Below are 57671 nucleotides of genomic sequence, written 5' to 3'. Positions count from 1 at the left end.
TTACCAAGAGCAAACTCGCTTCCGGTAGTAATAAATACAAGAACGCCAATGACGAAAATGAATGTTCCTTCCCTAATACCCTGAAAAAAGTGGGCGTTTGTAATCATTCTCCAATTGACATTCCGTTTTCTTTCCTTCAATACATCAAGCAGCAAATACCTGCCGTGTGCATGTCTTCTCTTTAAAAAAAGGCTTAATATAACGGCACAAAAAAATAATCCGAGTGAAATAGAAAAGATTGACTTATACCCAATATCACCTGCTAATCTTGAGATCACAAAACCTGCGACAATAGGACCGATCATGCCAGCAGAGGATGACATAATTCCTAAAAACCCGTTAAAAAAATCTCTTGTCTCAGGTTCTGTAATTTCAAATGTAAGCACATTAAAAGACAGCCAGTAAAATCCCGATCCAATCCCCAGCAGCCCTCCAAGCAAGATGATATTATTCGCTGCATCATTTCCTATTAAAAGCACCGATAAATAAAATACAGCTAAAAAAGCAACACCAAGCCTAAAAACTATTACACGATCAATTTTTTTTGCCCATCTTCCCGCAATAACAAACGTGACTGGCTGCATGATCGCAATCGACAAATTATAAATACCCAAATCCAGAAAACTGCCTGACTGTTTCCAAAGATATACATTGACAAAAGCGTTAGAAAGGGCGATTCCCAAAGAATATAATCCTCCAATAATCAGCAAAAGGATTAGTTCCTTATTGACTTCTACATCTCCAAATAATTTTTGCAACTTTGACATACTTTAAAACTCCCCTTTATTAGCTAACCATTAGTCTGTCTTTATGAGGTGGAGTTATGTATCCTAAATTTAACAGAAAAAAGCAGGAGATCTTAAAAGATCCCCTGCCTTTAATTTGCGAAAAAAATTACTTCGCTTCTTCGTAGCGTCTTGTAACTTCTTCCCAATTGACTACATTCCAGAATGAAGAAATGTAATCCGGGCGGCGGTTTTGGTAATTCAGGTAGTATGCATGCTCCCAAACGTCAAGTCCAAGAATAGGCGTTTTGCCTTCCATTAAAGGAGAATCCTGATTAGGAGTGCTTGTTACTTCTAATTCGCCGTTACTGACAACCAGCCAAGCCCAGCCAGATCCAAAGCGAGTTGCTCCAGCTTTTGCAAATTCTTCTTTGAATGTTTCAAAGCTTCCAAATTTGCTGTTGATTTTATCAGCAAGCTCACCAGATGGAGCTCCTCCGCCATTTGGGGAAAGAATTGTCCAGAAAAGGCTGTGGTTTGCATGTCCGCCGCCATTATTGCGGACTGCCGTACGTGCTGCTTCAGGAACTGCATCCAAGTTGGATACTAGTTCTTGAACGCTTTTGCTGAGAAGATCATCGTGACCCTCTAATGCTGCGTTTACGTTTGTGATATACGTGTTATGATGTTTCGTGTGATGAATGTTCATTGTTTCCTTATCAATATGCGGTTCTAATGCATCATAAGCATAAGGCAATTGCGGTAGTTCGTAAGCCATTTAAATCTCCTCCTTAAATTGTATGTAAATAGGAAGCTTATTCTTTCATAAGCTTGTCACTTTAAGATTACCAAAATTGTCCGATTGTTTCAATTTAAAAGCATTAAATATGTTTTGTTTGCATCATATATAACTTCTTTATAGAACCACGAATAAAAAATAACCGATCATAATCAGCTGAATGATTGTTTTTGCAAACACACCGGATATAAATCCGATCAGTGATCCAAGACCTATTTTAACTGATTCTTTCATATCCTTTTTATGAACAAGAAGCTCTGCAATGACTGCACCAAGGAATGGCCCAATAATAATTCCTGCAACCGGAATAAGAAACGGTCCTATCAATAAGCCTATTGTACTTCCCCATATAGCAGCTTTGCTTCCCCCGACTCGTTTGATCCCCATTAAGTTTGACACATAGTCCGCCGCAAATAAAACTGCAACAAATACACCTTCAATCAGCCAGAATTGATATCCGTATTCCTGAAAGCCAAAAAATGCTCCATAGAGAAGAAATCCTCCAACTATAAAAATGACGCTGGGTATAATTGGATAGATCAATCCGGCAAACGCAATGATAAACATTAAAATAATCAGTGCCCAGTAAATAATCTCCACTGCCATCCACCACCATTCCATGATCTCTTATAAAACTGATGTAAAAAAAGCAAGAGCATAAGCCCTTGCTTTCATTATAACTGAATCATTCTTTTTTAAACATTATTTACGGTAGCCTAAAACTGCCTCTGCAATGTTTACAGAATGATCACCGATTCTTTCAAGATTGCTGATAATATCTACAAACACAATGCCTGCTTGACCAGTACAGCTTCCTTCATTAATGCGAAGGATGTGTTTTTTGCGGAGCATGCGCTCCATTTTATCAATTTGTTCTTCAGACTTCATAACCCTTGCTGCTAAAGATGTGTCTTTGTCATCTAATGCCGATATGGCATCTTTGATTGTTTGAATGGTTAATGCAAACATTTCCTCCAGATCTGCATATGCAGAATCTGTCAGTTTCACTTTATTTGTTAATTGATAATCAACAAGCTCAACGATATTTTCGAAATGATCACCTACGCGCTCAATATCTCTTACAGCATCCATTAGTGCAGTGTGTTCTTCAGATTCATATGCAGACATTTCTGCTCTTGAAATGAGTACAAGATAATCTGTAATTTTGCGGTCAAGATTATTGATTGCATCCTCGATTTGATAAGCAGTATCTGAATGTTTTTGCTGATGGGTTTTTAGATATTGATTTGCTTCCTCAAGTCCTAAAGCGGCAAACTGGCCCATTCGCAGAATTTCCTCTTTAGCCTGGCCTAGTGCTATTGATGAAGATTGTTCAATGAAAAGAGGATCCAGATGCTTTGCTTTGTATTCCATCATTGCATCTTCTCCGGGAATTAGCTTTGTAACTATGTATGCAAGACCCCCGATAAACGGCAGATGGATTATTGTATTTGTCATATTAAAGGTTCCATGGGCAAATGCAATCGTCATTTCTGGATTCAATCCTAAATTCATCTTCAGCATTCCTATAAAAGTTGTAAATATAGGCAAGATCACTAAAAAGATTGCCGTACCTATTAAGTTGAAAAGAACATGTGTTAACGCAGCGCGTCTTGCAGCTACTGAAGCACCAATTGAAGCAAGGACTGCAGTTATAGTTGTTCCGATATTATCTCCAAACAGGACAGGCAGTGCAGCGTTAATATCAATTAGCCCCAAGCCATGCAATTCCTGCAGAATACCAATGGTCGCACTGGAACTTTGGACGATTACTGTAAATACAGTTCCAATTACTACGCCAAGAAGCGGATTATCGCTCATGCTGACTGTTAATTCCTGAAATGCTTCTATAAAACGCAAAGGCATCATGCCTTCTCCCATAAGTTCCAATCCGAAGAAAAGAGCTCCAAAACCAAATATAATTTGACCGATGTTGTGTATTTTTTTATTTTTAAAAAAGAAAAGTAATACAGCCCCCGCAAATAGGACAGGAAGTGCGTACTCAGAAATTTTAATACCGATAATAAATGCCGTGACAGTGGTTCCAATGTTTGCTCCCATTATCACCCCAATTGCCTGTCTTAAACTCATAAAGCCTGCACTGACGAGACCTATTGTAATAACTGTCGTTCCGCTGCTTGACTGAATGAGGATGGCAACAAATATACCTGCTAGAACACCCATAATTGGATTTGTTGTAAATTTATCCAGAACATCCCGAAGTCGATCCCCTGCTGATTTTTGCAGGCCGTCTCCCATGAATTTTATACCAAATAAGAAAATTCCCAGGCCGCCAACAAATTCAAATATCATTTTCTGTATATCTAAATCCAACCTATTTCAACCCCCAGCATCTTTAATCGACAACTTTCTACAACCTCCCCAATTATTATCGAATTGTGGATTATATGTAAAGGTTTTTAGCCTTATTTTCTTAAAAATTTACAATTTCTTAATATTAATTTAGGCACTGTACCTTTAGCCTTGTTTCTTTCTGCTGGGATGTATAAAATGAAAGCTGGATTATAATGAAGGAAGTGTACATAAATGAACATTTTTAAACAGTTTGCTAAAAGTTTATACTCTCCAAAGTCAATTTCCATGTTTAGATTTCAAGGAATAGGCAAAACCATTCTTTATGTGTTTTTACTAACCCTTCTTGCGACTCTCCCCATGGCAATCTACATGTCTACCGGCATTTCTGGGCTGTTGAAAGGATTAGATTCTACCCTGCAGGAAGACCTTCCTGACTTTAAAATAGAGGAAGGCACCCTAATTTCAGATACAGCTGAACCGCTTGAATTTAAAAAAGATGATTTATTTATTGTTTTCGATCCAACTGGGGCCTTTACAGCAGATCAGATTGAAAATAAGCAAAACGGAATTGGCCTTCTAAAAAATGAATTTGTTTATGCAGTTGCGGGCCAAGCTCAAAGCTATGATTATTCCATGCTGAATACAATGACTTTAACAAAAGATGACTTATCCCAATACTCCTCTCAATTTGAAAATGTACTTCCCATTGTTTTGAGTGTTGTCATTGTCATGCTGTTCCTATTTACAGCAGCTTCTAAATTCATTGAAATTACCTTTTTAGCTTTAGTCAGCATTCTTTTTAAAAATAGTTTGAAGCGAAACGTTAATTTTAAACAACTTTGGGTCATGTCGGCATATGCTGTTACTCTTGCCACTGTTTTCTTTCTCATCATGGAGTTTCTTCAAGTTTCCGTACCGAGCGGAATTTTCGTTAACTGGTTTGTTAACCTGATCATGTTGTATCTTGCTTTAAAAGAAATTCCTGCAGCCGGAAAAAAATGAAACACTTAAAAAGCGAACCCCTTCATCCAAGGGGTTCGCTTTTTAACTCACTTTGTATTCTTTTGTGGTACTTGAAAGATTTCTGGATAAATCCGTTAATTTTTGCCCTATTTGATGAGTTCTGTTCATCTGAGCAATTTGTTCTTCTGAAGCTGCGAGCATCTCTTCAGCACTAGCAAGGGTTTCCTGAGAAACAGAAGCAAAACTTTCTGCCGATTTTTCCATTAAAGGAAGAGAACCGTTGAGATGCTGAATATGCTTTTTCATTCCGGACAGCCTGCTGCTTACGATATCAATCTCCCTCATTAATTCATCAAATGATATTCTGGATTTGGCGGCCACTTCAAGATGGGAATGAATGTTAGAGAGCATATGTTCAAATTCCTTTGATGCTTTAGAAGATATATTCTCCATAGATAAGATGGATTTAGTAATGTCTTCCGTCGCCTTTGTTGACTGTTCAGCAAGTTTTTTAACTTCATTCGCAACCACGGCGAATCCATTTCCCGCTTTGCCAGCCCGAGCTGCTTCAATTGTTGCATTTAAAGCAAGAAGTTTAGTCTGTTCAGCAATGGTTTGAATAATCATTACTACATTTGCAATAGATAAAGAGTGCTCCTTTACCCCCCTGATCGTATTTGTCATCTTTTCAAATTCCTGTTCGAATGAATTCATTGTCTGAATCATTTGAGATATATTTTTTTCACCGCGATAAGCTGACTGATTCATGTCAGCCGCGCTGCTGAATAAAAATTCCATATCCTGAAAAACAACTTTTAGCTCGTCTCTCATTTGATCAAAAGCATGAATGCTGTCATCTGAGCTTGACGCTGTCTGCACAGCTCCAGCTCTTACTATCTTTATTGCCTCAACAAGCTGGCTATTATGTACGATCACATCATCAGTGGCTTCCCTGAGCTGCTCTCCCGTTACTGACAAATCCCCTGTAGTCTTATCAATGTTGCCTATCATCTTCTGCATTTGCGTCATCATTTGGTTAAAGCTTTTCATGAGTGAATTTATTTCAGGAATCGATGTTTCGATATGGATATGTTTTGTTAAATCTCCCTCTCTTACTTCCCTTATCGTTTTTCTTAACATTGCTAAGGGTTTAGTCAAACTGCGAATTGCGAAAATAAGCACGACAGTAGTAATAACTCCACTTAAAAGAACTGTCAAAGCAGTAAAAGCGGCAAGTTCTCTTGTTGTTTTCATATATGTTTGTGTAGGAACTGCTATTAAAAACTGTCCTTTTAACTCTTGAACTTGTTTAAATGACAATGTGTAGTCTATTCCGTTTATCTCTTTGTGAAAAATCCCATTATCTTTTTCCGTGATGTCGCTGATCAGGTGATCGGAAAATGCAACCTTTGAATTTTCACTTACTGAAAATGGGGCTGCCTCATTTTCTTTCACTAAGAAAAAGTCAGCACTCAATCCATCCTGAATGAGCTCTGAAGATTGATTCCTCAGCACAACTTTGTTAAATCTCTCTAAAAATTCTTCTTCTTCCCCAAGATAGGCAAACATTAAATTACCTGCAATTTCACCGGTTGTATTTACCTCCCGCTGCAGACGGTCCTCAATAATATTCATAGTCGCAGCTTTTGATTTTACGTAAGATGTGTAGCCCACGGCCGCAATAGAGGCAATCAATAAAGACAGCACAAGAATCAGCAATCTCGTCTGCAGACTGATTTTAGAAAGAAGAGGTTCAGTATCTTTTAATTTTATAAATGATAATAATTTCATTTGATTCATCCTTCCCATAGATCTATGAAAATTATCCCAAATAATTATTAAGCAAATGTAATGCCACCATTAATTTAATAAAAATATGCCTATATTTTAGAAGAAATGAAGGGCTTTTTACCTCTTCTCACTAAAAAAAGGACATATTTGAATGGGACAAGCATAAAAATAACTATCGTGAAATTACTGGGAGATGATTTTGTTGAAGCGTCTTATGATCTTCATTTTATTTATATTTCTGATCTATATCGTCTACTATGATATGAACAGCGGAACGATTGCCATAAATTCTCCTCTTGCGGCAAATGATGACCCTGCTGTAGAAACAACATCCTCAGGTTCTAAGCCTTACACCGAAAAAAAGATCAATCAGGGAGAAACCGTTCTTACAATTGTCGAACAGCTTCATAAGCAATTCCCTGTCCCCATTGATCAAATCAGAAAAGATTTTGAAAAGCTTAATCCAAGTGTAAAAGCTGACACGATACAAGTAGGAAAAACATATAAATTTCCGCTTTATGAAAAAGAAGTTGCTTCATAATTCTTGTCAATATTAAGCACACACTGTTACAATATGTGAGGGAAAGCACAATTTCTCGCATTGATCGATAAAAATGGTTAACATGATAATACAGAACCATGATTATTAATTTAAGGAGCGATTTACACGTGAGTGAAATCATACATCGTACCAAAACCCGTCCTGTTAAAGTTGGTAATTTAACAATTGGCGGAAACAATGAATTAGTCATCCAAAGTATGACAACCACGAAAACACACGATGTGGAAGCTACGGTCGCTGAAATCCTGCGATTAGAAGAAGCAGGCTGTCAAATTGTTCGTGTCGCCTGTCCGGATGAACGAGCAGCTGATGCTATAGCAGAAATAAAGAAACGCATTAATATTCCACTTGTTGTAGATATTCATTTTGATTACAAGCTTGCGCTTAAAGCAATTGAGGGCGGAGCAGATAAAATCAGAATTAACCCAGGCAACATCGGCAGGCGCGAAAAAGTTGAAGCCGTTGTAAAAGCTGCAAAAGAAAAAGGTATCCCAATCCGCATTGGGGTTAATGCCGGTTCATTAGAAAAGCGTATTATTGAGAAATACGGTTATCCAACAGCAGACGGCATGGTTGAAAGTGCCCTTCATCATATAAAAATTCTTGAAGATCTGGATTTTCACGATATTATCGTATCGATGAAAGCATCTGATGTGAACCTTGCGATTGAAGCATATGAAAAAGCTGCAAAAGCTTTCGATTATCCGCTTCACTTAGGCATTACAGAGTCGGGCACCCTTTTTTCAGGCACTGTAAAAAGTGCTGCCGGCCTTGGCGCCATCCTAAGCAAAGGCATCGGAAATACTCTGCGCATCTCGCTTAGCGCTGATCCAGTTGAGGAAGTAAAAGTTGCAAGAGAGTTATTAAAATCTTTTGGACTGTCTTCAAACGCAGCAACCCTTATTTCATGTCCTACCTGCGGCCGGATTGAAATTGATTTAATCAGCATCGCAAATGAAGTTGAAGAGTATATTTCAACTATTAAGGCTCCAATCAAAGTTGCGGTTTTAGGCTGTGCAGTTAATGGACCTGGAGAAGCACGGGAAGCTGACATTGGAATTGCGGGTGCAAGGAAAGAAGGACTTCTTTTCATGAAAGGGCAAATTGTCCGAAAAGTGCCTGAAGAAACAATGGTTGAAGAATTGAAAAAAGAAATTGATAAAATTGCGGCAGAATATTATGCAAAACAGGAAGCTGAAAAAGCAGCTGCGGAAATTCAATAAAACAAGCTTGGCATTTTATGCCAAGCTTGTTTTTTTATTTCCTTAAAAGAAGGGCAAAATGAATATTCCAAGAATTAATGAGACGATACCAATACCGATCGCCCATCCGCCTAACCCTTTTGCTCCTCTGCGGCGTGCAATAAATCCTACAATAATCCCTGCTGCTCCTAAAATAACGGGGAAAATAAATAATGAAATGACTGAGAGGACGATGGCTAAATAGCCCATTCTCCGTCCATCATCAACTGTCTCGTCCTTTTCTTCATGACGATCATAGTCTGCATCTCTTCTCAATGTTGCAGGTGCTGCAATTTCAGCCGCTGTTTCTTCTTTGTAATCATCGCGCATATCTGGTCTGTTGTAGCCAACTTCATCTTCACGGAGATCTTTAATATTTCCGTGATAATCATACTGTTTCTCATCTGCCATGCGTGATCCCTCCATTCATATAGTAAAGGAACATTTATAGTATGAGCCGCACATCCTTTCAGTATAACTGTCAAAGATTACTGTGATTGTAAGCACGGATTATGATACACTAACTAGTATAGTTCAGACAGCAAGGGAGAGAGTACATGATGCTGCAATTAGGGATTGATATCGATGGAACCGTCACTTCGCCTGAAACATTCGTTCCATATTTAAACAAATCATTCGGCATAAACATTACGCTTGATGATATGAAGGAATATGATTTAACTAAATTACTTAACATTTCTGAAGAGGACTTCTGGAAATGGATGGATGAGCAAGAACCGCTGATTTACCAAGAAGCACCTATGGCGCCAGATGCAAAATTAGTGCTGGATGAATGGAAGAAAACCCATAAACTTTTATTTATCAGTGCACGGAGAAGCCATTTGCAGGATGTGACATTTGACTGGTTCAAACGCAATGAATTATTTTATCATCAGATTGAATTGATTGGCACTCATGATAAACTTGGCGCAGTCAGAAAAAACAATATTGATGTTTTTTTTGAGGACAAGCATGATAATGCCTGCATGATCAGCGAGGAATTTAACATACCCGTTATTTTATTTAATACACCATATAATCAGGATCCCACCCCAAACGGAGTTATCCGTGTGAAAAATTGGCTTGAAGCAAGGGATTGGGTCAATGCCTACCAGAAACGTGCAGTACTCCGATAAAACAATAAAAAAAGCTTGCGAAACAACGTTTCGCAAGCTTTTTTTATACAGCTTAAACTGTCAGTACATGGCACTCGGGACAAGTGCCGTAAATCTCAAATTTATGTCCGCTGATTTCATATCCGCTTAAATTTTCTTTTAATTTTTCCATTGGGCACGAGGCAATTTCTTTCGTCTTTCCGCAATTCAGGCAAATAAAGTGATGGTGATGATGATTCGTCGAACATGTAAATCGAAAATGCTTTTCCCCTGACAGCTCTGTTGTTTCAAGAATACCCATTTCAGCAAACAAAGAAAGATTGCGGTAAATGGTATCAAAGCTTAATCCCGGATAGTCAGCCTTCATTTTGTCCAGAACATCTCTTGCTGTTAAATATTTATTTGATTGAGCAAATAATTCGAGCATTTCCTCGCGTTTACTTGTGTACTTATATCCTTTTTCCTTCATAAGAAGTAGAGCTTCTTGAACATTCATCTTACTGACCCCTTTTTATTTTGGTCCATAGTATCGACAGTATCAGGATGACGACTGAAAGCATAACAATCGTGCCTCCTGGAGCTAAATCTAATTGATAAGCCAGCACTAATCCAATAATAACAGAGATTTCTCCAAAGAGTACAGAAAAGAATATTGCCTGCTTAAACCCTTTGGCAATCCGGATACTTGCTGCAACCGGCAGCGTCATCAGAGAAGATACTAATAAAATGCCGACGATTCTCATGGAAGCAGCTATCACAAGTGCAACCGTTAAAATGAAAATAAAGTGAATCCACTTAGAATGAATGCCTGATGCCGCTGCATGTTCTTCATCAAAGGACAGCAAAAAAAGTTCCTTAAATAAGGCAAAAATAACAATCAGGACAAAAACTGAAATGGCAGCAATCACACATAGATCTGTTCTCGTTACCGCACTGACACTTCCGAAAAGATAATTAAATAAATCCGTATTAAATCCATCAGCAAGAGAAATAAAAATAACGCTCAGCCCTACTCCGGCCGAAAGGATTATCGGTATGGCGAGCTCCTGAAAATGCTTATAGACAGCTCTCAATTTTTCTATAAATAACGACCCTGCCACAGAAAATCCCATTCCTAAATAAATCGGATTCAGCCCCGACATGCCAAGTACTTTTTTCTCAAGCAGCAAGCTTGCTGCGATTCCTGCTAAAGTCACATGACTCAGGGCATCAGCTATTAAAGAAAGTCTTCTTACGACTACAAAAACTCCAAGAAGCGGTGCAATCAGGCCGATGAGAATTCCTGCCAGGAATGCATTTTGTAAAAATTCATAATTAAGAATACTATTTATCATTTTACCTTCCCCCATGACCATGGTGATCGTGAGTTAATACATGAACAGAATGACCATAAAAGTCAGACATATCAGAGTTTTGCAGGCTTTCAAATTCCTGTGTATTTCCGTGGAAATGCAAATGTTTATTTAAACAGGCTACATGTGTTACTTTATCTGTAATTGTCCCTACATCATGTGTGACAAGAATTAAAGTAATTCCCATTTCTGTGTTTAAATTTTTCAGCATTTCGTAGAAGCTCTGAACTGTTTGAGCATCAACTCCTACTGTCGGCTCATCAAGTATTAGCAATTTCGGATCACTTACAAGCGCCCTTGCAATAAATGTCCGCTGCTGCTGGCCTCCTGAAAGTTCACCGATATTTCGTTTTGACAGCTGTTCTAAGCCGACAGCCTTAATGGCAGCTTTTACTTTTTGATGATGAGCCGGTTTCAGCATTTTAAATAAACCTAATTTAGATGTAAGGCCGCTTGCAACTACTTCGTACACAGATGCCGGAAAGCCTGTATTAAAGCTATTAGCTTTTTGTGAAACAAAGCCGATTTTATACCACTCTTTAAATTTGCGGATGTCTTTACCGAAAAGCGAAATTTCTCCCTCATCAGGCTTTAATAGACCGAGAAGGCATTTCAGCAGTGTTGTCTTCCCAGATCCGTTTGGTCCCACTAATCCCAGAAAGTCGCCCTCTCTTACTTTAAAATGAACATCTTCAAGCACTTTAGTACGGTCATATGTGAATGATAAATGACGGATATCAATAATAGGCTGATTCATTCGTTTCACCTTCTAGTTTAAGAATCGTTCCGATTTAAATTCGTAAAAAAAGATCAGAAACCAATGTCTGATCTTTAACATAGAGATTATACAAGATTGGATAGAAAAGAGCAAGAAACATGTTTAAAGTCTTTAAAAAGAGTTTAATGAATCGCTGACTTGAAATTTGTCCCTTTTGTTTCTTGTGTATTCATTATTGTAATAAATGCATTTGTATCGATTTCATGAACAATTGATTTTAGCTTTGTCACTTCGAGTCTTGTTACAACTACATAGATGACTTCCTTTTCGTCATCTGTATAGCCGCCTTTGCCTTTTAATTTTGTGGTTCCGCGCCCAAGCCTTTGAAGGATGGCATCAGATACATCTTCATAATAATCAGAAACAATGATCACTGCCTTTGTTTCGTCTAATCCCTGAATGACAGTATCAATCGTTTTAAATGCTATGTAATAAGCCATCACCGAATACATAGCTTGCTCTGCTCCAAATACAAATGCTGCCCAGGCAAAGATGAAAATGTTAATAAACATGACAAATTCCCCTACTGAAAACGGCAGCTTTTTTGTAAGCAATATGCCTAAAATTTCTGTTCCGTCCATTGAACCGCCGTTTCGTATGACTAGCCCTACACCCACACCAAGGATCAGCCCTCCAAAAACAGTTGCTAAAATCGGCTCTGCCGTGAACGGTTCAACATGGTGCAGCATGCTTTCTATGATAGCCAGAGAGACTATACCAAAAATCGACGATATCATAAATGTTTTACCTATTTGTTTATAACCATAATACATAAACGGCAAATTTAAAATGACGACCAGTGTTCCAAAATTGATGAATGACAGACTGTCAGGTGTGATGTGGTCGACAATCAGCGATATGCCGATTATTCCCCCATCAATAATCTGATTGGGAATTAGGAAGAGTTCAATTGAGACAGCTGCAAGCGCTGCACCGATGATAATCAAAATCAGTCTTGTTAATAATCGTCCTGTACTTTCTTTTTTATGCTGTTTTTTTGTCATTTAAATGATTCCCCTCTAAAAGCGCAGGCGCCTTGTTCAGCTCCGAATGGCGGATCCGCTCTGACCGAGGAGTTTACGCGCAGGAGCTGGACATCAATGCGCGAAATTTTATACTTTTTTATATTAAAGAAAAGCGCAGAAAGATTTTATCCTATTCGATTGCTAAAAAAATAGGCACTTTTCCTAAATCTTCACCATACATTGAATGGTGAGGGAGGTATGTACGTGATTTTATTTCAAAAAATCGTTAACCATAAACTCAATTCATTGGATACAGATGGATTGCTTCAGCTTGCTAAACAGAACAGCCTTGCAATCAACAGAGCTCAGGCTCAGGAAATCGTAAAAATCATCCGCGGCAGAAACATTAATATCTTTAATGATGCAGAGCGCATCAGCCTATTAAAGAAGGTGGCTGCGATTACTTCTCCTGCCACTGCACAGCAAGTGAACCAATTGTTTCAGCAGTTTATAGGCTAAAAAGCTGTCGATTTACTCCGACAGCTTTCTTTTTTATGCCTGATTTCGGATTCGTTCCAGCAGATCAGAATTGAATTCTTTCCCCCGCAGCATCTCAATTTCAAAGCGATATGGCGGTTTTTTATCTTTCTTATCTTCACCTACATAAGGAGTTTCAAGAATTTTAGGCACATCTGCAAGCTGCGGATGATGAACGATATCATTCAATGCCTTAAATCCAATATGGCCAAATCCGATATTCTCATGACGGTCTTTCCGGGCTCCAGAAATATTTTTGCTGTCATTAATATGAAGCACCTTCAATCGATCCAGACCGATAATGGAATCAAATTGCTGCAGAACTCCATCAAAATCATTGATGATATCATATCCTGCATCATGTGTATGGCACGTATCAAAGCATACTGAAAGATGCTCATTATGCGTGACACCCTCAATGATCTGTGCGAGTTCTTCAAATGAACGGCCGCACTCAGAGCCTTTTCCGGCCATTGTCTCAAGAGCGATTTGAACATTTTCTTCTCTATCAAGAACTTCATTGAGTCCTTCGATGATTTTTTTAATGCCTGCTTCTGGTCCTGCTCCAACATGAGCCCCTGGATGAAGCACAATTTGTTTTGCTCCAAGAGCGTGCGAACGGTCAATTTCAGATCGCAAAAATTGGACGCCAAGTTCAAAGGTTGCAGGATTTGTTGTATTGCCGATATTGATGATATAAGGTGCATGAACAACTATATCAATCATCCCATTTTCCCTCATATGGGCCTGTCCTGCTTCAATATTCAGCTCTTCAATTTTTTTACGTCTAGTATTCTGAGGTGCTCCTGTATAGATCATGAACGTATTCGCACCATAAGATACTGCTTCCTCACTTGCAGCAAGCAGCATTTTTTTTCCGCTCATTGATACATGTGATCCTATTTTCAGCATCTATTCTCCTCCTACTTGCGCTTTTGATTCAATCTTCTCTGACGTTTTTTAATTTCATCCATTTCTCTCGTCAATTTCTTTTTGTATCCTGGTTTTACACCTTTTGGCTTTCTAACCTTGCTTTTCGCCATTTGGTCAACGCCATCTGAAGGCCTTACGCGTTTTTGTCTGCGTTTGCGGTCCTCAACTTTTTTCCACTCGCCGTCAACGAGATCCTGGTTTTCAAATTCTATCCCTAATTTTTCGAGGGTGATTAACGCATCTTCATTTTCCGGCTCATAGATCGTCGCTGCAATACCTGAGTAGTCTGCACGTCCCGTACGTCCAACACGGTGAATGTAAAAATCGAGATCACTTGGAAGCTCAAAATTGATGACATGGCTTACACCGTCAATATCAATGCCTCTTGAAGCCAAATCTGTCGCTACGACATACTGATAATCAAGATCATTAATTTGCTTCATCATTTTTTTACGGTCTCTTGGTGATAAATCGCCGTGAATGCGTCCAACTTTGAGGCCTTTTGCAATCAGTCCGTCGGCTACCTCATCCGCTTTTTTCTTTGTGTTTGTAAACACAATAGCTAAATAAGGATTGTAGTTTTTCAGCATTTCAAATAAAAGATTTGTTTTATTACGGTGGCGCAGCGGCACCAGCACGTGCTTAATTTTCTTGGCAGTTGCCTGCTTTGGTGCAACGTGAGTAAATTTAGGGTTTTCCATATATTTTTTCAGGAAAGGTTTTAATTTCTCGGGAATGGTTGCAGAAAAAACAAGGATTTGCAGTTTTTCAGGCATATTGGCGCCAATTTTATCAACATCTTCAATGAATCCCATATCAAGCATGAGATCTGCTTCATCAACAACTAATGCTTTTGCCTGATGAACGAAAAGAGCTTTTTCGGCAATTAAATCCTTAATTCTGCCCGGCGTGCCGATGACAAGCTGAGGCTGGCTTTTCAGTTTATCAATTGTACGCTGCTTGTCTGTTCCGCCAATAAAACATTTAGCAGAAATCGTTTCATTTTCCGGTGCAAATTTAAGAACATGCAGAGCATCCTGGTAGATTTGATTGGCTAGTTCTCTGGTAGGGGCAGTAATAACAACTTGTACGTTTTCATTTGAGGGATCAATCCTTTGAATAAGAGGCAATAAATAAGCATGCGTTTTTCCTGTGCCTGTCTGTGATTGTCCTATAGCTGTTTCCCCTTTTAATAGTGAAGGGAATAAGCGTGCTTGTATTTCAGTCGGTTCATAAAAACCCAGCGCTTTGACAGCATCTATAATAAAAGGCTTAAATGGAAACTGATTGAACTTTGTTTGTTCCATGTTCATCATCTCCTTGATGAGTAAATTTATAAAAGGCTCCATTTTAAGTTGTTGCTGTTTTCATTTATACATCTTATTAGAAAAGAGCACGGTTTCCTAATAAAGGATGCGCGAATTCATCTTTTTATGAAGAGCAGCAATTCTTGCGATAACAGCCAAAAAATAAGACACGGTTGTCCATCAAAACATTATATACGATTTGAGAGAAAAACTCCAATCGATTCCGCCTATTCTTAAAACCATGCAAACCTTTAAGACGATTCTGCATATTGTGTAGGTAGTATACACGTTAGTTTAAAAGGAGGATCATCATGTTTCAGCAAAGACCTATGCCTCCAATGCCTTCTAGAGGATTCCAGCCTCAAAGAATGCAAATGGGCGGTCAGCCGTTTTCAAACCAGCCTTTTGGAAATCAGCAAGCAAGGGGATTTGGACCTACTCGTTCCTTTCAGCCGTTTGGGCAGCAAATGGGACCTTTTTCATCACAATTTGGACCGCCTGGGTTTGGCGGACAGCAGTTTGGACAGCAGGCAATGGGAAGAGGCGGCATCAAAGGCATTCTCTCAAGATTTTTGCCTGGAGGAGGCCAAGGTGCTGCAAGTGCAGCAAATGCAGCTCAGGGTCTGCAGGGAATAACCAATCCCGCAAATTTATCCAGCATGCTCGGAAACGTGCAGAAAGTTCTCGGCATGGCTCAGCAGGTCACGCCCATGGTTCAGCAATATGGCCCGCTTGTCAGAAATCTGCCTGCCATGATTAAAATATACAGTGAATTAAAAGGCGGAGGGCCAAGCGATGAAGAAAGTACTGGTTCAGATGTAGAAAGTACTGGTTCAGATGTAGAAAATTCCTCGTCCGATGTTTCCGCTTCAGCACCGTCTGATGGAGACACAGTTGTTATTGATTCACCTAAGAAGGCAGTAAAAGAAGAAATGGAGAAAGCACCTCCTGTAAAAGGTGCATCTGCTCCAAAGCTGTATATCTGACATTCTTCTTTGTATTCTTCTGCAGTCTCCGCTATAATAATAAGAGATTACGAGAGCCAAAAGCCTTTTTCTTTGGCTTTTTTATATTCTCTCTCGAACTTCTCTCTAGGAGGATCCTTTAATGGAAGTTATTAAGATTGCACCGCGGGGATATTGCTATGGTGTTGTTGATGCCATGGTTATTGCAAAGAATGCCGCTTTAGATAAAACTTTGCCAAGGCCTATCTATATTTTAGGCATGATTGTTCACAATAAACACGTAACAGACGCTTTTGAAGAAGAAGGTATTATTACTTTGGATGGCAGCAACCGTATGGAAATATTGGAAAAAGTAGAAAGCGGCACCGTTATTTATACAGCTCACGGAGTTTCTCCCGAAGTCAGGAAGATCGCTGCTGAAAAAGGCCTTGTCACTCTTGATGCAACATGCCCTGATGTTACAAAGACACATGATTTAATCCGGGAAAAGAAAGCTTTGGGCTATCATGTGATCTACATCGGGAAAAAGTCGCATCCAGAACCTGAAGGAGCTGTCGGTGTAGCACCTGATATTGTCCATTTAGTAGAAACAGAAGAAGATGTTGATGCTCTTACTTTCCAAAATGATAAAATTGTCGTCACAAATCAGACAACAATGAGTCAATGGGATGTATATGACATTATGGAGCGCGTGAAAGAAAAGTATCCTCATGTAGAATATCATCAGGAAATCTGTCTGGCTACTCAAGTAAGGCAGGAAGCTGTTGCAGAGCAGGCAAAAGATGCTGACCTGACAATTGTCGTCGGAGATCCGAAGAGCAACAATTCAAACCGTCTTGCACAGGTTTCTGAAGAAATTGCCGGAACAAAAGCATACAGAGTATCAGATATAAGCGAAATAAAGCTAAAATGGTTTGAAGGTGTAAAAAAAGTCGCGATTACTGCAGGAGCCTCAACTCCTACACCGATTACAAAAGAAGTCATTCAATTCCTTGAAAAGTACGATCCGGAAAATAGCCTGACATGGAACATCGAACATAATGTTCCTCTTCAAAAAATCCTGCCTAAAGTAAAAGCAGCCAAATAAAAAAAAACAAAACCGCTGGGGATCAACACCAGCGGTTTATTAATTAAACAAATGTAAATGGATCTGTATGAATCTCTGAAGGGAAAATACTTACTTCAAATTTCTTTTCTTCACACATAGAAAGAAGCAAATCTGTTACCCCTTTTTTCATGACTTTCTCTACATTGTGACCTGGATCAATCACATTTAAGCCCATCATCATGGCATCATGCGCTACGTGATAATAAAGATCCCCGGTAACATAGACATCAGCTCCCTTACGCTTTGCCTGATGAATGTACTTATTTCCATCCCCTCCGAGCACAGCAACTCTCCGTATCTTTGCATCCTTATTTCCTACCATTCTTACACATGGAACATCAAGCGCTTCTTTCACATGCCGGGCAAATTCAGACAATGTCATGTCATTCTCAAGCAAGCCTATGCGTCCCAATCCTAAAGCTTTGCTCTGCCCTTCAACTGGATAAATATCATATGCAGGTTCCTCATAAGGATGAGCTTTTAGCATAGCTGAAACAATCTTTCGCTGCTTGTTTTCCGGAATGATCGTTTCAATTCTTTCTTCTTCAACAAACTCAATTTTCCCAGATTCTCCTATATAAGGATCTGTTCCCTCAAGAGGAAGAAAGCTTCCTGTTCCATTTGATGAAAAAGTGCAATGACTGTACATTCCAATATGGCCTGCACCTGATTGTCCCAGAACAGCCCTTATATCGTCCGCGCGGTCTTTAGGTACATAGACAACCAGCTTCTTCATTTCCTCCTGATAGGTGTCAGCGAGAACCTCTGTGTCCGTTAATTGGAGAGCCTCTGCAAGTAAATCATTGACTCCTCCGGCTGCGACATCTAAGTTGGTATGTGCCGCGTATACAGCAATATTATGTTTAATGCATTTTTCAAGCAATGCACCGCCCGGCTGATCCGTTGCTAAATTTTTTAGAGGACGGAATATTGGGGGATGATGGGCGATAATTAAATTCGCATTTTTTTCAATTGCTTCATCAACTACTTCATCGAGAACATCGAGTGCGACCAGTACACCATGAATCGGTTTATTCAATGTTCCAATTTGCAGGCCAATCTTATCGCCTTCCATGGCATATTCTTTTTTCGAAAACGATTCAAACAATTGGATGATTTCGTAGCCGTTAGGTATTTTGCTCATTTTCTGATAACCTCCTCAAGCATAGCAATCAAATCGTGAAGCTCTCTCTTCTTCTCTTCATTCCCGGGGCTCACTGCCGCACTTTCTATACTTGTTAATATCCTTCTGAAATGCTCGATTTCCTGGGTCCATTTTTTTATAAACGGTTTTGTTTTTTCTTTCATCAAAAAAGGACCCACAAGTAAACCTTTTTGCAGTGCAGTATGCTGATAAGGAGCTTTAGCCTCGCCCTTTTCAGCAATAAGAACCTCATAAATCTTGCCGTCTTCCTCTAATATTTCTTCATTTACCAGTTCCCAGCCGTTTTCTAGCAGCCATCTTCTTACATGATGTGCATGAATATTAGGCTGGAGAATCAGCCGCTTGACTCCTGCTAATTTTTCCTTTCCAGCTTCCAGAATCTTTTCAATTAATGCCCCGCCCATTCCTGCAATCGTGATGCAAGTTGCTTCATTTGGATCAATGACATCGAGCCCGCTTCCTAACCGCACGGATATGACGTCCTGCAGTCCGCTTTTTTGGACTTGCTTCTTTGCAGACTGAAACGGCCCCTGAACTACTTCACCTGCAACAGCTGAAGCTGCCAGTCCGTTTAAGATTGCATAGCAGGGCAAGTAAGCATGATCTGAGCCGATGTCTGCCAGAACAGCATTCTTAGGTATATAATCAGCTACTGTTTTCAGCCTTTTTGATAAATTAACATCATTCATTTTAAACCACCACATTCTTATGTACTTTTAATTTGATCTCTCTATATAATAAGAAAAGTCCTCAGCAGATGCAAAGGACTTTTCTTTTTCGCTCAAAAGGAACGGTTCATATTAACTCTTTCGGTAAGAACTATTTGACTTTAGAAACCCATTCTGCCATCTCGTCCAGTTTTTCATCAGGAACTAAACCGGCAGGCATGTTTCCCCGGCCATTTTTAATCGTTTCTTTAATTCCGTCAACGCCGAGCCTGTCCCCAACTCCTTTAAGAGCAGGCCCAGCACCGCCTTCGTAATTCTCACCATGACAAGAAATACAGCTTTGCTGGTAGATTTCCTCTGGTGAAGCGTTTGCAACTTCTTCCGATTTATCTTCCTCTTTACCTTCTCCAGCCATTTCTTTCATATCGCCGAGCCCTTTAATAGATAGGAAAAACATAAGGCCGATTCCGATTACGGCAACTAAAGCAAATGGAATAAGTGGATTGCGATTCATTATGTAACCTCCCTTATGTAAAAATCTTGAAATGCAGGTAAACGATAGATTTAAACAATCTCTATTTTACTTCAAAATTTGAGGAAGTAAAAGACTTATTGTATAAGTTGGGCTATTTTTCAAAAATTAGTCAAAAAAACCTCATCAATTAAGATGAAGTTCCTTTTTTATTTCGTCAGCAGCCAATCTGTCTTGCAATGACCATCCGCTGAACTTCACTTGTGCCTTCGCCGATTTCAAGCAATTTAGCATCACGCAGATATCGTTCAACTTGATATTCTTTCATATAGCCATAGCCGCCGTGAATTTGAATGGCCTGATTTGTCACTTCTGTACACATTTCGGATGCAAACAGCTTGCAAAAAGAGGCTTCTTTCGTATATGGCTTTCCCTGATCCTTTAACCAGGCAGCTTTATAAACCATTGTACGTGCCAAATCGATTTTCATTGCCATATCTGCAAGCTTGAATTGAATAGCCTGGAACTCACTTAGTGTTTTTCCGAATTGTTTTCTTTCTTTTGAGTAAGCTAATGCTTTTTCAAAAGCTGCCTGTGCTATTCCGACTGCCATAGCACCAATTCCTATTCTTCCTCCGTCTAATGTCATGAGGAACTGTCTGAAGCCATTCCCCTTTTTACCAAGAAGATTCTCTGCTGGAACGACAACATCTTCTAAAATCAATTCAGTTGTATTAGATGCATTCAGTCCCATCTTTTCATAATTGTCTATTACTTTGAACCCTGGTGCATCAGTTGGGACAATAATGGCGCTTATCTCTTTTTTTCCTTCTGAGCGATCCGTGATAGCCGTCAGAGCCAGAAACCTTGCATAAGATGCATTCGTAATGTAACATTTATTTCCATTTATGGTAAACTGCCCATCCTTCTCTACAGCTTCGGTCAGGGTGCCCCCTGCATCCGATCCTGCATTCGGCTCAGTCAGTCCAAAAGCACCCATTGATTCTCCCGAGCAAATTTTTGAAAGATACTTTCTTTTTTGCTCTTCTGTACCAAACATATTAATCGGAGCTCCGCCTAATGAAATGTGGGCTGAATATGTAATGCCGGTTGAACCGCATGCTTTACTTAGTTCTTCCGTAACAATCGCGAAACTGATCGTATCTGCGCCGCTTCCGCCGTATTCTTCTGAAAATGGCAGACCAAGCATTCCCATTTCACCAAGCTGCTGAAAAATTTCTGCTGGAAATTGCTTTGTTTTATCTCTTTCATAAGCTCCTGGTTCAACAACTTCTTCTGCAAATTCTTTAATGGTTTTCTGAATCATGCGCTGTTCTTGTGATAGTTCAAAATTCATTTTATCCCCCCGTTTTGAATACGCTTACATATTAAATTATAAAGTGAAACGGTCTGTTTTCACAACTTTTTAAATTTTTTATTTAATGAAAAAATATTTTTGTTCTACTTTGTTTTGTAAAAAGCTTTCCTTTATTTTGAATACATTCTTATGTATTTGTCAGTAATTTCAAGGTTTTTTCTAAAAAAAAAAGGAATTATGCATAAAATTTTGAAGAGGAAATGAAGTTTTTGGTGCTATGTTAGGCGTAAAATTTTATGAGGGTGATTTGCAAATTAAATAACAATTAAGTAAAATAAATGAAAAGATGATGTAATATGAAATTAGTTGTTAACGCTGTCAAAAAATAAATAAACAAAAAAAAAGCGAACTAAAGTCCGCTTTCTATTCTAAAAAGTCTTTTAATCGTTTGCTTCTGCTTGGGTGGCGCAGCTTACGAAGTGCCTTTGCTTCAATTTGACGGATGCGTTCTCTAGTAACGCCAAACACTTTCCCTACTTCTTCAAGTGTTCTTGTACGGCCGTCATCCAGTCCGAAACGAAGACGCAGAACGTTTTCTTCACGGTCAGTCAATGTATCCAGTACATCTTCAAGCTGTTCTTTTAACAGCTCGTAAGCAGCATGTTCGGAAGGAGAAGTTGCATCTTGATCCTCAATAAAATCTCCAAGATGTGAATCATCTTCTTCACCAATTGGCGTTTCAAGAGATACCGGTTCTTGTGCAATTTTTAGAATCTCTCTTACTTTATCAGGAGTTAAATCCATATCTTCTGCAATTTCTTCCGGAGATGGTTCACGTCCTAAATCCTGAAGAAGCTGACGCTGAACACGAATCAATTTATTTATTGTCTCAACCATGTGTACCGGAATACGAATGGTTCTTGCCTGATCAGCTATGGCTCTTGTTATAGCCTGGCGAATCCACCAAGTAGCATAGGTACTGAATTTAAATCCTTTGCGGTAATCGAACTTCTCTACAGCTTTCATTAAGCCCATATTGCCTTCTTGTATAAGATCCAAAAACAGCATTCCACGGCCGACATATCTTTTAGCGATACTTACAACAAGACGAAGGTTGGCTTCTGCGAGTCTTCTCTTCGCTTCTTCATCGCCTTCTTCAATGCGGTTTGCAAGCTTAATTTCTTCATCTGCAGTTAAAAGATCTACCCGGCCTATTTCTTTCAGATACATACGCACAGGGTCATTGATCTTAACACCTGGAGGCACGCTTAAATCATTTAGATCAAATTCTTCTTCCTTCGCCAGCTGCTGTATATTAGGATCATCAGTCGATTCATTATCACCAACTAATTCAACGCCCTGCTCGCCAAGGTATTCATAATACTCATCCATTTGGTCTGATTCAATTTCGAAGCCAGACATGCGCTCAGCAATCTCTTCGTATGTTAAAACTCCACGTTTTTTTCCGATTTCAGTTAATTGGTCTTTTGCTTGTTCCAATGTCAATTCAGAATCATGGGTTTGTTTATCAGCCATTGGATCCCCTCCTTCCAAACTCTTGCAATTAGTGATTTATGTGAATGTGCTAAATGATTTATGAAACCGATTAGCCTCAATGAATCTCTACGTGTTGCGCAAGTCATTCGTCAGCCCTCATTTAAGATCGCGCTTAAGCCTTATGACTTCCATGGCGATATTGGCAGCTTTGACGAAATCCTTTTGACGCTCTGCTTCATGCTTTTCAGCTTCTTTTTCTTTTATCATTAACCAATTTTGGTGATTCAACACCTGTTTAATATAATCTGACAGCTCCCGCTCAGATATTTCTTCGTTTACCGAGAGCATAGCTATATCTGAAACAAACTGATGAAGCTGATTGTCAGGCAGTTTTCTCAGAAACGAGCTGACATTTGCTTCATTTCCATCTTCGTAATAAGCATATAAGTACGTAATTATCGCTCTGTGCTCTTCTATATTGAATTGAAGTCCTATACGGTCAAGCACTTTTTGTGCAATGTCCCTATTGCGCAGCATATGCGCTATAAGAAGTCTTTCAGCATTATGAAATGCCGGGAGAAGCCTTCTTTGCTTAGGTTTCATCACATGCTGGACAGGAGCGCTCTGCTGCTCCTTTTTCCGTTCAGGCTTTTGGCCTGATCTTTTATCCTTGATTTGATTCTTCAGAACATCCATCGATAATGAAAATTCTCCGGACAGCTGTTTTAAATACAGTTCGATTTCCACTGGATTTTCAAGGAGGCTGAGTTCTTTCAGTATGTCTTCTATATACTGCAGTCTTTGTCCTTCATCTTGAAGATTTTTTCCTTTGCGGAAAACCTGCATTTTAAAAGCCATTAACGTAATGCTTGCCCCTATTACATCTTTTTTGAACTTTTCTGCTCCGAATGTTCGGATGTAGTCATCAGGGTCTGTTCCATCAGGCAGCGCGGCAACTCTCATTTTGCAGCCGGCAGCAGCAAGTGTTTTAGAAGCTCTTAATGTTGCTTCAAGTCCTGCAGAATCAGAATCATAACAGATTATAACATCTCCGGCGTTTCTTTTGATGATTTTTGCCTGAGCTTCTGTCAGTGATGTTCCCATCGTTGCAATCGAATGCTGCACATCTGAACGTACAGCAGAAATAACATCTGCAAAACCTTCAAATAAGACAACTTGCTGATTTTTTCGTATATGTACTCTTGCTTGATGAAAATTATAAAGAACTTTGCTTTTGTTAAAAATAGGTGTTTCGGGACTATTAAGGAATTTAGGCTGTTCTTTTCCAAGCACCCTACCTGAAAATGCAATGGTCCGGCCAGTATGGTCAAGGATAGGAAACATAATCCGATTGCGAAAACGGTCCAGATACCCATCAGAGGAGCTTTTCTTAACAAGCAGACCTGCTTTTTCCATCATCTGAGGATCGTAACCCCGTTTTGTCAAAAACTTGGCGACGAAATCCCAGGAATCAAGCGCATAGCCAATTTCGAACTGTTCAATTGTTTCTTTGGTAAACCCTCTTGCTGTTAAATAATCGAAGGCAGCTTGCCCTTCTTTTGTGTTTACAAGTAAATGATGATAAAACTTCTTCAGCAGTTCATGTGCTTCGATCATTTTTTCATCATCGCTGTTTGCATCTTTTGGCTGAACTGCGTTAAGCTGATCCGGAAGATCAATATGCAGTTTTTCAGCGAGTGCCGAAGCTGCTTCAACAAATGAATAGCCTTCAATTTGCATCAAGAATGAAAAGACGTTCCCGCCGGCGCCACATCCAAAGCAATGGTAGATCTGCTTATCATGTGAAACGGAGAACGATGGTGATTTTTCGCCATGAAATGGGCATAGCCCAAAATGATTTCTTCCCTGCTTCTTCAATTGAACATATTCACTGACAACATCAACGATGTCTGCCGATTGCTGAATCTTATCGATTATTTCATCGGGAATTCGATTTCCCATACCAACAACTCCGTGATACAAATATTCGCGATTTAACCACTAATTCCTGCATCTTTCGACAAAATCTTTTCCAGTGTGAAAATAAAGCTGTCTCTGTCTGATTGGGTAAACTTTTTGGGGCCTTTTGTATGCTTTCCGCCTCGGCGTTCTTTCGCAGAAAGATACCTGAACTCAAGCGCCATCTCAATATTTTCTTCTGTATACTGTTTACCCCGGGGTGTCATGACTCTAACCCCTTTTTTCAGCAGCAGACCTGCAAGACCAATATCCTGCGTCACAACCAGATCATGACGATAAGAATGATTAACGATGTATAAATCAGCAGATTCTTTGCCGGTGTCCACATAAACCCAATCATATCCGTATGTATTTGATGTTTTATGGTTATAAGACGCAACAAACAGGACGTTGATTTGATAATGGGCAGCTAGATCAGCGATTTCCTTTTTAACAGGACAGGCATCTGCATCGACAATTATCTGCATCTTTTTTTCGTCATCTTTCACTATTCTACATCACTCCGATAGAATCCTTCTTAACCTTTTAGAAAAGATCGCGAGGAAAACAAGACTGAATTTGTCGAATTATTTTTCACTACTTCACTTGACAGATCACAATAAATAGTTTATTCGTTCTTAGTCAAGTCTAAACCTAAAATAAGTAATTTTATCACAATTTTTTATTATAATACAAAGTCTTTAATTTTTCCATTCTTTTTCATGAACTTAATTTGTTAATTTCAGGACATATATAAAACTCAGAGCTTTTGTTTCTCTGAGTTCAATATTAGTGCGCTGATCTTCAGTTATATCCATTCATGATATTTTGGATCACGTTTGCCGTTTCCTCAACTGCTTTATTAGATACATCAATTACCTGACAGCCTATTTTATCAATAACCTTTTCAAAGTATTCAAGCTCCACTTTGATTCTGTCGATATTAGCATAAATAGCTTTATCATTAAGGCCAAGTGAAATTAATCTTTCTTTTCTAATGTCATTTAATTTATCAGGGCTGATTTTAAGTCCGATGCATTTTTTGGGAGAAACTTTATATAGTTCCTCTGGAGGTTCGACTTCTGGAACAATCGGTACATTCGCGACCTTAAAGCGCTTATGAGCCAAATACTGAGACAGCGGTGTTTTAGATGTTCTCGATACTCCCACAAGTATAATGTCTGCTTTCATGATGCCGCGAGGATCACGGCCGTCATCATATTTTACAGCAAACTCAATGGCCTCTACCTTTTTGAAGTAATCTTCATCAAGTTTACGGACTCTTCCAGGTTCATATTTTGCATTAATCCCATAAGCAGATTCCATTTTGTCTATTAACGGGCCGATGATATCATAATAGACAACACCTTGTGAATTTGCTTCTTCAATCAGTCCCTGTCTGAGCTCAGGAACGACAAGTGTAAAGCACACAATTGCCTGCTCCAATTTAGCCAGAGCCACCACTTCTTTAATTGTGCCTAAATCTTCAACGTAAGGAATTCGTTTAATTTTTGTATCAGCTGCATTTCCATTAAATTGGCTGATAGCTGCTTTTATAACCAGTTCAGCTGTTTCGCCTACAGAATCTGATACAACATAGACATGACGATTGTTCATACCATTCCCCACTCCCCAGTTAGATGATTTCATTCTCCGCTAGTCCGACCAATATCTTCGTCATATTTGTTTTTGTAATTCTGCCCGTTACTTCAAATCCTTTTTCCGTCTCTTTAATGACAGGAATGGCATCTATTTGCTTGTTTATTAAAAACTTCGCGACATCCATGATGTAATCCTCGCGCCTGCACATTGTAATGTTCGGCATTCTTGTCATGATAATATTCACAGGTATGGATGCAAGCTCCTGCTTTCCAATGCTTGCTCTGAGCAAATCTTTTCTGGACAATACTCCAACGAGAATAGACCCCTGATCCACTACAAATAAAGTTCCGACATCCTCCAAGAACATCGTAACGATTGCATCATAAACCGATACATTCTCATTTACCACGACCGGAATTGACTGGAAATCTTTCACCTGCAGTTTTTTCAGTTTATCTGACAGAAGTCCGGCTCCTGTTTTGCCTGTATAAAAATACCCAACCCTCGGCCTCGCTTCAAGATACCCCGCCATAGTCAATATAGCCAGATCAGGCCGAAGGGTCGCTCTTGTTAAATTCAGCTGATCGGCAATATGTTCACCAGTAATCGGTCCATTGTCTTTTACAATTTGCAGAATGTGTTCCTGCCTTTTATTAAGTTCGATTGTACTCACCGCCTTAAGGTTCCAATACATATGTATCCGCGTTCTAATTCCCGATGGTTAAATAGGTTATACTATATAAAAATATTATATACTATTTGGACGGATTGAAAAGAACCTTTGGAAAAAGAAATGCGGAACCGACCGCTTAGACCCGACAGTCAGATAAGGATCCGACAGAAAAGGCGCTTTTTGCCTTTTCTGGCGAAGCCGTTCTGGCCGAGGGGCTCGGAGGTGAAGCTGGAACCGACCGTTTAGACGCGAGAGAATGCCTATCATTTTTACTTATTAAAATTCAATCTTTATAAAATGAAGCAGACGATTGCCCTTTTTTAGGCAACCGTCTGACTTTATCATTTTACAATAACAGCATCCATATTAGCAAAGGATTCTATCAATGAAGCAAGCTTTTTCATTTGTGCAAGACGATTATTTTTCAAAGCATCGTCTTCAGCCATGACCATCGTTTCGTTAAAATACGATTGGATAACTGGCTGCAATGTTCGGAGGGATGCAAATGCAGAATTGTACTCACCGTCAGCTGCGTGTGCTTCATACTCCTCTTTCACCTGCACATATTGATCATGCAGCTCCTGCTCCTCTTTATTTTTAAAGAGCTCAGGATTAACAGCTTCACCGGATGCTTTTTTCGAGATATTTTGAACTCTCGCAAAAGCTTCCATAATGCCCTTAAAGCTTTCATCTTTAGCTGCATTCTCCAAAACTGCTGCTTTGTTCAGGATAGCTGTCAGTTCCATTTGGCCTGCGCCAAGCACTGCATCAATAATATCGTATCTGATTTTCATCTCATCAAGAACATGCTTAACTCTCATTTTGAAAAATGCGAGAAGTTCATTTTTCACTTTGTTTTGATCAATTTCATTAAAAGGCGCAAGAGCAATGTCAAATAATTCTTCTAAAGAAATTGTCCACTTTTTCGCTAAAAGGATTTGAACAATCCCGCTCGCCTGGCGTCTAAGTGCGTAGGGATCCTGTGAACCAGTCGGAATGACACCGATTGAGAAGAAACCTGCAATCGTATCAAGTTTATCTGCAAGCGCCACTATCGCACCTGCATTTGTTGCCGGTGCTGAATCTTCAGCATACCGCGGCATGTAGTGCTCATTCACAGCTGCAGCAACTTCTTCTGCTTCACCAAATGCTCTGGCGTACTTTTCACCAATTATCCCCTGCAATTCAGGAAATTCATAAACCATGTGAGTGACAAGGTCAAATTTGCAAATCTCAGCTGCTCGCAAGACATGCACTTTTTCTTCGGAGGAAACGTTAAATCGCTCAGCTAGAGTTTTTGACAGCGTGATCATTCTTCTGACTTTATCTCCAGTAGATCCAAGCTCTTCATGGAAAACAATTTTATCAAGTTTTTTCACGTTATCTGAAATCACAAGCTTTTGGTCTTCATTGTAAAAGAATGCTGCGTCTGACAGACGTGCGCGCAAGACTTTTTCATTTCCTCTTGCCACATTTTCAATATGATTGTGGTCACCATTTCTGACTGTTACAAAATACGGAAGCAATTGTCCTTCCGCATTTTTTACCGGAAAATAACGCTGATGTTCTTTCATCGTTGTCACAAGCACTTCTTCCGGTAGTGAAAGATACTCTTCTTCAAATTTTCCAAATAAAGCAGTAGGATACTCAACCAGATTTGTCACTTCTTCTAATAAATCTTTGTCGATTGGAATGTTCCACTTATTTTCTTCTTCAATATGATGCAGCTGAGTTAGAATTGCTTCTTTTCTTTTTACAGGAGAAGCAATGACAAACTGTGAAAGTAGAGCCTTTTCATACGCAGATGGATGATCAATGACTTGATCTGAGCCTAAAAAGCGGTGTCCTCTTGTTTCTTTTCCTGTTTGAACGCCTGTAATGTTAAAAGGAATCACTTCCTGGCCATAGAGGGCGATCATCCATTTTATCGGTCTTGCAAATCTCAGGTCCTGAGATCCCCAGCGCATATTTTTAGGAAACGTAAGGCCGGTAATGATCTCACTTAAATCTGTTAAAAGCTCTTTCGTTTCTTTTCCTTTTATGAACTTATGGACATGAGCATATTCAATGCCGCCAATTTCTTTAAAGAAAATATCCTCAACACTTGCTCCCTGGCCTCTTGAGAATCCGACAGCAGCTTTTGACCAGTTTCCGTCTCCATCAAGCGCGATTTTCTTGGCAGGTCCCTTAGCTTCTTCCTCGATATCCTCTTGTTTTGCAGCAACACCCTCTATTTGCACCGCAAGTCTTCTTGGTGTTGAAAAAACATTTACTTCACCAAAAGAGATATTTTTCTCCTTCAGCCAGTTCGTTACTTTTAGAGAAAGCTGATTCATTGCATCCGTTACAAATCTTGCAGGCAATTCCTCAAGTCCGAGTTCAAGCAGCAAATCATGTTTACTCATCTGTTTTAGCCTCCTCTTTTTTCAGCATTGGAAATCCTAGTTTTTCTCTTTCATCATAAAACGTTTTTGCCACTTTTCTTGCTAAGTTTCTTACACGTCCAATGTATCCTGTTCTCTCTGTTACAGAAATGGCTCCTCTTGCATCAAGGAGGTTAAAAGTATGGGAGCATTTTAAAACATAGTCATAAGCAGGATGAACGAGTCCTTCGTCCATTTGCCGATGCGCTTCTTTTTCATAGATCGAAAATAGATTAAACAGCATATCAGCGTTTGACGTTTCAAATGTATATTTTGAATGCTCATATTCAGGCATCAAGAAAATATCACGAACGGTGAATCCATCTGTCCATTCCAAGTCAAATACATTTTCTTTATCCTGGATGTAGGAAGCAAGGCGTTCAATGCCATATGTGATCTCAACAGATACGGGTTTGCACTCAATTCCGCCCACTTGCTGAAAATAGGTAAACTGAGTAATTTCCATTCCATCAAGCCAGACTTCCCAGCCAAGTCCCGCACAGCCAAGTGAAGGGTTCTCCCAGTTATCTTCAACGAATCGGATATCATGTTTCAGCGGATCAATGCCCAAAGCTTTTAATGAATCCAAATACAATTCCTGTATATTATCAGGAGACGGCTTTATGATAACCTGAAATTGATGATGCTGATAAAGGCGGTTTGGGTTTTCCCCGTAGCGGCCATCAGCAGGACGGCGGGATGGTTCTACATAAGCCACTCTCCACGGCTCAGGACCTATTGCCTTCAGGAACGTGTATGGACTCATCGTTCCTGCTCCTTTTTCAGTATCATAGGCCTGCATTAAAATACAGCCGTGATCTGACCAATGTTTTTGCAATGTTACTATCATGTCTTGAATATTCAAACCAAGCACCTCCAAATATCTAATAATTAAATATAACAAAAAACTCCCGTCTCTATGCTGTCTGATAGCAGCATAGGGACGAGAGTTAACCCGCGGTTCCACCCTAATTGCCAATGCATATCAAATGCATCAGCCTCTTTCCGGTAAGTCGCTCAAGAAACGCCTTTCTTTGCCGGTTATCCCTTAGCTCGCACTATCCTAAGGTCGCTTTTCATAACGTAATGCAAATACTTTTTTTCCTTCACAGCAACATATTAATTTACAAGCATCATAATAGAAACAGAAGATAAAGTCAATATGTATAAATTTATGTCAGTTTCCCTTTTAATGATTCCATCTGATCTAAAAATTTTTTTGACTTTAGAAATATGCCTGAGTATTCGCTGTAATAGGAATCAATCACCAATTTAAGCTCAGCTTTTGTTTCAGACTTTACAGTTACTTTTCCCAGCCTTTCTAAATCAAAATAATAAAATAAACGCAATAATTTAGCGGTAGCCTGAGAAATCTGCAGTCTGTACGGATCGGCCCCGAAGCATCTGTGACAGATAAAACCGTTTTCTCTTATCGAGAAATGAAAGGTTCCATCCTTGCTGCTGCAGTTTACACATGAATCAAGCTGCGGGTATAAGCCAAGAACATTCACGATTTTCATCTCAAAAATAAAAAGCAGGACATCAGGATCCACTCCTTCGTTCAGGAGCTGAAGGGTCTGGCTGAACAATTCAAAAAGAAAGGGATTAGGCTCATTTTGCTCTGTGCTTTTATCAAGCAATTCTGCTGCATATGAAGCATATGCCGTCAGAAAGATATCTTCCCTTATCCCCCTCATCGAAGAAATGGTCTCGCCCTGCTGCAGCCCTCCTAGTCCGGAAGACTTCTGAAATAAGAAATACCCGTATGTGAATAGCTGAGTTGAAGAGGTTAACCGGCTATTAGGCTTTTTTGCCCCTCTAGCCATTACCCCCACCTTCCCAAGTTCACGGGTATAGATTGTCACAATTTTATTTGTTTCACCGTAATCATTTGTTCTAATGACAATGCCTTCACACTTTTGAAGCAATCTTTCTCACCATCCAGAAGGATTCGGTCAGATCACGAAATTGGAAAGTCAGCTTCCGCCAGCTCATGATCTTGTGAATCGGGTCCGTCACCAGTATCTTTTTCCAGTTCCTTAAAAAGAAGATAGGTATCAATATTACCTGTTTGAATAAAGACTTTCCAGGTAAAATCCAACATGTAAACCCCCACCTTTCTGTCGTTAAGACAAGCAAGCTATAATCCAATTTCTATAATGTTATCTTGACCTGAGATCCTTCGTTTCATGTTAAACAAATTTTGTTAAAAAGCTTAATATTCATCTTCTCTAAATCCGAAATCGCGAAGCTGAGTCATCTTATTGCGCCAATCCTTTTGAACTTTTACCCACAGCTCGAGAAAGACTTTAGTGCCAAGCAGCGCCTCAATGTCGACACGGGCTCTCTGTCCCACTTCTTTCAGCATTTTCCCCTGCTTGCCGATGACAATTCCTTTTTGTGAATCACGTTCAACAATGACCGTTGCGCTGACATAAATAGACTGGTTATTGTCCCGTCTCTCAATAGCATCAATAACAACAGCAACTGAATGAGGAATTTCTTCCCTGGTTAAATGAAGCACCTTCTCGCGGATCAATTCAGAGATAATAAATCTCTCAGGATGATCTGTTACTTGATCTGCAGGATAGTATTGAGGACCTGCAGGCAAATAGGATTCAATCTGTTCAAGAAGCGTATCGACATTGTTTCCCTGCAGCGCAGAGATTGGAATGATTTCTTTAAATGGATAATAAGCCCGATATTGATCAATTAATGGGAGCAATTGATCAGGATGAATCTGATCGATTTTATTGATGATCAGAAATACAGGTGTTTTTGTGTGCTGCAGTTTTTCAATGATAAATTCATCACCGCGGCCGTATCCTTCCTCGGCATTGATCATGAACAAAACAACATCTACTTCTTTTAACGTGTTTTGTGCCACTTTCATCATGAAGTCACCGAGCTTGTGCTTTGGTTTGTGTATCCCTGGTGTATCTATAAAAACAATTTGAGATTCATTTGTTGTATATACGCCTTGTATTTTATTGCGTGTAGTCTGAGGTTTGTCACTCATAATCGCAATCTTTTGGCCAATCACCCGATTAAGGAACGTTGATTTCCCTACATTTGGTCTTCCAATGATGGAGACAAAGCCGGATTTGTATTCAGGTTCATTTCTATTCATGAAGATCCTCCGCTGAAAATGCCCCGGGCAATAAATCTGCCACTGTCCATTCTTTTACTTCACCATTCAAATTTGTCAGGATGACCTTCATATCCTTCGGACAAAGTTCAGAAATCACCTGTCTGCAGGCTCCGCACGGTGAAACAGGACCCTCTGTATCAGCAACAATCGCGATGGCAGCAAACTCTTTGTCGCCTTCTGAAACAGCTTTAAATAACGCTGTCCGTTCAGCACAATTTGTCATGCCGTATGAGGCGTTTTCAATGTTGCAGCCTCTGTATACTTTTCCGTCTTTCGTTAATAGAGCAGCCCCAACCTGGAATTTGGAATAAGGAACATATGCCATTTCGCGTGCTGCTTTTGCTTCTTTGATGAGTTGTTCTGAGTTCAAAGCTCTACTCCCTTTCTGTTTTGGCGACACCATGTATTTCTATTTTACCTAAAATGAGGTGAAATTTCACGCAGATGCCGTAAATGTAATTTAATTGTAAGAATTTTCTCATAACTTATAAAATTTTAGGGATAAAGATGACTAACCCTATAATAACTGCTAGCACTGCATAAATCAAAACCGCACCGGCTGCAGCATCTTTAGCTGCTTTTGCCAGCGGATGATATTCTGCCGTGACAAGGTCCACAAGCCGTTCTACGGCCGTGTTCATCAGCTCAAGCGACAGCATTCCCCCCATTAAGAAAAGGACGATAAGCCATTCAGTGAGGGTGATATGATAAAAGAAGGCTGCAGCTGTAACAAGAATACAAATGACGGTATGTATTTGAAAATTACGTTCAGATCCAAATGTGCTCTTTATCCCATCCCACGCATAGGAAAAGCTTCTAATGAAACGTTCCCGCTCAGATCTCTCTTTTGAGCCCATATGCATCCAGAATTTCTTTTTGTTTTCCAAACATTTTTTTCTCATCTTCCTCTGTCATATGATCATAGCCAAGCAAATGAAGCAGACCGTGAACAGCCAGGAAGCCAAGCTCTCTTGTAAAGGAATGACCATATTCCTCAGCCTGCTCTGATGCACGGGGGACAGATATAATAATATCTCCTAAAACCGGAGGCATGTCCACCCCTACAATTGAAACTTCCCCTTCTCCCTGCTCTTCCATGGCGAAAGATATGACATCTGTAACCTGATCTTTGCTGCGGTAATCCCGATTGATTTCTTTAATTTTTTCATTGTCAACAAAAGTGACAGACAGCTCAGCGTCCTGCGCAACGCGTTCTGCTTCAGCTGCGTGCTGAAGCAGCGTTTCAACCATTTCAAGCTGTTCTTCTGTCAGCAATTCTGTTTCATCTTCCATATCAATAATCATTCTAGTCATGCTTGTTTCACCTTCTGTTTTGAAATTTCAGGATACTCGATTCTGGAATGAAAAATACCTTTTAATGTTTCACTGAATGATTTTGCAATAATATCAAGCTCTCTGAGCGTTAAATCACATTCGTTAAGCTGATGATCCTGAAGTCTGTCTGTTATAATGCCCCGAATAAGCTTTTCAATCTTATCAGGAGTTGGACTCGACATGGATCTCACTGCGGCTTCAACACTGTCAGCTATTGAGATAATCGCGATCTCTTTCGTCTGTGGTTTAGGTCCCGGGTAACGAAACTCCTCTTCATAAATATCAGGATGATTTTGTTTAGCTTTATGATAGAAAAACTTCAATAACGTTGTTCCGTGATGCTGTTCGGCTATATCTACAAATTCCTTAGGCATTTTGTGCCTGCGGAGAAGCTCTGCACCATCTGATACATGAGAAATAATGACATTCTTGCTTAATTGAGGCGACAATTTATCATGCGGATTTTCAATATTCATCTGATTTTCGATAAAATACTGAGGCCGTTTTGTTTTGCCAATATCATGGTAATAGGCTCCCACACGAGCAAGAAGGCCATTCGCCCCAATTGCTTCACAAGCTGCCTCAGATAAGTTGGCAACCATGACACTATGATGGTATGTGCCCGGTGTTTCAGTTAATATTTTGCGGAGAAGCGGATGATTTGGATTCGATAATTCAATTAATTTCATTGTAGACAGTATTCCAAACCCCGTTTCAAAAAAAGGCATAAATCCGATAGTCAAAACGGACGACACAAGTCCTGACGCAAGTGCCATGATAAAGTATGAACCGAGTTCAATGTTTGAATAGCTTCCATTTTGCATTAATAGGATAGAAGTAATGATAAGGATATTAATCAAGGCTACAAATAATCCAGTCTGAAGAATCCTGGAACGGACATTTTGCTCATTCAGAAATAAGACTCCCGCTATACTTCCAAACAGGAAATACACGCCGATTGAAAAATTGAATGTACCCGTAACGCCTTCATTAAAGATAATACTGCCGCAGACGGCAAAAATTATACTCGTTAAAATGGCAAGCCTCTCGTGAAGAAGAAGCTTAATAAGCATGGCTCCCATTGCAACAGGAACCAGATATCCTACATTCGAATAATCAATTTCCTGGAAGAAACTGATAATTTTAATGAGCAGGATCGTAATGCTGAAAATTAAAACGTAAAGAATAAGAGAGTGATTTTTTCTCTCTGAAGGCTTATCAGGTACTTCAAAATAATAAATCAGTGTCGCAATAATTAAAAGAATAATCAGCATTAGTCCTGCAAACGGCTTTAGTGCCAGCTGATTATCGAGAAGCCCGACAAGAGCAAGCTTCCGGTAGATGTCTCTGCTGATGTAACCGCCTTCATCAACAAGAATCTGGCCTTGTTTAATCTGCACTTCTTTCACATCATCATAAGCCTGCTGCTTTTTTTCTTCCGTTGCATCAAGATCAAATACATAGTTTGCAATCACCGCGTATCTCCCAAGCTGAACAGCTGCATTTGATAAGTCAGCCCGCAGTGTAGAAGACTTAAGATATTCTTCGACAAGGCCCTTTGCTTCATCCTGTTTCTGAAGGGGAATTTCATCGCTCATTACGCGATTAACGGCCGTAATGATTGCATCTTTTGCAATGGCCAATTCATTGTCTGAAGAGTCCAGCAGCGCTCTGAAGGCATCATCAGGAATTTTCTCTCTAATATCCGAAGTAAGCTTGTCCTTTAAACGTTTAAGCTTTTCATCTGCTGAAATAGAATAGGCTTCTTCACCTTCTGTGACATTTTCATTCTGCAGTTTTATTTCATCTGCCGCCTCTTTATTTGTTTCTTTTACAAAATCAAAAATGGAAGTGATGACTTCTACTCTATTTACGACATAGTCTTTTCTTAAAACATATTCGTCTTCAACTGCGTCATAGGCTTCCTGGCGCTTGTTGTCCGTTTCATAGGTATCATCTGCCTGTGTAGGGGCAATGATCGTTTGATCGGAATAAGTGAAAAGTTCAACATCAATCGTTTCCGGCTTTACATTGCTGTAAAGCGAGACAAAAATAACCGCGGCAAGCATGATATACATCGATATATGTATAAATTTATTATTCTTTATTTTTTCGATTAGCTGACTAAATTTAGGCTTTTGCTTCGTTTTCATAACCTCACCCCCTGCTCCCCTTTGCAATCGTGAAAAAAGTGACCCGAAATCGGGCTGTCGGGTCACTTTGTCTGATCATATGCTTCGATGATTTTCGCAACCAGCGGGTGGCGAACAACATCTGATTGCTGCAGTTCGTTAAAAGCAATGCCGCTGACAGAACTTAAAGTTTCTTTTGCGGCAGCAAGTCCTGATTTAACGCCTTTTGGCAAGTCTACCTGAGTAATGTCTCCTGTAATGACCATTTTTGAGCCAAACCCAAGCCTTGTCAAAAACATCTTCATTTGCGCTGGTGTCGTATTCTGGGCCTCATCCAAAATAACAAAAGCGTCATCAAGCGTTCTGCCTCTCATGTAGGCTAGAGGAGCAATTTCTATTGTACCTCTTTCAATTAATCTTTGCGTGTGCTCCATTCCAAGTACATCATGCAAAGCATCGTATAGAGGCCGTAAATAAGGATCAACTTTTTCTTTAAGATCCCCTGGAAGGAATCCAAGGCTTTCTCCGGCTTCTACCGCAGGTCTGGTTAAAATAATTTTTTTAACGCTGTTATTCTTTAAAGCACTCACTGCCATGACAACGGCTAAATATGTTTTTCCTGTTCCTGCAGGTCCAATACCAAAGACAAGATCTTTATTCCTGATAGAAGAGATATAATGTCTTTGTCCAAGAGTTTTAACCCTGATTGATTTCCCGCGGGCGTCTTTGCTGATCTCATCTACATATAATGCTTCAAATTCATCAAGTTTTAAGCGTTTTGCCATTTCAATTCCGTATAAAACGTCACGTTCACTGATGGTGATTCCTTTGCGAATCAGGACTAACAGCGACTTCAATACATCATTAACTGTCTGAACACCGTCAGGGTCCCCGGATACGTAAACCGCTTCGCCTCTCGTTACAATGGAGACGTTCAGTTCATCTTCCATACGCTTTAAATGTGCATCATTATTTCCAAACAGAGCAACCGCTTCATTTGGGTTTTCTAATTGCTGATTTATCGTAACTAGTTCTTCTGGCATTATTTAATCTCCCTGAACAATTGGTGTAGTTTTTACGATATTTTCTATAACTTGGTAGAGCACTGTTAGTTTTACTTTACCATTCTCATTCGTCTGGTGCAAAACTTTTTGACCCTTTATTTCTGCTTCTTCTCCCAATTCATTCAATAACTCTTTTTTGCCTAGTTCAAGGGCAGCTGTCCGTGCTTCCTCGTTTGTGTAACTGCGTTTAACAACTTCTTTTTCGCGGTAGATTTTTTTACCGTATCCAATCGGCAGGTTCCAATTCAGAAATTTAACTGATCTTATATCTTCCTCCACTTCAAATTCTTTAAACATGTCCTGCTTAAATCCCCACACCTGAAGCTGCCATGACCCAAGTTCTAAGTAATACTTGCGTTTGTCATCTCCAGAAAAAACATTAAACGTTGTATGAATAGGCACTTCCGCTTCAGAACGGTACCATGTCTCTCCCAGTATCTCTGCTTTCGCTGCCACTTTCTGCTGATTATTCTCATTGCCTATTATTCCCGAAACAAGCAGCTGTCCTTTTTTTACATGCTCATTAATAGATACCGCAGGCTGTCCTTTTTCAACGTACATTTTAGTAATAATCGCTTTTTTCCTTGCAACGATATGCTGCGGACTTGAATACGTGATTTTTTCCGGTTCATTTTTCTCAACAACCTCAAAATGATAGTTTGTGCCCTTCAGTTCTACTCCAACCCAAGTAAGCTCTTTGATATTGTTTGTCAGGTTTTTTTGAATGGAGTCAGGATCAAGAGTAAAGAACTGCAATTTCCCAACCTTCACACCCATTGCATCAAGCTCTTTTTTTATAAGGTGCTCGGTGCTAGGCTTTGCTCCCTTTATATCAATTCCCCAAATCATGTTGGATAAAAGAAGAATAACGGTAAAAAAGAGGGCGAATCCAATGACAAAACCGCTGTTTTTCAAGGATTTTTGAATAAGAAAAGGCAAGCCGGACACTTTCTTCAATGAGCATTTGCATTCATTTTTACGTGCCGCAGCCCGAATGGCATGTACATCTTTCAGACGAATAAAAAAAGAGACCGCCTCATCTTCTCTTCTTACATTCCATACAGGTACGTCCTTTCTGATGCAGTCGTTAATAAACCTTTCAGTGCCTCTTCCTGTAATTGTCACTTTGATGACGCCGTAAAAGAAATGGGTCCATTGGTTTTTCATCGTTACCCTCCTATACTCATGATTGTTCTAAGTAATTAACTTGATCGATTTTTCCCTGCAGAAGGATTTCTTCCGGCAAAATCGTTTTTATAACAAAGGCTTCACCCTTAATCTGTAGCTGTCCCTGTTTGAGTAAAAGCCGAAGTTCATTATCTGTAAAAGTGAGCAGCCCTCTATGATTTTCAATATAAATATGTATTTGGCCGATCATCGTGATGCGGGGAAGATCCATCATGACATCCTGGGGTATTTCTACTGTTCGTGAGATCCATTTCGCTACATGCTGTCGCCATTTTTTCGCCATAAAAAAGAACCCCCTCTCATCTCATATGTATGAGTTGAAAGGGGGTTCTAACACTTCTTTTTTAAACTCGGCGTTTAGCAGAGGCATGCGGCTTTTTAGATCTTGGTGGACCGAGAATTTCACTCCAGATAATCCCTTGCACAACGTTATCCTTATTTATCACAGGGTTTGCTGTCGTGCGCTTAAGCTGACTGTTTTTAGAGTCAGTCTGAATTTCAGCTTGAATTGCATCAGCCGCTGAGCCAATTTCATTTCCAAGTTCGATCATTTCACTTTTTGCTGAGTGATGTCTGTTTTCTATTGTATCAATCGCTTCTTTCAATCGTTCTTCAGCTGCCGGCTGATTTGCGGTCTGATCAATTGAAGGTACGGGGACAGACGCAGAAGATGCTGGGTTTTCCATTTGCCTTCGCTGTTGTTTTCCCTTCTTTTTTTTGCCGAATAAGGATGATAAAACAAAGATAAAGCCCGCAATAACTAATGGATTGCTAAGAATAAAGTCAACTAAGTCCATTCGTCAGCACCCTCCTTTTTCGAGCTTTTCCTATTTATTATCATGATCCGGCTGATCTTTTGATAATTTTCCGATTGAATCTCTCATATCTGTATCTGCATTGATGTTTTCAAAATTCATATAGTCCATGACGCCAATTTTCCCATTTCGCAAAGCTTCAGCCATTGCAAGCGGGACTGTCGCTTCCGCTTCAACTACTTTCGCTCTCATTTCCTGCGTTTTTGCATTCATTTCCTGCTCTAGGGCAACTGCCATAGCACGGCGTTCTTCTGCTTTTGCCTGGGCAATTTTCTTATCCGCCTCAGCTTGATCTGTTTGTAGGATAGCTCCGATATTTTTGCCGATATCAACATCTGCAATATCAATCGAAAGAATTTCAAAAGCAGTTCCGGAATCTAAGCCTTTATTTAACACTGTCTGAGAAATCATATCAGGATTTTCAAGGACTTTTTTATGATTGCCAGAAGAACCGATTGTACTGACTATGCCTTCACCTACACGGGCAATAATCGTTTCTTCGCCGGCTCCCCCGACTAACCGTTCAATATTTGCTCGGACCGTAATACGTGCTTTAGCCTTCACTTCAATTCCATCCATTGCAACACCAGCGATAAACGGCGTTTCAATAACCTTAGGATTTACACTCATCTGAACGGCTTCTAAAACATCACGCCCTGCAAGGTCAATCGCTGCGCAGCGCTCAAAAGAAAGCTCAATATTCGCACGCTCTGCAGCTATTAAGGCATTGACTACCCGGTCTACATTACCGCCCGCTAAATAATGACTCTCAAGCTGATTAATCGTCACACCAAGCCCAGCTTTATGAGCTTTAATTAACGGATTGATAATTCGATTTGGGCTTACACGGCGAAGCCTCATTCCAATAAGAGTAAAGATGCTGATTCGAACTCCCGCAGCAAGTGCTGAAATCCACAGCGTAATCGGTACAAAAGTAAATAAAACACCTATTAATATAACACCAATAACAATTAATCCTAACGTTAAAAGCAATGACGGATCCATTGTACTCCTCCTTGTATTAAAGGATTTCCCTCACGACAACACGTGAGCCTTCAACTTTAACAATCTTAATCTTTTGATCTTTTGCAATATACATTCCTTCTGTAACAACATCGATTCGTTCATCATCTATGAGGGCAGTTCCTGATGGTCTCATGGATGTGAGGGCTATACCAGTTTTCCCAATCAGCTCCAAACGATTCCGATTTGAAACATACCCGCTTTCAGTATTTGTAGAATCACGCAAGATTAGTTTCTTAAATATATTCATACGTTTTCCAAACACCTTTACAAATATGATGGCTGCCGTTACGGCAACGAGTAATGCCACAACTAATGAAAATGCCATATATGCAATATCATCAGTTGCTATAAAAAAGCTCAATAGGATGGCTCCAAATCCAATAAAGCCGATAATGCCACCTGGAACAAAAAACTCCGCTGCCACAAGAATTAATCCAACGATAAACAAAATCACGGTTTCGAGTCCGGCAAGCCCTGCGATATAATGTCCGTAAAAGAATAGAAAGAGCGATGATAAGCCCATAAAGCCCGGCAGACCAAAGCCAGGACTGTATAATTCAACGATAAGTCCAAGACTTCCAATTGAAAGCAGGATCGGTATCACAATTGGATTGGTCACAAATCTTGCTACTTTCTCAGCAAAGCTAACCTCCATTTCAATCACTTCAGCTGAACCTAAGTTAAGTGCACTTAACAAACTGTCCAGGTTTTTAGCAATTCCTTCTGCATAATTTACCTCTACCGCCTGCTCTGCGGTCAGAGTCAATAGATCACCCTTGCCTGCTCCATACTCCGGAAGGTCCACATCGGGATCAGCCATAGCAAGTGCGTATTTTGAATCTCTGTTATTCCGTTCTGCTGATTCTTTCATTTCAGCCAGCCAGACGGATTCAGCTTTTTTATCAGCCGTATTGCCTTCTAAATCAATAATAGCTGCAGAGCCCATCTTAGCTCCCGGAACCATGTAAATTTGATCAGCATTCAAAGCAATGTAAGCTCCGGCAGATAAAGCCCTTCTATCTATAAAAGCGGTTACAGGGATTTCTGATGCTCTGATTGTGTCCGCAATTTCAAGTGCAGCATCAACCGCTCCGCCCGGAGTATTTATATCGAGAATAATGTGATCGACCTTTTCTTCTCTTGCTTCCTTAAAAGATCTTTTAATAAATTGTGATAAGCCTTTTTCAACGGTTTCTTCAATTGGTATGACCGCAACTTTTTCAGAAGCATTATCTGCAGCGGGCATATAAGCACTTCCAAACAGGGAAAGAAACAAAACAATTCCAAATAATATATGAAACAAACGGTTATGATTGCTTATCAAGTGAATCGCAAGCCTCCTTTCAATCGTAAGGTTTAATTGTAATACGTTTCATCTTAAGTATAGGTTTCGTTTTTATGAAAAATTCTATTAGAAATGTGGAACCGACTGTTTAGACCCGACAGACAGATAAGAATTCATCCGAAAAGTCCGGGTTTGACTTTTTGAGGGATTTTGTTCTGGCCGAGGGGCTAGGAGGTGGAACTGGACAATGTGTGAAGCAGAAATATCTGTTTAGCCCCGACAGACAGAAAAGGGTCAGACTGGAAAGTCCGGGTTTAACTTTTCATGCTGAGACGTTCTGGCCGAGGAGTTGGGCGGTGGAGCTGGACAATAGGAAAAGCGGAAGCGCCCGTAAGCCGCTTTCTTATTTATCCACTTTTTTTGTATCTATCTAACAAGCTTAAATGATCTTTTTTCAGCTAAATTTGTTACGATCTGCTTTTCCATTTAAAACATAAAAAATACCCTGTTCAAATGAACAAGGTGTTTTCCGTCTTTTTATGATAGCTGTCCAGCTACAGTTTTATTGACAAGCGCGCCATCAGCCTTACCTTTTACCTTAGGCATGATCGCAGCCATAACTTTACCCATGTCTGCTTTAGAAGTTGCATTTACTTCTGCAATTGTTTCTTTCACAATAGCTTGAAGCTCTTCTTCTGAAAGCTGTTCAGGCATGTATACAGTTAAAATATCAAGTTCAGCCTGTGTCTTTTCAACTAAATCTAAGCGATCAGCTTTACTGAATTCCTGGAGGGAGTCTTTACGTTGCTTTAATTCGCGAGAAAACACAGTCAGTTCCTCTTCAGCAGACAACTCCTGTTTACCCAGCTTGATGCCTTCATTTTGTAATGAGGCTTTCACCATTCGGATAACAGCCAGTTTGTCCTTCTCTTTGTTCTTCATCGCTTGTTTCATATCTTGATTCAAACGCTCAAGAAGACTCATAGATCCACCCTCTTTAGAATTTGCGTTTTCTAGCAGCTTCAGACTTTTTCTTACGTTTTACGCTAGGTTTTTCATAGAATTCGCGCTTTCTTGCTTCTTGTATAGTACCGCTTTTTGATACTGTACGTTTGAAGCGACGAAGAGCGTCCTCAAGCGACTCGTTTTTACGAACGACCGTTTTTGACATTCTTATTCCCTCCCTCCGAATACAACCAATCGACATCATCTGTTTAATAAACATGTTTAAAGAAAACATGTACTTTGCAATTATAATATAACGTTTCTCCGAGGTCAACTTATATAAAAAAAAGTTCTTAACTTCGTTCTTTTGCCCCCTAATTTTCAGTCATGCTGCTGGGCGCTTGTCCATATATTTTTTAATAAGAGGTGATTTGATGGGCACTGCAGGCTTTTTCTTCCTTTACTTAATCGTTTTTTTAGCCGGTATGCATTTGCTGAAAAAAGGCCTGTCTATTCTATCCGGACAGGCGATGAGAAGCTGGATCTATACTTGTATTAACCATCCCGTCAAAGCTTTTATGGCGGGAATCATATTCACGGGCATTCTGCAAAGCAGTTCAGCTGTGATGGTAATTGTAATAGGTCTTGTTTCAGCTGGAGTCATCTCGTTTAAACAGACGATTGGAATTATTCTTGGAACAAATATTGGCTCTACTTTCACTACACAACTAATCACTTTGGATATTGGATCTTTGATTCTTCCCCTTTTCATTATAGGATTTCTATGTCTTTTAATAGGAGCTGCCTTTAAAAAAGAAGCGCTGATGCGAATGTGTGCTGTTTTTATGGGGCTAGGAGCACTTTTTTCAGCGATGGCAGGGTTTGGCCGGCTTGCTAATCCTCTATCCCAGCTGGAACTTGTTCATGAATTATTGCTGTACACAAATGAACACTCTTTTGCAGGAGTCCTATGCGGGACGGTTTTAACCGCAATTATTCATTCAAGTGCAGCCACCGCAGGCATCATTATGAGTTTTTTAAATGCGGATATTCTTACGCTCAGTGCAGGTATTGCTTATGTTCTTGGAGCTAATATCGGCACTTGTATTACAGGCATGATGGCAGCAGCCGGAGCCAATCAAGAAGCAAAGCTGACCGCCTATGCGCATGTGTGGGTAAATGTAATCGGTGTAGCCGCATTTTATCCTTTCATTTCATATTGCAATGCAGCTGTTCAAACTTTATCTTCACAGCCTGATCTGCAGCTGGCACATTTCAGTCTAATTTTTAATGTCATCAGTTCACTTGCATTGCTGCCTTTTGCTAATGCTTTTGGAAAATTTGTTGTTTCATTTTCAACTTTGTTTAGAGGAAATTAATACGGCAAAAAGACTGCCGAAAAATTTTCAGCAGTCTTTCATAGTCAGAAATTAATAATCAGAATTAGAAACTTCGCCTTTAACAATAGAAATTCCAGCACTTGCACCGATGCGAGTTGCACCAGCTTCAACCATCGCAAGCGCTCCTGCACGGTCACGAACGCCGCCAGAAGCTTTTACGCCAAGATCTGGCCCTACTGTTTTACGCATTAGTGCGATATCCTCAACAGTTGCACCGCCAGTTGAGAAACCAGTGGATGTTTTGACGAAATCTGCTCCAGCTTTCACTGATAATTCGCATGCTCTAACTTTTTCTTCTTCTGTTAAAAGACTTGATTCGATGATGACTTTTGTAAGCGCTTTTCCTTTAGCTGCATCAACAACCGCACGGATGTCACGTTCAACAAGCTCATCATTTTTATCTTTTAATGCGCCGATATTGATTACCATATCAACCTCTGTTGCGCCTTTTGCAATTGCATCTTTTGTTTCAAATGCTTTCGTTTCAACTGTAGTCGCTCCAAGCGGAAAACCGATTACCGTACAAACCTTTACATCTGTTTCTTTTAATAAAGCGGCTGCTGTTTCAATCCAAGTTGGATTGACACAAACAGATGCGAATTTATATTCCTTTGCTTCTGCGCATAATGTTTCGATTTGAGACTTTGTTGTTTCTGGCTTTAACGCTGTATGGTCAATCATATTGCCAATATTTACTGACATATGTAGTACCCCTTTTCCATTTAATTAGTCGTCTGACCTCTTACATCTTAACATTTTTTTAAAAAAAATACGAGTACAAACTTAATTTACACCAGTGAAATAATTCTAAACCTGTTTTAAAAGAAAAGTGCGTTTCCTGTGTTATACATAAAATAAAAAACCCGGTCTAATCGACCAGGTTAAGAGATATTCCGCATACTTTCAGCTGCCGGTTCATCTTCCATGACACGGACAAACTGTCCTTCCGAATACGGGTAGCCAGCTTTAGTGATTTTTACTTTAACAATTTTACCGACCATTTCTTCTGTTGCAGGGAAAACAACTTTCAAATAATTATCCGTATATCCGACATAAAGACCGCTTTCAGGATCTTCTTTATATAGTTCCTCAGGAATAACCTCAAGAACTTCGTCTTCATATACAGATGCGTATTCTTTGGCAAGCTGATCGGATAGGGCAATCAGCTGATGAACACGTTCATTTTTAATTTCCTCATCCACTTGATCATCCATTCTTGCAGCAGGTGTTCCTGTCCGTTTTGAATAAGGGAAAACATGAAGCTCTGAGAATTTATGTTCTTTAATAAAATTATAAGTTTCCATGAATTCTTCATCCGTTTCACCTGGGAAACCAACGATAACATCAGAAGTAACAGCTAGCCCGGGCAAAGCTTGTTTGAGTCGTGTCAAACGCTCCGCAAAGAATTCCATCGTGTATTTTCGGCGCATTCTTTTCAATACAGTATTTGAAGCTGATTGAATCGGGATATGCAAATGACGGACAATTTTATCTGACTGATCAAGAACTTCAATGACTTCGTCTGAAATTTGACTGGCCTCAATGGACGAGATTCTAATGCGCTTTAAGCCGTGAACCTTAGTGTCCAGATCTCGAAGCAGCATGGCGAAGTTGTAATCTTTCATGTCTTCGCCGTATCCGCCAGTATGAATTCCCGTCAATACAATTTCTTTATAGCCTGCATCAACAAGCTGCTGGGCCTGTTTAATGACTTCTTTGGGATCGCGTGAGCGCATTAAGCCGCGCGCCCATGGAATAATGCAGAACGTGCAGAAGTTGTTGCAGCCTTCCTGGATCTTCAATGATGCACGGGTGCGGTCGGTAAATGCCGGTACATCAAGTTCCTCATATACTCTCGCCTTCATAATATTGCTGACGCCGTTGATAGGCTGTCTTTCGTTCTTAAATTGCTCAATATAGTCAAGCATTTTAACCCGGTCAGACGTACCTACTACTATATCAACACCCGGAATCGCCATAATTTCAGCAGGAGACGTTTGAGCGTAACAGCCGGTTACACAAATAACGCCGTCCGGATTTTTTCTTATTGCACGGCGAATGACCTGACGGCTTTTTTTATCGCCTGTATTCGTTACTGTACATGTATTTATGACATAAACATCAGCTTTGCTTTCATATTCAGAACGATCATAGCCTGCGTCCTTGAATAACTGCCAGATAGCTTCTGTTTCATAATGGTTTACTTTACAGCCAAGTGTATGAAATGCTACGGTTGGCATGCTAATCACCTCGATAATTCAAAATAATAAGAAACAGCAGATAAAACATATAGCGGAGCCGTTTCCGTCCGTAAGATTCTCGGCCCGAGTCCGCAGGCTATAAAACCTGCATTTGTCAGCTGTTCTATTTCTTCTTCCGTTAATCCGCCTTCTGGTCCGAATACAACCAGAATGGATTGACCTGGATAACTTTCATTTAATGCTTTTGCAAGATTGGAGAGTTCCCCGCTTTTAGCTGATTCTTCATATGCGACGATTTTCAGGTCATATGAAGCGGAACGATTAATAAGTTCCTTCCAGCTGCATGGCTCAAAGACGTCCGGGATTAAGTTGCGATAGGATTGTTCAGAAGCTTCTTTCACAATCTTTCTCCAGCGCTCCACTTTTTTGACTGCTTTCTTTGCATCAAGCTTTACAACGGAACGAGCAGCATTAAAAGGGATAAACGAAGCAGCACCAAGTTCTGTGCCCTTTTGAAGTATCCATTCCAGCTTATCCCCTTTAGGCAGCCCGCTCGCAATCGTGACTGATACTGGAAGTTCATGATCAGCGCTTTGCCACTCAATAATCCTGCATACTGCTGCATCATCATTTACTTCTTCTATTTCACAAAGCGCTGCCTGTCCATCTGAAGTACAGCAAATCAGTTTGCTGCCGGGTTTCATACGCATAACACGGGAGATGTGATGAACATCGTCTCCCGTGATTGTCATTCTGGATGTTAAATTTTCTTTTTTCTCACTTATAAAATAACGCTGCACAGATGAGCACCTCTTATTTCTTTCTTGCGATAAAGGCCACCCAGTCTTCCATAACAACTGTTTCTTCAATCTCAAACCCAGCCTCGATTAAACCGTTTTTAACCTCAGCCTTTTTATTAAGAATGATTCCAGAGGTAATGAATAAACCGCCTTGCTTCAGAACCTGATTTGCATCGTGGACAAATCGCAGAATGACTTCAGCTAAAATATTTGCAACGACTACATCTACAGGACCTTGGATTCCGTTCAGCAAGTTGTTTTGAGATACTGTGACCGCCTGATGCACTTTGTTTAATTTCGTATTTAAACGTGCGCTTTCAACAGCAACAGGATCTAAATCCAATGCTTGAACCTGTTTTGCTCCAAGCATTGCAGACGCAATACTTAAAACTCCGGAGCCTGTGCCTACATCCACTACTAAATCCTGTTCTTTTACAGAGCGTTCAAGCGCCTGAATACAAAGAACAGTTGTCGGATGAGTCCCTGTTCCGAAAGCCATACCCGGATCAAGCTCGATGATCAGTTCATCGGAATGGACCGGTGTATAGGTTTCCCATGTCGGCACGATCGTAAATCGCTCCGAAATCTTTACGGGATGATAATACTTTTTCCACGCAGTCGCCCATTCTTCATCATTTACTTCACTGATTGAGATATCATTCTTCCCTAAATCAATATCATGAATAAGCAGATTATTTACAGCTTCTTTAATTTCATCAACCGTTTCACCTAGGAAACTGTTTACAGGCAGGTATGCTTTAATAATAACACCTTCATCGGGATAATCATCAGAATTGAGGTGGTAGATTTCTCCATACACACTTTCACGTTCTTTTAATAGATCCATTTGATCTTCAATGACGACACCGCTTGCTCCGGCCTCATGCAATATATTCGAAATTGGTTCTACCGCTTCTTGTGTTGTATGAATACTTAACTCGGACCATTTCATTCTACCAGCTCCACTTCTGTTTATTCACCCTTGAATGCACGCTTTACTTTATCAAAAAAACTTTCTTCGTGCTCATCTGGTCTTCCTCCGCTCATTTCAGCGAAATCGCGAAGAAGCTCTTTTTGTTTTTCCGTAATATTTGTAGGCGTTAAAACACGAACGATAATGTGCTGATCGCCCTGCCCGTAGCCTCTCACATTTGCGACACCTTTTCCCTTCATCCGGAATTTAGTGCCCGTTTGTGTTCCGGCCGGAACCTTCAGCTTCACTTTACCGTGCAGTGTAGGCACTTCAATTTCATCACCTAAAGCAGCTTGTGCAAATGTAAGCGGCATTTCACAGTAAATATCGTCCCCGTCTCTCTCGAAGAACTCATGAGATCTTACTTGGAACACAACGTATAGATCACCGCTTGGTCCGCCGTTAATTCCTGGTTCCCCTTGTCCGGAAACTCGAAGCTGCTGTCCATCATCGACCCCAGCAGGAATTTTAACAGAAATCTTTTTGCGTTTTTGAACTTTTCCAGCTCCACCGCAAGTTGAACATTTATGTTTGATCATTTTGCCAGTTCCGCTGCAATGATGACACACGCGGCGGTTGACAATTCTGCCGAATGGTGTGTTTTGTTCAACATTCAGCTGTCCAGATCCGTTACAATGTTTACACGTTTCCGGCTTAGTTCCAGGTTTTGCTCCTGAGCCGTCACATGTATCACATGTTTCCTCCCGCGGTATTTCGATTGTTGTTTCCTTGCCGAATACTGCATCTTCAAAAGACAAAGTCATGGTATATTGAAGGTCTGCACCTTGTCTTGGCGCATTCGGATCGCGTCTTCTGCCGCCTCCAAAGATCGAACTGAAAATATCGTCAAAACCGAATCCTCCGCCAAAATCAGATCCTCCAAATCCTTGATTTGGATCAGTATGTCCAAATTGATCATACTGTGCACGCTTCTGATCATCGGTCAGGACCTCATATGCCTCTGAAATTTCTTTGAATTTATCAGTTGCATCCGCATCTTTGTTGATATCAGGATGATATTGTTTAGAAAGCTTGCGGTACGCTTTTTTCATTTCATCCTTTGTCGCGCTCTTACTTACTCCAAGCACTTCATAGTAATCACGCTTGCTCATAATTTCTCACTCCCGAATTCTCACATAAAGTAAATTGTATCACTCGATTTAGCCTGATTGCAAGATATTGTTTAAGTATAGAAGGTGTTTCCATACCCATAATCTATTCAACCTTTCTGGAAAAGTCTTTTCTTTGCTCAAATTAGAAAAGCGCCAGAGCCTTCATCGGCTCACCCATAACAGATAAGGATCCGACAGAAAAGTCCGGATTTGATTTTTATGGCGAACCCCTTCTGACCGAGGAGCTATCATCAATGCGAAATTTTTTTCTTTCTAAACATTAAAAAAGTCAAAGTCAAGATAAGCCTGACTTTGACTTTCCTTTTGCGGGATGAAGTTACTCATTTCCGCTCAGTATTATTTTTTATCGTCGTTTACTTCTTCATATTCAGCATCAACTACATTGTCATCTTGTTTCGCTTCTGCTGCACCTTCAGCACCTTGTTGCTGTTTTGCAGCTTCTTCATACAATTTCATAGATAATTGCTGAACGATTTCTTGAAGCTCATCTTTTTTCGTTCTGATTTCTTCAAGCTCATTTTTCTCAATAGCAGCTTTTAATGCATCTTTCGCTTCGTTCGCTTTTGCAACGTCAGCTTCGTCTACTTTACCTTCAAGATCTTTAAGAGTCTTTTCAGTAGTGAATACTAGCTGATCAGCTTCATTGCGAAGCTCAACTTCTTCTTTGCGTGCTTTATCAGCATCTGCATTTTCTTCTGCTTCTTTTACCATGCGTTCGATTTCTTCATCACTTAAACCTGTTGAAGATTTAATTGTGATTGTTTGTTCTTTGTTTGTGCCTAAATCTTTTGCACGAACATTTACGATTCCGTTTTTATCAATATCGAATGATACCTCGATTTGCGGAACTCCGCGCGGAGCTGGGGGAATATCCGTTAATTGGAAACGGCCTAATGTTTTATTATCTGCAGACATCGGGCGCTCACCTTGAAGAACATGGATGTCTACAGCTGTTTGGCTGTCAGCAGCCGTTGAGAATACTTGTGATTTGCTTGTTGGAATCGTCGTGTTGCGCTCGATTAACTTCGTAAATACGCCGCCCATTGTTTCAATCCCAAGTGAAAGTGGTGTTACGTCAAGTAAAACAACATCTTTAACGTCGCCTGTGATAACTCCGCCTTGAATTGCTGCGCCAAGTGCTACAACTTCATCTGGGTTAACACCTTTTGACGGCTCTTGGCCAAGCTCTTTTTTGATTGTTTCTACAACTGCAGGTATACGAGTAGATCCTCCAACAAGGATTACTTTGTCAATTTCATTTTTAGAAAGACCAGCATCTTTAAGCGCCTGGCGAACTGGACCCATTGTTCTCTCAACTAGATCAGAAGAAAGCTCTTCGAATTTAGCACGTGACAATGTCACTTCTAAGTGAAGCGGCCCAGCTTCTCCAGCTGTGATAAATGGCAATGAAATCTGTGTTGAAGATACACCGGAAAGATCTTTCTTAGCTTTTTCAGCAGCATCCTTCAAACGCTGAAGAGCCATTTTGTCTTTTGAAAGGTCGATGCCATTTTCTTTTTTGAATTCGGAAACTAGATAATCAATGATTACTTGGTCAAAATCATCTCCGCCAAGACGGTTGTCACCAGCTGTTGAACGAACTTCAAATACTCCATCTCCAAGTTCTAAAACGGATACGTCAAATGTACCGCCGCCTAAATCGTAAACAAGGATCGTTTGATCTTGGTCTGTTTTATCTAAACCATATGCAAGTGCTGCTGCAGTTGGTTCGTTGATTATACGCTCTACTTCAAGTCCTGCAATTTTACCTGCATCTTTTGTTGCCTGACGCTCAGCATCATTGAAGTATGCCGGTACTGTAATAACGGCTTTTGTAACCGGCTCGCCTAAATAGTCTTCTGCATATGCTTTTAAGTGCTGAAGAATGATCGCAGAGATCTGCTGAGGAGTATTTTCCTTGCCTTCAACCTCTACTTTATAGTCCGTTCCCATATGTCGTTTGATGGACATAATTGTGTTTGGATTTGTAATAGCCTGGCGTTTTGCAACTTCACCAACCTGGCGCTCGCCATTTTTAAATGCTACTACTGAAGGAGTTGTGCGGTTGCCTTCTGCATTTGGAATAACCTTAGGTTCTCCACCTTCTAATACTGCAACACATGAGTTTGTTGTACCTAAATCGATGCCGATAATTTTCCCCATCGTAGAAACCTCCTAATATGTAAGTTATTGATTGACTTTAACCATAGCTGGTCTGATAATGCGGTCTTTTAATTTGTAGCCTTTTTGGAATTCTTCAATGACAACATTGGATTCATATTGATCATCTTCTACCTGCATGACTGCCTGATGAAGATGCGGGTCAAACGGCTGGCCTTCTGCTTGAATGGCTTCAATTCCTTCATTTTGCAGAGCCTGCACCAGCTGGCGATAAACCATTTCCATTCCCTGTAGTAAGGATTGTGTTTTTTCGTCATCCGTATCTATTTTTAACGCTCTTTCAAAATTATCAAGAGCTGGCAGTATTTCGGTTATCAGATTTTGAGAACGATATTTTTGAGCAGCCTCAAGATCAAGCCGTGCTCTTCTTCTGAAGTTATCTAGATCTGCCTGTACGCGGTACATACGATTTTCAGTTTCACTAAGCTTGGCATCAAGCTCTTCAATCTTAGCTTTGGCTGCAGATAACTCATCAGATTCCTGCGCTTGTTCAGCTTGTGTTTCAGAATCCATTGATTCGCCCTCTTGGTTTACCAATGTTTCTTCTTGTTCAGAAGCTGTTCCATTTTCTTTTAAGCTTTCTTTTGCTTCGTTAGTCAATTTCTTTCACCTCCCTTAAAGTGCAAAGCCATGGAAAGGGAGCGGAAAGCAATTTTCCGCTCTCTTACAATATGGACAATGTTTTTATGAGTGATACAGATTAGTTAAGGCTTTGGACATATCTTTTGTGACTCTCTGCAGCAGACTGATAACACGGGAGTACTCCATTCTTGTCGGACCAAGAACCGCAATCCGCCCTATTTGTTTATTATCAACAGAATAGGTTGCAGTGATCAGACTGCAATTTTCCATTGCAATGTTCTGATTCTCTTTGCCGATTTTAATTGTAATCCCTGAATCATAGGCCTGAAGAATATTATATAATTCCTGCTCTTCTTCAATCATTGTCAAAAGCGTTCTGACACGTGAGATATCATTGAATTCCGGCTGGCTTAACATATTTGTTTTCCCGCCGAAATATATTTTTTCATTTGCGTTCATCGTAAATGTTCCGGATAGAACTTTCATGATGGAATCATAGTTTTGTATATGATTCCTCAGCAAGTTTACTATTTCTTTGTATATTTTGTCATGCAATTCGACAATCGGAACATTAAATAATCGCTCATTTAATATGTTAACCATTTTTTCAATATCCTGCGGATCAATTGTTCCTGGAAAAGAAATGGTTCTATTTTCAACATGGCCCGTATTTGTCACAATAATTGCAACAGCAGTATCTTCACTGATTGGAACGATCTGAATTCGTTTCAGCCGATTTTCGTTTACTTTAGGACCAAGAATAATTGACGTATAATTCGTTAAATCCGAAAGAATCTGAGCAGACTTCTGCACTACCTTTTCAAGCTCAAATATACGTTCTGTAAAGACAGATTTAATTGTAACAACATCCATATTCGTCAGTTTCTGCGGAGCAAGCAAGTGATCCACATAATAGCGGTATCCTTTCTCCGAAGGAACTCTGCCTGATGAACTGTGAGTCTTTTCAATGAAACCCATTTCTTCAAGATCTGCCATTTCATTTCGGATTGTTGCAGAACTGAATGTGATCGATTCCTTCTTAGACAATGTTCTTGAGCCTACCGGCTGAGCAGATTGAATAAAATCATCAACAATGACCTGAAGGATTAAAAGCTGACGATCTGTTAGCATTATCATCACCTCTGTTAGCACTCTGTATGCGCGAGTGCTAAATCTATAATAAAAAGTATCAAATCAAACGATAATTGTCAATTATTTAGATTAAATTCCCCTATAGTTTATGTTTAATTAACGAAAGAAAGTAAAACAAAAAGACACACGCAAAAACGTCGTCTTTTCTGTTTACCCTATTCGGAAGGGATAACACCTAAAAATGCCTGAAAAACTTCATTTCCCAGCAATTTCCCTTTATGTGTAAGTGAAATGGAATCTTGATGATCATTTAATAGGCCTTTTTCTGTTTGTTCTTGAATCTGGTAACCAAACACTTTTGTTAAAGGCATGCTAAACTTATCGGCAAATCTCTTTTTGCTCACTCCAGCAGATTTACGCAAGCCAAGAAAAAGTTCTTCTTCCATCTTTTCAGCTTCAGTTACTTGATGCTCATTCAGATAGGGAAAACCTGTTTCCCCAATCAGCTGCATATATTTTTTTAAAGGACCTGCATTTGCACGCCGGATATTGCCTGTGTAACTGTGCGCTCCAGCTCCGATTCCGTAGTACTCATCATTATTCCAATAAGTAAGATTATGCCTGCTTTCATAACCGGGAAGGGCAAAATTGCTGATTTCGTATTGATGAAAACCGTGCTGCTCCATTTCTTCCATGAGATATTCATACATGAGGGCCTCTTCTTCCTGAGGAGGAAGAGTCAATCTGCCTTTTGACATTAAGTTATAAAAGACAGTTTTAGGCTCAACAATGAGTGAATACGAAGAATAGTGCTGGACATCCAGGCCAAATGCGATCCTAAGCGAATCTCTGAAATCGCTGATTGTCTGCCCCGGCAGTCCGTACATCAGATCAATGCTTATATTGTCAAAGCCTGCTTTTTTGGCAAGCTCAATACTTTTCATAACATCAGCCGAACGGTGTGTGCGGCCAATTTTTTCAAGCAGCTCATCGTTAAATGTCTGCACTCCGAAACTCAAGCGGTTTACTCCAAGGTCTCTCATCACTTTAAGCTTTTCATATGAAAGATCGCCAGGATTTGCTTCTACGGCAAATTCATGTAAAGAAGGAAGTGGCTTAAATTCTTCATTTATAGCTTTCAGCAGCTTTTCCATTTGTTTTTCGTTTAAAGCAGTAGGCGTTCCTCCGCCAATAAAAATCGTTTCAAGGGAATCCTCCGGGTATTTTAAAAGAGTGTTTCTCATTTCCATTTGCATGCTGTCAAGGTACTCATCAACAGGCTGATTTTTCAAAAAGACCTTGTTAAAGTCGCAATAATGACAGATTTGTTCACAAAAAGGAATGTGAAGATATGCAGCTTTGACCATTTTTCTCACCTTCTAATAAAGAAGCCGCAGTGCGTTGACTGCGGCAAATGTTTTTTCTTACGTTATCATAGTTTAAGTTTGAATGTAAATGATCCTGAATTAATTGTCATCCATTTTCAGAACAGCCATGAAGGCTTCCTGAGGAACTTCTACAGAACCAACCGTTTTCATTCGTTTCTTACCTTCTTTTTGTTTTTCAAGAAGTTTGCGTTTACGGGAAATATCTCCTCCGTAGCATTTGGCAAGAACGTTTTTGCGCATAGCTTTGATCGTAGAACGTGCAACCACTTTTTGGCCGATTGCAGCCTGAATCGGCACCTCGAATTGCTGGCGCGGAATCAATTCTTTTAACTTCTCTACAATGATTTTACCGCGGTCATAGGCTGAATCTCTGTGAACAATAAATGACAGAGCATCAATTTTCTCATTGTTGAGCAGGATATCCATTTTCACAAGCTGGGATGTTTTATATCCAATCAGCTCATAATCAAATGATGCATATCCTTTTGTGTTTGATTTTAATTGGTCAAAGAAATCATATACAATTTCAGATAATGGAAGTTCATAAACAATGCTCACTCTATTTTCATCCAAATATTGCATGTCGATAAAGTTGCCTCGTTTATTTTGGCAAAGTTCCATCACCGCACCTACATAATCGTTTGGAACCATAACGGTGGCTTTCACGTATGGCTCTTCGATCCGGTCAATCTTTTGCGGATCAGGAAGATTTGATGGATTATCAATCCGGACTTCGCTACCATCTGTCAAAAAGACATTGTAAATAACACTTGGTGCGGTTGTAATTAAATCGATTTTAAATTCACGTTCAATCCGTTCCTGGATAATTTCCATATGCAGCAGTCCAAGGAATCCGCAGCGGAAGCCGAAACCAAGAGCCTGAGACGTTTCCGGTTCATATTGAAGCGCAGAATCATTCAGCTCCAATCTTTCTAATGCCTCGCGAAGATCGTTGTATCTTGCAGTATCAATTGGATACAGACCGCAATACACCATTGGATTTAATTTACGGTAGCCTGGAAGTGCCTCTGTTGCACCATTTTTCGCATCCGTAATCGTGTCCCCGACTCTTGTATCGCCGACATTTTTAATGGCAGCTGTTAAAAATCCAACATCACCAACATTTAATTCATCAAGCAAAAGAGCTTTAGGTGTAAAGACACCGACCTCTGTTACTTCAAATTCTTTGCCGGTTGCCATCATCTTGATTTTCTGTCCGACTTTAACTGTTCCGTCAACAACTCGAATGTATGCCACTACACCGCGGTATGCGTCATATAAGGAGTCGAAGATAAGCGCTTTAAGCGGCGCATCAGGATCACCTTGAGGAGCAGGCACCTTTTCAACAACCTGTTCCAATATTTCTTCAATTCCGATTCCAGCTTTAGCTGAAGCGAGAACAGCTTCTGAAGCATCAAGACCGATTACATCTTCAATTTCCTGGCGAACACGTTCAGGATCAGCGCTTGGAAGGTCAATCTTGTTGATAATTGGAAGAATTTCCAGATCATTATCAAGAGCCAAATAAACATTCGCAAGGGTTTGAGCCTCAATTCCCTGAGCAGCATCAACAACCAATACAGCTCCTTCACATGCAGCCAGACTGCGGGAAACCTCGTATGTAAAATCGACATGTCCCGGTGTATCAATCAAATGGAAAATATATTCTTCTCCATCTTTTGCTTTATATCTTAATTGAACGGCATTTAATTTAATTGTTATTCCGCGTTCTCTCTCAAGATCCATTGAGTCAAGAAGCTGATTTTTCATTTCCCGTTGTGTCAACGCTGACGTTTTTTCAAGGATCCGGTCCGCAAGCGTTGATTTGCCGTGGTCAATATGGGCAATAATCGAGAAATTGCGTATTTTGGATTGTCTATTTAATTTATCTTCTTTATTCTTCATAATCGTTCTATCACTCCTACTAAACTGGCCAATGCACTAAATTTAATTATATCAATAGGGGAAGTAACATTCAACTGGGAAAAGCGGAACCGCCCGTTTAGCTCCGACAGACAGATAAGGATCCGTCATAAAAGGCGCTTTTTGCCTTTACTGGCGGAGCCGTTCTGGCCGAGGAGTTGGGCGGTGGAGCTGGACAATGGGAAAAGCGGAACCGACTGTTCAGACCCGACAAACAGATAAGAATTCACCCGAAAAGTCCGGGTTTGACTTTTTTTGGATTTTGTTCTGGCCGAGGGGCTAGGAGTTTAGTTAACAGCTTAGATTGCCTTTTTTTAGCCGAAGCAGGTTTATCCGCTAAACAAAATATGGGAAGCCCTAAAACGGACTTCCCTTCAGCATATTCCATTGATCCATTATTGAAACAGGCTTTCAACCAGTCCTGCTAAAAATGTGATAAAGCCAGTTATGACTGCATTTGCAAGAGTAGCAAATTTTTTGCCCAGCTGGGAAAAGAAATTGAATGCTTCCATTTCCTCAAGTTTTTCCTGTTTTTCTTCGAGATTATGGCTGACGCCTAAAACGGAAGCTTCCAATTCTCCTGATGAATCATTTTTCACTTCAAAAGCGCTGCTCAAATTCGGGTCTTCATATCCTTTCATTTTTACAAGACCCTGATTGGCCTGCTGCATGCCAAACAGAACACCAAGCAGCAATATTGAGCTTAGGACAAAGCACTTTAGCATGAATTTCATCATCATACTTCCCTCTAATCCTTATTTTTTTTCAGCAGCTGAATCCGCATCCGCTTTTTCAGCCTGCCAGTAATATTCGCTGAAAATATCCGCTACTGCGTCTGCTGTTCGATTCAATTCATCAAGATTATTATCAATCCCGCCGAATTCAATTAACATGGCGTTTTGAGTCAGGTCCTGATTAAACAGGCTGTTTGATCCTGGTGAATCCTTAAGAAAAACTCCTCTGCTGAGTCCCGGGTATTTAGCTTCTATTCTTTTATGAAGCTCTGATGCCAATTGTTTGTTTTTGTCATGAAGCGGATTCTTTCCTCCAATGACAAATGCCACCTTGGCATATTTTTTGCCGTTAATATCTGCTGTTGTAATTTTATACCGCTGAGAATCACGGTGAATATCGATTACATAATCCAGCTCTTTATTCCCTGCTATCGCTGTTTCGACTGTCGGCCTGGACATAGAGTAGGCTTTTGTAAAAGACCAGCCTTTTTCATTCAGCTTCTTCATGAAATTTGTTTTATCAACGTTTGTTCCTATTCCTTGGTCTTCAAGCGATTTTCCGAGCCTGTCTCCAACGAGAGTTACGTTTGCTTCAGAATGATAAGCACTGTTTGCATTTTTCACATTTTTTAACATAGGCAAATAGGATTCTGTTGTATGTGTATGGTAAATGTAAACAACTTTGCGTTCGCCTGTCGTCGCTATAGGCGGTGTTTTGGACTGATCGGACTGATCGTCCGCCCCTTTTAAGTCAGCAATTGATGCTTCCCGCTCCTCTAACAGCACCTCTGTTGGAGGCGGGGATTCAATAGGCATCGTTGTATAAACTGTACCTTCTCCAGCCACTACGATTTCGCTGTCAAACAGGGTGAATCCAGGAAGTTCCCTTCCAAGGAGACTCCGCGGATCCTCCGGATTAATGCTTGTAGCCGCTTTAAAAAATAAAGAAGAAACACTTGGAGGTTTAGCCTCTTTAGGTAAATCCTGAACAAAATAGCGATTTTCGAAACCAAGTAGATGAATAAAGGAATCACCTGTAATATTATTTGTTAATTCATTAATTGATTTGGATGTGATCCTATATTCTGG

58 protein-coding genes (2 of these 58 only partly in view) are annotated in these 57671 nt (G+C 40.0%); 8 read left to right on the top strand and 50 right to left on the bottom strand.

From position 1 onward, the window contains the following. The 4 genes from QFZ72_RS09535 to QFZ72_RS09520 form a co-directional block, all read right to left on the bottom strand. Positions 1–767 carry the 5' portion of an MFS transporter gene (locus QFZ72_RS09535; RefSeq protein ID WP_307432314.1) on the bottom strand. Its footprint begins 520 nt before the window's first position, so the window shows 767 of its 1287 coding nt (coding positions 1–767); it begins with the start codon at positions 765–767; its stop codon lies beyond the left edge, outside the window. A gap of 127 nt (positions 768–894) precedes the next feature. Beyond that, on the bottom strand, positions 895–1503 hold the full coding sequence (sodA, locus tag QFZ72_RS09530; RefSeq protein ID WP_307432311.1) for a superoxide dismutase SodA: 609 nt from the start codon (positions 1501–1503) through the stop codon (positions 895–897). 138 nt (positions 1504–1641) lie between these two features. Continuing rightward, positions 1642–2145 carry a DUF456 domain-containing protein gene (locus tag QFZ72_RS09525; RefSeq protein ID WP_373464461.1) on the bottom strand — a complete coding sequence of 168 codons (504 nt, stop codon included), beginning with the start codon at positions 2143–2145 and terminating at the stop codon, positions 1642–1644. 81 nt (positions 2146–2226) lie between these two features. Further along, complete coding sequence (locus QFZ72_RS09520; RefSeq protein WP_307432308.1) at positions 2227–3858, bottom strand: Na/Pi cotransporter family protein; 1632 nt, start codon at positions 3856–3858, stop codon at positions 2227–2229. A 213-nt stretch (positions 3859–4071) separates the two neighbouring features. Here QFZ72_RS09520 and QFZ72_RS09515 point away from each other — a divergent pair, with 213 nt between their 5' ends. Then, entirely contained in the window at positions 4072–4842 is a 771-nt protein-coding gene (locus QFZ72_RS09515) for a DUF1189 domain-containing protein (protein WP_307432305.1), read from the top strand. A gap of 42 nt (positions 4843–4884) precedes the next feature. On the opposite strand, the gene QFZ72_RS09510 is transcribed toward QFZ72_RS09515, so the two are convergent. Then, entirely contained in the window at positions 4885–6594 is a 1710-nt protein-coding gene (locus QFZ72_RS09510; protein ID WP_307432302.1) for a methyl-accepting chemotaxis protein, read from the bottom strand. A 202-nt stretch (positions 6595–6796) separates the two neighbouring features. On the opposite strand from QFZ72_RS09510, the gene QFZ72_RS09505 reads away from it, so the two are divergent. Both QFZ72_RS09505 and ispG read left to right on the top strand, forming a co-directional pair. Continuing rightward, positions 6797–7135, top strand: a complete 339-nt coding sequence (locus QFZ72_RS09505) for a hypothetical protein (protein ID WP_307432298.1) — start codon at positions 6797–6799, stop codon at positions 7133–7135. A 98-nt stretch (positions 7136–7233) separates the two neighbouring features. After that, on the top strand, positions 7234–8379 hold the full coding sequence (ispG, locus tag QFZ72_RS09500; RefSeq protein WP_223436741.1) for a flavodoxin-dependent (E)-4-hydroxy-3-methylbut-2-enyl-diphosphate synthase: 1146 nt from the start codon (positions 7234–7236) through the stop codon (positions 8377–8379). A 42-nt stretch (positions 8380–8421) separates the two neighbouring features. On the opposite strand, the gene QFZ72_RS09495 is transcribed toward ispG, so the two are convergent. Beyond that, positions 8422–8808: a DUF308 domain-containing protein gene (locus QFZ72_RS09495; RefSeq protein WP_307432295.1), complete on the bottom strand. Its 387-nt coding sequence runs from the start codon at positions 8806–8808 to the stop codon at positions 8422–8424. A 149-nt stretch (positions 8809–8957) separates the two neighbouring features. Between QFZ72_RS09495 and QFZ72_RS09490 the strand changes: the two genes are divergently transcribed. Further along, positions 8958–9533, top strand: a complete 576-nt coding sequence (locus tag QFZ72_RS09490) for a hypothetical protein (RefSeq protein ID WP_307439684.1) — start codon at positions 8958–8960, stop codon at positions 9531–9533. A gap of 52 nt (positions 9534–9585) precedes the next feature. Here the strand turns inward: QFZ72_RS09490 and zur are convergent, their stop codons facing one another. The 4 genes from zur to QFZ72_RS09470 form a co-directional block, all read right to left on the bottom strand. Further along, positions 9586–10008, bottom strand: coding sequence for a zinc uptake transcriptional repressor Zur (gene zur / locus QFZ72_RS09485; RefSeq protein ID WP_252201618.1), 423 nt, complete (start codon positions 10006–10008; stop codon positions 9586–9588). A 1-nt stretch (position 10009) separates the two neighbouring features. Further along, positions 10010–10846 carry a metal ABC transporter permease gene (locus tag QFZ72_RS09480; protein ID WP_307432290.1) on the bottom strand — a complete coding sequence of 279 codons (837 nt, stop codon included), beginning with the start codon at positions 10844–10846 and terminating at the stop codon, positions 10010–10012. 1 nt (position 10847) lies between these two features. Next, positions 10848–11621: a metal ABC transporter ATP-binding protein gene (locus QFZ72_RS09475; protein ID WP_307432286.1), complete on the bottom strand. Its 774-nt coding sequence runs from the start codon at positions 11619–11621 to the stop codon at positions 10848–10850. Between the two features lie 143 nt (positions 11622–11764). Further along, on the bottom strand, positions 11765–12646 hold the full coding sequence (locus tag QFZ72_RS09470; RefSeq protein WP_307432283.1) for a YitT family protein: 882 nt from the start codon (positions 12644–12646) through the stop codon (positions 11765–11767). 219 nt (positions 12647–12865) lie between these two features. On the opposite strand from QFZ72_RS09470, the gene QFZ72_RS09465 reads away from it, so the two are divergent. Next, positions 12866–13126, top strand: a complete 261-nt coding sequence (locus QFZ72_RS09465; RefSeq protein WP_373464460.1) for a DUF2624 domain-containing protein — start codon at positions 12866–12868, stop codon at positions 13124–13126. A 33-nt stretch (positions 13127–13159) separates the two neighbouring features. Here QFZ72_RS09465 and QFZ72_RS09460 read toward each other — a convergent pair whose 3' ends face one another. Further along, complete coding sequence (locus QFZ72_RS09460) at positions 13160–14056, bottom strand: deoxyribonuclease IV (protein ID WP_307432278.1); 897 nt, start codon at positions 14054–14056, stop codon at positions 13160–13162. Positions 14057–14067: 11 nt separating this feature from the next. Continuing rightward, a complete protein-coding gene (locus QFZ72_RS09455; RefSeq protein WP_307432275.1) occupies positions 14068–15384 on the bottom strand; it encodes a DEAD/DEAH box helicase in 1317 nt (438 codons plus the stop codon). Positions 15385–15695: 311 nt separating this feature from the next. Between QFZ72_RS09455 and vrrA the strand changes: the two genes are divergently transcribed. Continuing rightward, a complete protein-coding gene (vrrA, locus tag QFZ72_RS09450) occupies positions 15696–16370 on the top strand; it encodes a VrrA/YqfQ family protein (RefSeq protein WP_307432272.1) in 675 nt (224 codons plus the stop codon). A 121-nt stretch (positions 16371–16491) separates the two neighbouring features. Next, positions 16492–17436 carry a 4-hydroxy-3-methylbut-2-enyl diphosphate reductase gene (locus QFZ72_RS09445; RefSeq protein WP_307432269.1) on the top strand — a complete coding sequence of 315 codons (945 nt, stop codon included), beginning with the start codon at positions 16492–16494 and terminating at the stop codon, positions 17434–17436. A gap of 43 nt (positions 17437–17479) precedes the next feature. Here QFZ72_RS09445 and QFZ72_RS09440 read toward each other — a convergent pair whose 3' ends face one another. The 26 genes from QFZ72_RS09440 to rpsU all read right to left on the bottom strand — a co-directional run bounded on the left by QFZ72_RS09440 (position 17480) and on the right by rpsU (position 42401). Beyond that, positions 17480–18601 carry a Nif3-like dinuclear metal center hexameric protein gene (locus tag QFZ72_RS09440; protein WP_307432266.1) on the bottom strand — a complete coding sequence of 374 codons (1122 nt, stop codon included), beginning with the start codon at positions 18599–18601 and terminating at the stop codon, positions 17480–17482. Beyond that, positions 18598–19311 (bottom strand): tRNA (adenine(22)-N(1))-methyltransferase, encoded by a 714-nt coding sequence (locus QFZ72_RS09435; protein ID WP_307432263.1) that lies wholly within the window; start codon positions 19309–19311, stop codon positions 18598–18600. The genes QFZ72_RS09440 and QFZ72_RS09435 overlap by 4 nt, the downstream gene beginning before the upstream one ends. 130 nt (positions 19312–19441) lie before the next feature. Further along, complete coding sequence (gene cccA, locus QFZ72_RS09430) at positions 19442–19804, bottom strand: cytochrome c550 (RefSeq protein ID WP_252201628.1); 363 nt, start codon at positions 19802–19804, stop codon at positions 19442–19444. A gap of 175 nt (positions 19805–19979) precedes the next feature. Continuing rightward, on the bottom strand, positions 19980–21119 hold the full coding sequence (locus QFZ72_RS09425) for an acyl-CoA dehydrogenase family protein (RefSeq protein ID WP_307432260.1): 1140 nt from the start codon (positions 21117–21119) through the stop codon (positions 19980–19982). Positions 21120–21503: 384 nt separating this feature from the next. Then, entirely contained in the window at positions 21504–22616 is a 1113-nt protein-coding gene (gene rpoD / locus QFZ72_RS09420; protein WP_070875446.1) for an RNA polymerase sigma factor RpoD, read from the bottom strand. 117 nt (positions 22617–22733) lie between these two features. After that, on the bottom strand, positions 22734–24539 hold the full coding sequence (gene dnaG / locus QFZ72_RS09415) for a DNA primase (RefSeq protein ID WP_307432257.1): 1806 nt from the start codon (positions 24537–24539) through the stop codon (positions 22734–22736). Positions 24540–24571: 32 nt separating this feature from the next. Beyond that, on the bottom strand, positions 24572–25024 hold the full coding sequence (locus QFZ72_RS09410) for a YaiI/YqxD family protein (RefSeq protein ID WP_307439682.1): 453 nt from the start codon (positions 25022–25024) through the stop codon (positions 24572–24574). Positions 25025–25340: 316 nt separating this feature from the next. After that, the gene (locus tag QFZ72_RS09405) at positions 25341–26153 is read right to left on the bottom strand and encodes a pyruvate, water dikinase regulatory protein (RefSeq protein ID WP_307432254.1); all 813 of its coding nucleotides are present in this window, start codon (positions 26151–26153) and stop codon (positions 25341–25343) included. A gap of 19 nt (positions 26154–26172) precedes the next feature. Continuing rightward, positions 26173–26811: a transcriptional regulator CcpN gene (ccpN, locus tag QFZ72_RS09400; RefSeq protein WP_223436773.1), complete on the bottom strand. Its 639-nt coding sequence runs from the start codon at positions 26809–26811 to the stop codon at positions 26173–26175. Between the two features lie 341 nt (positions 26812–27152). After that, positions 27153–29216 (bottom strand): glycine--tRNA ligase subunit beta, encoded by a 2064-nt coding sequence (gene glyS / locus QFZ72_RS09395; protein ID WP_307432250.1) that lies wholly within the window; start codon positions 29214–29216, stop codon positions 27153–27155. After that, positions 29209–30099, bottom strand: coding sequence for a glycine--tRNA ligase subunit alpha (gene glyQ / locus QFZ72_RS09390; protein ID WP_307432248.1), 891 nt, complete (start codon positions 30097–30099; stop codon positions 29209–29211). Before glyQ ends, glyS begins: the two co-directional genes overlap by 8 nt. 307 nt (positions 30100–30406) lie before the next feature. Then, positions 30407–31162 carry a DNA repair protein RecO gene (gene recO / locus QFZ72_RS09385; RefSeq protein WP_307432245.1) on the bottom strand — a complete coding sequence of 252 codons (756 nt, stop codon included), beginning with the start codon at positions 31160–31162 and terminating at the stop codon, positions 30407–30409. Between the two features lie 32 nt (positions 31163–31194). Continuing rightward, positions 31195–31338, bottom strand: coding sequence for a YqzL family protein (locus tag QFZ72_RS09380; protein WP_070875439.1), 144 nt, complete (start codon positions 31336–31338; stop codon positions 31195–31197). Positions 31339–31449: 111 nt separating this feature from the next. Beyond that, positions 31450–32364: a GTPase Era gene (era, locus tag QFZ72_RS09375; protein WP_223436780.1), complete on the bottom strand. Its 915-nt coding sequence runs from the start codon at positions 32362–32364 to the stop codon at positions 31450–31452. Continuing rightward, on the bottom strand, positions 32357–32755 hold the full coding sequence (locus QFZ72_RS09370; protein WP_252201636.1) for a cytidine deaminase: 399 nt from the start codon (positions 32753–32755) through the stop codon (positions 32357–32359). Before QFZ72_RS09370 ends, era begins: the two co-directional genes overlap by 8 nt. A gap of 115 nt (positions 32756–32870) precedes the next feature. Beyond that, the gene (locus tag QFZ72_RS09365; protein ID WP_373464675.1) at positions 32871–33248 is read right to left on the bottom strand and encodes a diacylglycerol kinase family protein; all 378 of its coding nucleotides are present in this window, start codon (positions 33246–33248) and stop codon (positions 32871–32873) included. Then, the gene (ybeY, locus tag QFZ72_RS09360; RefSeq protein ID WP_373464674.1) at positions 33220–33636 is read right to left on the bottom strand and encodes an rRNA maturation RNase YbeY; all 417 of its coding nucleotides are present in this window, start codon (positions 33634–33636) and stop codon (positions 33220–33222) included. The genes QFZ72_RS09365 and ybeY overlap by 29 nt, the downstream gene beginning before the upstream one ends. Before the next feature lie 59 nt (positions 33637–33695). After that, positions 33696–35873: an HD family phosphohydrolase gene (locus QFZ72_RS09355; RefSeq protein ID WP_307432235.1), complete on the bottom strand. Its 2178-nt coding sequence runs from the start codon at positions 35871–35873 to the stop codon at positions 33696–33698. A gap of 62 nt (positions 35874–35935) precedes the next feature. Beyond that, positions 35936–36895, bottom strand: a complete 960-nt coding sequence (locus tag QFZ72_RS09350) for a PhoH family protein (protein ID WP_307432233.1) — start codon at positions 36893–36895, stop codon at positions 35936–35938. A gap of 3 nt (positions 36896–36898) precedes the next feature. After that, on the bottom strand, positions 36899–38083 hold the full coding sequence (yqfD, locus tag QFZ72_RS09345) for a sporulation protein YqfD (RefSeq protein WP_307432230.1): 1185 nt from the start codon (positions 38081–38083) through the stop codon (positions 36899–36901). A gap of 16 nt (positions 38084–38099) precedes the next feature. After that, on the bottom strand, positions 38100–38387 hold the full coding sequence (gene yqfC / locus QFZ72_RS09340) for a sporulation protein YqfC (protein WP_252201640.1): 288 nt from the start codon (positions 38385–38387) through the stop codon (positions 38100–38102). Positions 38388–38448: 61 nt separating this feature from the next. Next, on the bottom strand, positions 38449–38901 hold the full coding sequence (locus QFZ72_RS09335; protein WP_307432227.1) for a hypothetical protein: 453 nt from the start codon (positions 38899–38901) through the stop codon (positions 38449–38451). A gap of 30 nt (positions 38902–38931) precedes the next feature. After that, on the bottom strand, positions 38932–39924 hold the full coding sequence (gene floA / locus QFZ72_RS09330; RefSeq protein WP_070875430.1) for a flotillin-like protein FloA: 993 nt from the start codon (positions 39922–39924) through the stop codon (positions 38932–38934). A 16-nt stretch (positions 39925–39940) separates the two neighbouring features. Then, a complete protein-coding gene (locus QFZ72_RS09325) occupies positions 39941–41239 on the bottom strand; it encodes an NfeD family protein (RefSeq protein WP_483862265.1) in 1299 nt (432 codons plus the stop codon). A gap of 528 nt (positions 41240–41767) precedes the next feature. Continuing rightward, the gene (locus tag QFZ72_RS09320; protein ID WP_307432223.1) at positions 41768–42214 is read right to left on the bottom strand and encodes a GatB/YqeY domain-containing protein; all 447 of its coding nucleotides are present in this window, start codon (positions 42212–42214) and stop codon (positions 41768–41770) included. 13 nt (positions 42215–42227) lie between these two features. Continuing rightward, the gene (gene rpsU / locus QFZ72_RS09315) at positions 42228–42401 is read right to left on the bottom strand and encodes a 30S ribosomal protein S21 (protein WP_015595024.1); all 174 of its coding nucleotides are present in this window, start codon (positions 42399–42401) and stop codon (positions 42228–42230) included. A gap of 208 nt (positions 42402–42609) precedes the next feature. Between rpsU and QFZ72_RS09310 the strand changes: the two genes are divergently transcribed. Then, positions 42610–43554 (top strand): Na/Pi symporter, encoded by a 945-nt coding sequence (locus QFZ72_RS09310; RefSeq protein WP_307432220.1) that lies wholly within the window; start codon positions 42610–42612, stop codon positions 43552–43554. Between the two features lie 51 nt (positions 43555–43605). Here the strand turns inward: QFZ72_RS09310 and deoC are convergent, their stop codons facing one another. The 12 genes from deoC to spoIIP all read right to left on the bottom strand — a co-directional run. Next, positions 43606–44277 carry a deoxyribose-phosphate aldolase gene (gene deoC / locus QFZ72_RS09305; RefSeq protein ID WP_307432217.1) on the bottom strand — a complete coding sequence of 224 codons (672 nt, stop codon included), beginning with the start codon at positions 44275–44277 and terminating at the stop codon, positions 43606–43608. Positions 44278–44456: 179 nt separating this feature from the next. Beyond that, entirely contained in the window at positions 44457–45815 is a 1359-nt protein-coding gene (gene mtaB / locus QFZ72_RS09300) for a tRNA (N(6)-L-threonylcarbamoyladenosine(37)-C(2))-methylthiotransferase MtaB (RefSeq protein WP_252201645.1), read from the bottom strand. 5 nt (positions 45816–45820) lie between these two features. Then, positions 45821–46576 carry a 16S rRNA (uracil(1498)-N(3))-methyltransferase gene (locus tag QFZ72_RS09295; protein ID WP_307432214.1) on the bottom strand — a complete coding sequence of 252 codons (756 nt, stop codon included), beginning with the start codon at positions 46574–46576 and terminating at the stop codon, positions 45821–45823. A 13-nt stretch (positions 46577–46589) separates the two neighbouring features. Further along, a complete protein-coding gene (prmA, locus tag QFZ72_RS09290) occupies positions 46590–47528 on the bottom strand; it encodes a 50S ribosomal protein L11 methyltransferase (protein ID WP_307432211.1) in 939 nt (312 codons plus the stop codon). A 20-nt stretch (positions 47529–47548) separates the two neighbouring features. Then, positions 47549–48661, bottom strand: a complete 1113-nt coding sequence (dnaJ, locus tag QFZ72_RS09285) for a molecular chaperone DnaJ (RefSeq protein ID WP_252201648.1) — start codon at positions 48659–48661, stop codon at positions 47549–47551. 357 nt (positions 48662–49018) lie between these two features. After that, a complete protein-coding gene (gene dnaK / locus QFZ72_RS09280; protein ID WP_307432208.1) occupies positions 49019–50845 on the bottom strand; it encodes a molecular chaperone DnaK in 1827 nt (608 codons plus the stop codon). A 24-nt stretch (positions 50846–50869) separates the two neighbouring features. Beyond that, the gene (grpE, locus tag QFZ72_RS09275; protein WP_307439678.1) at positions 50870–51376 is read right to left on the bottom strand and encodes a nucleotide exchange factor GrpE; all 507 of its coding nucleotides are present in this window, start codon (positions 51374–51376) and stop codon (positions 50870–50872) included. A 171-nt stretch (positions 51377–51547) separates the two neighbouring features. Continuing rightward, positions 51548–52576, bottom strand: a complete 1029-nt coding sequence (gene hrcA / locus QFZ72_RS09270; protein ID WP_223436812.1) for a heat-inducible transcriptional repressor HrcA — start codon at positions 52574–52576, stop codon at positions 51548–51550. A 176-nt stretch (positions 52577–52752) separates the two neighbouring features. After that, positions 52753–53904 (bottom strand): radical SAM family heme chaperone HemW, encoded by a 1152-nt coding sequence (gene hemW, locus QFZ72_RS09265; protein WP_307432205.1) that lies wholly within the window; start codon positions 53902–53904, stop codon positions 52753–52755. 99 nt (positions 53905–54003) lie between these two features. Continuing rightward, on the bottom strand, positions 54004–55830 hold the full coding sequence (lepA, locus tag QFZ72_RS09260) for a translation elongation factor 4 (protein ID WP_307432202.1): 1827 nt from the start codon (positions 55828–55830) through the stop codon (positions 54004–54006). A 413-nt stretch (positions 55831–56243) separates the two neighbouring features. Beyond that, positions 56244–56582, bottom strand: coding sequence for a YqxA family protein (locus QFZ72_RS09255; protein WP_307432199.1), 339 nt, complete (start codon positions 56580–56582; stop codon positions 56244–56246). A gap of 21 nt (positions 56583–56603) precedes the next feature. Next, a protein-coding gene (spoIIP, locus tag QFZ72_RS09250; protein WP_307432196.1) for a stage II sporulation protein P crosses the window boundary here: on the bottom strand, positions 56604–57671 show its 3' portion. The gene runs 132 nt beyond the window's last position; only the last 1068 of its 1200 coding nucleotides appear in the window; its start codon lies off the right edge, out of view; its stop codon occupies positions 56604–56606.

This window comes from Bacillus sp. V2I10, from assembly GCF_030817055.1.
In the GTDB taxonomy this organism is placed as follows: Bacteria; Bacillota; Bacilli; order Bacillales; family Bacillaceae; genus Bacillus_P.
This window is presented reverse-complemented; position numbering and strand designations above follow the sequence as displayed.

Bases quoted from the DNA above. Each gene is read 5' to 3' on its own strand.
- QFZ72_RS09365 (WP_373464675.1), bottom strand. From the start codon at position 33,248: ATGCATATGGGCTCAAAAGAGAGATCTGAGCGGGAACGTTTCATTAGA.
- QFZ72_RS09355 (WP_307432235.1), bottom strand. From the start codon at position 35,873: ATGAAAACGAAGCAAAAGCCTAAATTTAGTCAGCTAATCGAAAAAATA.
- QFZ72_RS09310 (WP_307432220.1), top strand. From the start codon at position 42,610: ATGGGCACTGCAGGCTTTTTCTTCCTTTACTTAATCGTTTTTTTAGCC.
- grpE (WP_307439678.1), bottom strand. From the start codon at position 51,376: ATGGATTCTGAAACACAAGCTGAACAAGCGCAGGAATCTGATGAGTTA.
- QFZ72_RS09465 (WP_373464460.1), top strand. From the start codon at position 12,866: ATGTACGTGATTTTATTTCAAAAAATCGTTAACCATAAACTCAATTCA.
- glyS (WP_307432250.1), bottom strand. From the start codon at position 29,216: ATGAGTAAACATGATTTGCTGCTTGAACTCGGACTTGAGGAATTGCCT.
- era (WP_223436780.1), bottom strand. From the start codon at position 32,364: ATGAATAGAAATGAACCTGAATACAAATCCGGCTTTGTCTCCATCATT.
- QFZ72_RS09475 (WP_307432286.1), bottom strand. From the start codon at position 11,621: ATGAATCAGCCTATTATTGATATCCGTCATTTATCATTCACATATGAC.
- dnaK (WP_307432208.1), bottom strand. From the start codon at position 50,845: ATGGGGAAAATTATCGGCATCGATTTAGGTACAACAAACTCATGTGTT.
- prmA (WP_307432211.1), bottom strand. From the start codon at position 47,528: ATGAAATGGTCCGAGTTAAGTATTCATACAACACAAGAAGCGGTAGAA.
- QFZ72_RS09455 (WP_307432275.1), bottom strand. From the start codon at position 15,384: ATGGAACAAACAAAGTTCAATCAGTTTCCATTTAAGCCTTTTATTATA.
- QFZ72_RS09510 (WP_307432302.1), bottom strand. From the start codon at position 6,594: ATGAAATTATTATCATTTATAAAATTAAAAGATACTGAACCTCTTCTT.
- floA (WP_070875430.1), bottom strand. From the start codon at position 39,924: ATGGATCCGTCATTGCTTTTAACGTTAGGATTAATTGTTATTGGTGTT.
- QFZ72_RS09440 (WP_307432266.1), bottom strand. From the start codon at position 18,601: ATGAGCAAAATACCTAACGGCTACGAAATCATCCAATTGTTTGAATCG.
- deoC (WP_307432217.1), bottom strand. From the start codon at position 44,277: ATGTCAGTAAATATTGGCAATATGATTGACCATACAGCGTTAAAGCCA.
- QFZ72_RS09490 (WP_307439684.1), top strand. From the start codon at position 8,958: ATGCTGCAATTAGGGATTGATATCGATGGAACCGTCACTTCGCCTGAA.
- QFZ72_RS09435 (WP_307432263.1), bottom strand. From the start codon at position 19,311: ATGAATGATGTTAATTTATCAAAAAGGCTGAAAACAGTAGCTGATTAT.
- hrcA (WP_223436812.1), bottom strand. From the start codon at position 52,576: ATGCTAACAGATCGTCAGCTTTTAATCCTTCAGGTCATTGTTGATGAT.
- QFZ72_RS09425 (WP_307432260.1), bottom strand. From the start codon at position 21,119: ATGAATTTTGAACTATCACAAGAACAGCGCATGATTCAGAAAACCATT.
- QFZ72_RS09470 (WP_307432283.1), bottom strand. From the start codon at position 12,646: ATGACAAAAAAACAGCATAAAAAAGAAAGTACAGGACGATTATTAACA.
- hemW (WP_307432205.1), bottom strand. From the start codon at position 53,904: ATGGTCAAAGCTGCATATCTTCACATTCCTTTTTGTGAACAAATCTGT.
- ybeY (WP_373464674.1), bottom strand. From the start codon at position 33,636: ATGGTTGAAACGCTGCTTCAGCACGCAGCTGAAGCAGAACGCGTTGCG.
- QFZ72_RS09480 (WP_307432290.1), bottom strand. From the start codon at position 10,846: ATGATAAATAGTATTCTTAATTATGAATTTTTACAAAATGCATTCCTG.
- QFZ72_RS09445 (WP_307432269.1), top strand. From the start codon at position 16,492: ATGGAAGTTATTAAGATTGCACCGCGGGGATATTGCTATGGTGTTGTT.
- QFZ72_RS09515 (WP_307432305.1), top strand. From the start codon at position 4,072: ATGAACATTTTTAAACAGTTTGCTAAAAGTTTATACTCTCCAAAGTCA.
- QFZ72_RS09320 (WP_307432223.1), bottom strand. From the start codon at position 42,214: ATGAGTCTTCTTGAGCGTTTGAATCAAGATATGAAACAAGCGATGAAG.
- QFZ72_RS09335 (WP_307432227.1), bottom strand. From the start codon at position 38,901: ATGGACTTAGTTGACTTTATTCTTAGCAATCCATTAGTTATTGCGGGC.
- dnaG (WP_307432257.1), bottom strand. From the start codon at position 24,539: ATGGGAAATCGAATTCCCGATGAAATAATCGATAAGATTCAGCAATCG.
- rpoD (WP_070875446.1), bottom strand. From the start codon at position 22,616: ATGGCTGATAAACAAACCCATGATTCTGAATTGACATTGGAACAAGCA.
- cccA (WP_252201628.1), bottom strand. From the start codon at position 19,804: ATGAATCGCAATCCACTTATTCCATTTGCTTTAGTTGCCGTAATCGGA.
- yqfD (WP_307432230.1), bottom strand. From the start codon at position 38,083: ATGAAAAACCAATGGACCCATTTCTTTTACGGCGTCATCAAAGTGACA.
- sodA (WP_307432311.1), bottom strand. From the start codon at position 1,503: ATGGCTTACGAACTACCGCAATTGCCTTATGCTTATGATGCATTAGAA.
- QFZ72_RS09495 (WP_307432295.1), bottom strand. From the start codon at position 8,808: ATGGCAGATGAGAAACAGTATGATTATCACGGAAATATTAAAGATCTC.
- QFZ72_RS09350 (WP_307432233.1), bottom strand. From the start codon at position 36,895: ATGCCAGAAGAACTAGTTACGATAAATCAGCAATTAGAAAACCCAAAT.
- QFZ72_RS09410 (WP_307439682.1), bottom strand. From the start codon at position 25,024: ATGCAGATAATTGTCGATGCAGATGCCTGTCCTGTTAAAAAGGAAATC.
- vrrA (WP_307432272.1), top strand. From the start codon at position 15,696: ATGTTTCAGCAAAGACCTATGCCTCCAATGCCTTCTAGAGGATTCCAG.
- ispG (WP_223436741.1), top strand. From the start codon at position 7,234: ATGATTATTAATTTAAGGAGCGATTTACACGTGAGTGAAATCATACAT.
- yqfC (WP_252201640.1), bottom strand. From the start codon at position 38,387: ATGGCGAAAAAATGGCGACAGCATGTAGCGAAATGGATCTCACGAACA.
- dnaJ (WP_252201648.1), bottom strand. From the start codon at position 48,661: ATGAGCAAGCGTGATTACTATGAAGTGCTTGGAGTAAGTAAGAGCGCG.
- rpsU (WP_015595024.1), bottom strand. From the start codon at position 42,401: ATGTCAAAAACGGTCGTTCGTAAAAACGAGTCGCTTGAGGACGCTCTT.
- QFZ72_RS09405 (WP_307432254.1), bottom strand. From the start codon at position 26,153: ATGAACAATCGTCATGTCTATGTTGTATCAGATTCTGTAGGCGAAACA.
- QFZ72_RS09380 (WP_070875439.1), bottom strand. From the start codon at position 31,338: ATGTTGGATTTTACCTGGAAAGTCTTTATTCAAACAGGTAATATTGAT.
- mtaB (WP_252201645.1), bottom strand. From the start codon at position 45,815: ATGCCAACCGTAGCATTTCATACACTTGGCTGTAAAGTAAACCATTAT.
- lepA (WP_307432202.1), bottom strand. From the start codon at position 55,830: ATGAAGAATAAAGAAGATAAATTAAATAGACAATCCAAAATACGCAAT.
- QFZ72_RS09525 (WP_373464461.1), bottom strand. From the start codon at position 2,145: ATGGAATGGTGGTGGATGGCAGTGGAGATTATTTACTGGGCACTGATT.
- QFZ72_RS09460 (WP_307432278.1), bottom strand. From the start codon at position 14,056: ATGCTGAAAATAGGATCACATGTATCAATGAGCGGAAAAAAAATGCTG.
- zur (WP_252201618.1), bottom strand. From the start codon at position 10,008: ATGAATGTTCAAGAAGCTCTACTTCTTATGAAGGAAAAAGGATATAAG.
- QFZ72_RS09255 (WP_307432199.1), bottom strand. From the start codon at position 56,582: ATGAAATTCATGCTAAAGTGCTTTGTCCTAAGCTCAATATTGCTGCTT.